Origin of the sequence: Roseovarius sp. E0-M6, from assembly GCF_037083845.1 — a bacterium.
Classification (GTDB): Bacteria; Pseudomonadota; Alphaproteobacteria; order Rhodobacterales; family Rhodobacteraceae; genus Roseovarius.
The window spans coordinates 53786-108990 of sequence record NZ_JBAPLA010000008.1; the positions used below are offsets into that span (position 1 = coordinate 53786).

Consider the following 55205-nt stretch of genomic DNA (forward strand, 5'->3'; position numbering starts at 1 on the left):
TGGCCTCCGAGGATGGCAAGCTGTTCCATGGCCGCGGGGCGGTTCACGTCGAGCGAGGCCATGAGGACGCGCTTGCCCTCGCGCTCCTTGAGGCGTTTGGCAAGCTTGGCCGTGGTTGTCGTCTTGCCCGAGCCCTGAAGGCCGACCATCAGGATCGGCGCGGGCGGGTTGTCGATCTTGAGTGCGCCGGGGTCTTCGTCACCAGTCAGCGTGTCGACCAGAGCATCATGCACGATCTTGACGACCTGTTGGCCCGGTGTGACGGATTTCGTCACCGCCTGCCCGGTCGCCTGTTCCTGCACCTTGTTGACGAATTCGCGCGCCACGGGAAGCGAGACGTCGGCCTCGAGCAGGGCGACGCGCACTTCGCGCAGCGCGGTTTTGACGTCGTCGTCGGACAGCGAGCCCTGTTTCGTCAGCCGGTCAAGGACGCCGGAGAGGCGTTCGGACAGATTTTCAAACATACCTCGGCCTCCTGTGCCGGTTGCGGTTTGTCCCCCCGACATAGGAGGGACGGTTCAAATCACAAATGCCCCCACGGGCGAAACTCGCTGGTGGGGTGCGATCCCGGCATGCGCCAAGGGACCGGAAGCGTCAGAGACTTCCGGATGTTGGCTGGCGTTTAGAGCGGGCGGGGGGATGAGTCAACCCGGTTGCGCGTCGCGCCACTCTTGCACGTAAGGGTTCAGGCGGCGCGAGGCGGCATAGGCGGAGGGTTCGATCGTGGCGGTGATCAGCGCCTCGCCGGTTTCGGGCGCGGAGGCGAGAACCGCGCCGTCCGGGGCCACGATGGACGAAAGGCCCTGATAGGTGAACCGGTCGTCGAAATCGGCGTGATCGCAATAGGCCACGAAGATTTGGTTTTCATAGGCGCGCACGGGGATCACGTTTTGCGCGACGAAGGGGCTGCCGGGCTGGGCGGGCAGGGCGGTGGGCACGACGACGAGGTCGGCACCTTCGAGCGCGAGCGCGCGGACGCATTCGGGAAACTCGACATCAAAGCAGATCAGCATGCCGATGCGCACCCCCTCGAAATCAAAGGTGACGGTGTTCGGGCCGACCGCGGTGAAGATATCCTTTTCGTAGGTTTCATAGAGAAACCCCTTGCGATAGACGACAGGGTCGCGCCCGTCGGCAAAGATGGCGATGGCCGAGATGTGATAGGCGTCGCGGGTGCGTTCGGGAAAGCCGGCGACCAGGCTGATGCCGATCCCTTCGGCGGCCTCCTGCAATTCCTGAACCCACGGGCCATTCGCGGATTGGGCCATGCTGCGCAGGGCGTCGCCCATACCATAGCCCGAGAGGGCGAGTTCGGGAGCGATCATCAGGTCGGCCCCGACCGAGCGGGCGCGGGCCATGGCGTCGATGATGCGTTGCGGGCGCGACCGCGGATCGGTGTCGGCGGACATTTGGTAGACGGCAAGTTCCATGGCCGCGATCATGCCGCATAGCGCGCGCGGTTGTCCATTGCCCAAACGGCCAGATGCGGCGATATGACTGGAAGAGCGAATGAAAGGAGCCGCAGACCATGAGCCAGGACCACGAGCCCGACGCATCCTCAGCACATCAGGGCAGCCTGCCCGTGACATCCGACGCGCTGCTGGAGCAGATGCGCGACGCGGGCATCGCATTTGCCTATTACGAGCATATTCCGCTGCGCACGGTAGAGGACGCCAAGACAGTGCAGGGCGCGGTGGTGCCCGATGGGCCGGGCGCGCTCAACATCAAGAATTTCTACCTGCGCGATCGCAAGAAGCGAAACTATCTTGTCGTTCTGGAACAGGATCGGGCGGTGGACCTCAAGGCGCTTGGTCAGGCGATGGATGCGCCCGGTGTCTCGTTCGGATCGGCCGGGCGGCTGATGGAGTTTCTGGGCGTCCGGCCCGGTGCCGTCAGTCCCTTGGCGATGATCAACGGCGCGCGGAATGGCGTGCGCCTGATCATGGACACCGCCCTGCGTGACGCCGAAACAGTCCATGTGCATCCGCTGGTGAATGATCGGACCGTCGGCCTTGCGCCGGAGGCGTTGTGTCAGCTTGTGGAGGGATGGGGGGCCGAGGTTGGCTGGCTCGATCCCTGATCGCCAGACCGATGCGCATCAAGCCAGTGGTTGAGAGCGGTGACGAGGGTTTCCGGGCCCCGACAGTTTGAGTATATTTCGGTGATCGGATGGGCGTAAGGGGTGAGGTCCGTGCCGTGGGCGACCTTGAATGCCGGGCGGCTGAGGGTCCGGCGCCGGCCATCGCGGTTGGAGGTCGCGTTTTGAATCTCGGCCCCCAGAACCCGAGATAGATCGAAGCCTGTCTCGCGCTGGTGGAACATGGTGCGGCGGCTGATACGTGCAACGCCGGCGCGCGCATCTAATACCACTTGCAGGCGTTCAACGAAGACCGCCATCGCGGCGATGCCGAGTCCGCCGCCGAGCCCGCCGAAAACAAGCCCGAGCCATTCGCCGGACGCGACCACGACAAGACCGGCGGCGACGAAAATCATCGTGAAACAAAAAAGCATGATCGCGATGAGCCAAGGCACCTCGCGCGCTACGAAAAGATCGGGTGTGTTGATCTGAACATTCAGTTTCCCAGCCTCCGATTGTTGGCAAGAGCAAAGCCCGGTGTTGTGCCTATGTCAACTCTTGGTTAAGTTTCGGGTGGTTTCGTTCGCCAGTGCACAAGGATCGCGGAATGGAGAATTGGGACGAGGTGCGCACCGCCTATCATGTGGCGCGGGTCGGCACGGTGAGCGGTGCGGCCGAGCATCTGGGCGTGCATCATGCCACGGTGATCCGACACATAGATGCGCTTGAGGCGCGGCTTGGTGTGAAGCTTTTTCAGCGCCATGCCCGTGGCTATACCCCGACCGAAGCGGGCGATGATCTATTGCGTGTCGCGCAGGCGACCGACGATCAGTTCGGTCAGTTGGCCGGGCGTATCCGGGGGCAGGGCGATGGTGTCTCGGGCGAACTTGTGGTGACGTCACTGGGCGGCTTGGGCTATCTTCTGGTGCCGGTTCTCACGGCATTCCGCGAAGCCTATCCTCAGGTGGTCGTGCGGTTTCTGACGGGGGACCGGCTTTTCCGTCTGGAATACGGCGAGGCGCATGTCGCCATTCGCGCCGGATCGGTTCCCGACCAGCCGGACAATGTCGTGCAGCCGTTCGTGCGGCTGTCGACCACGCTATATGCCAGCGAAAGTTATATCGCGCGGCGCGGTGACCCACGTGACGGCGGTGATCTGACCCAGCACTTCTTTGTCGGGGCAGACGATCCGAAATCGCGGGCGCCGTTCATGCGCTGGATGCGCGAGCACGTGACGGCAGAAAACATCGTTTTCCGCAGCGGCGATGTGCATGCCCAGCGACGGGCCATTCAGGAGGGCGTCGGCATCGGGTTCATGACACAGTTGCAGGCCCGCGAGGTGGGTGGCCTGATCGAGGTGCATCCGCCGCTTGACGACTGGTCCACGCCGCTGTGGCTGGTGACCCATATGGACCTGCATCGCACCGCCAAGGTTCAGACATTTCTCGATTACCTCAAGACCGCCGCGAAGGCGTGGGACGCGACATGAGCGATGCGATGCGCGGGCATCTTGCGATGCTTGTGTTCTCGGGTTTGATCGCGGGGTCGTTCGCACTGGGGTCGATGGCCGCGCCGCATATCGCGCCGACCGCGCTAAATTCCGTGCGCTTCATCCTGGCGTCATGTCTTGTTGCGGCGGTTGCAGTTGGGACCGTGGGTATCCGCCGCGAGGCCTTGCGCGCGCCTTGGCGGTATCTCGTGCTCGGGGCGTCGATGGGGCTCTATTTCGTGCTGATGTTCGAGGGGCTCAAGACCGCGCCGCCGGTGTCGGCGGCGGCGGTGTTCACGCTTACCCCGATCCTGTCGGGGGTGTTCGGATTTCTTCTTTTGCGGCAGATCATGACGCCGCGCATGTCGGTGGCGCTAAGTATAGGTGCGGTGGGCGCGCTCTGGGTGATCTTCCGGGCCGACTGGCGCGCGGTGGGTGCCTTTGAGGTGGGCCGCGGCGAGATCGTCTATTTCTGGGGGTGCGTGGCGCATGCCGCCTATATACCTCTCGTGCGCAAGCTTAACCGGGGTGAACCGGCGGTGGTGTTTTCGCTGGGCGCGATGGCGGCGGCGGCGCTCCTGATCACCTTGGCAGGGTGGCGTGACATCGTGGCGACGCACTGGGCCGCGCTTCCCGTGATTGTCTGGGTGACGATCGGCTATACGACTATTTTCGCCACTGCGCTAAGCTTCATACTGGTTCAATATGCCTCGCTGCGCCTGCCCAGTGCCAAGGTCATGGCCTATACCTATCTCACGCCAAGCTGGGTCATCCTGTGGCAGGCCGCGCTGGGCCAAGGTGTGCCACGCGTGCTTGTCATGGCGGGTGTCGCGCTGACGGCGGTGGCCCTGTTCCTGCTGCTGCGCGACGATGAGGTTCCCTCGGTGCGGGCCTGACCTATTGGGCGGCGTTTCTCGGACCCTTTTATATGAACCCGGCGGATTTCAGGTCTTGCAAGAGGCCCCTGAAGCGGATTGCATCGGGCTCACCACGCGGGGTCGGATGCGTTTCCCGCGGGCGCAAGGCGTTGAAGGTGACAAGATCGACATCGACGAAGGCCCGTATCTGCGCCACAAGCGCGTCGAACGGGGCCTGCCGGTGCCTGCGCTGGATCAGGCCAAGCCGCGTTCCGGACCGCATGGCGAAGGGCGCGAGGTGAAAGGCCGACCCGTCCGCCCCGAGGATCCTGTCGGCGGACATGTAGACCTGAAGCTGTTCCTCGATCGTGTATTGCTCGGGGTGGAACACGACATAGCCTTTTTCCACCAGAGTGCGTTCGAGCGCGTCTTCGCGATCCATCCGGTGATCCGGGGATTTGAGTTGCGTGCGCGAGACATAGACCCAACGCGGCCCGTCAGGCGTGATGCGGGCGGCGACCCGGCTGCGCACGAAATCGCGAAACTCGGGCGTGCCCACACTCCAGTGCCTGTGACCGAACCCCTGACTTGGCAGCAACAGATCATCAACCTGCACGGGCCGGTCTATGAGCCAGATCGGCCGCGCGTCGCAGAGCCACGAATAGAACGGAAGGAAGCGGCGGCGCAGGACGGTTTCGATGTCCTTGTCGTGCATCGGCACCACAAGGATGCCATCCACCTGTGTCTCCACATGGTCCAGCGCCCAGAGCCGCCCGAGCCCTTCCATTAGGAAGTGACCGAAATGATGCCGCCCGACCCCGGCATAAAGATACCGCCCCTCAAGGCGTTGCGTTTCGCCCGGTGCGGGATGGTTTGGCACGCCCGAAAACCGCCCGGCCGAAATCAGGGTGCGAGACGCCGCGCAGAACGTGCCGTCGCGCCGAAACACGCCGTGCGGCATGTCGCGGCCCGGCTCCATGGGGGGGACGACCGCATTCGCCACACGCTCGACGGTGGCGGGCGGCAGGTGTTCGGGGCTGGGCATGGCATCACCGCCGGCGCTGCCTTCGGCGCTATGTTTCATTGCCGAACTCCGCCCTGAGGAACCGTTCGAACGCATCGAGGTTGATCGCTTCGAACTGACCGAAGCCTTGCATCCAGATGGACGCATCGCGCAGCGCGTCGGGATCGAGCTTGCACCATTTGACGCGGCCGCGCCGTTCTTGGGTGATCAGGCCCGCGCGAGAAAGGATCGCCAGATGCTTCGAAATGGCGGTGAGGCTCATGTCGAACGGCTCGGCCACGTCGGTGACGGCCATGTCGTCCTCGAGCAGCATCGACAGGATCTGTCGGCGCGTGGGATCGGCTAGGGCCGCGAAAACCGTGTCGAGCGTGTTTGACATGGGTCTTGTTAAGCCCCGAGCGCGAGATGACGTCAACTGCTCAAGGGCCTCGAATGCGCCGGAATTTGATGCTAGACCAAGAAGAGCAGCACTTCGTGACGGGACAGACCATGGCCGCAGCCCCTTCGGACGACGAAACACAACTTGATCCCGATCAGTCCATCGGTGCCACGGCACGCGTTGTGATCGACACGCTGTTCGCGCGGATCAAGTCAGAGGAATACCCGGTGGACACCCGGCTTCCGTCCGAGCGCACGCTTGCCTCGGAACTGGGGGTGGCGCGCAACACGGTGCGCGAGGCGCTTGATGTTCTGGAGGCGCGCAAGGTGATCCGCCGTCGCGCCGGATCGGGCAGTTTCGTCACCTACAGGTCTGAGGCGCCGCAGAACCCCACCGTGGGGTCGATCGCGTCCGAGACGAGCCCGCTTGATCATCTTGTGGTGCGGGGCATCCTTGAGCCCGAGATCGTGCGGCTTGCGGTGATCAACATGCCGCCACGCGCGATCGAGGATCTGGACAAGACGCTCAGCCGGCTTGAGGCGGTGCGCACGGATGTGGCCGAATTCGTCCGCTATGAGGAAGAGATGCTTCTCAAGATCGCACGCGGGACCGAGAATCCGCTTCTGGCTTCGTGCTATGAGCTGGCGACCGAAGCCAGCCACCAGAGGTTTCGCAGCGCGCTTTTGCGCAGGCATCTTACGCCGAACCGCATCCAGGAGGCGCAGCGGCGTTACAACACGCTCTTCAATGCGATCGCGTCGCGTGATGTGGAGGCGGCGGTCGAGTTCGTGAAGCTGAATCTCATCGAGGAAAACAAGATCCTGTTGCAGGACGACTGAGGCCGGTCAGGCCGCAGGGGATGCGTCTTTTGTTCCCTGCTGTTTTTGCACGCGCTGTTCCCAAAGCTGGCCAAGCTCGGACATTTCTTCGCGCAGAAGCACGCCGTTCTTTTCAAGCCAGCCACGGATCGAGCCGAATTCCGTGATGCGGGCCTTGCCGTCGCGGATGGTGACGACGGGCCAGTCGCCCACAAGCGCATTGTCGATGCCGAACATCTCGGTCCCCCACCAATCTGCGGGGCCAAAGGCATGGGTGACCTGTCCAAGCTGTTTCATCGCCGCCAGAACCGCGGCGGGGCGGGTGCTTCCGACCTTTTCGACAGCGGCCTGCCAGATTTCGAGGATGGCGACATATTCCCAACTCACCGCGCTCCAGGTGTCGGGAAAACGGCGGTTGTATTCTTCGAAGAACACATGGGGCCGATTGAAGAAAAATGCCTTTTCGCGCAGCAGCGGATCGTCGAAATCGGGGAATTGAAAAACCGCCCCTTCCATGAACTCGGGTGAGGTTTGTTCAATCAGGCGCGGATAGTTGTCGAAGGTGCAGGAGATGATCTGACCATTGTAACCCTGCGCATGGGCGAATTCGGTCATCGCGTCGACCATCGGCGCATAGCTGGTACACCAGCACAGGATATCAGGGTTTCGGGCCAGTATCGGCGCGAGAAAACCGCGCGGATCGGTTTCGGAGGGGTCATAGCGCACTTCGTCCACGATCTCGATACCGGCGGCGCGGAAGGCCGCGCGGTAGGTGCCGAGCGAGGGCAGACCGAGGGCGTCGGTCTGGCTACAGACCGCCACGGTCTTGAGGTCGGGCCTAGTCCGGGCGAGCCAGTCCACACCTGTCACGTTGTAGATCGGATGCAGTTCGCTCGGGGCGATGAGATAGGGCATGTCCGGCGAAAGATCACTGGGCAGGAGGGTCGAGGTCAGAACCTTGTGGCGGGTCAGGAAATCGCGCACCGGGGTCAGCGTGTCGCCGCCCAGCATCATGAGAAGCTGAACCTTTTCTTTCTGAACAAGTCGGCGGGCGCCTTCCATGGCCCGGTCGGGATCATAGCCGCAATCATGGGCGTGGATGCGAATCGGAAACCGCTTGCCCTCGATCAGGAGGCCGCCGGCCTTGTTGAGCCAGTCCTCCCAGATGTGGCAACCATTCAGACCGGGCAGGCCCCAACTTTCGACCGGGCCGCTAAGCGGACCCAGAAAACCGATATCAACGGTGTCCTGCATCCCGACCGAAAGTCGGGGCAGTGCGCTTCTGACGGCGAGGCGGTGAGCGAAACTTGATCCTGTCATTTCAGACATAGCAGCCGTTCGGCGCGCGAAAAGCAAGGCTTGACATAAAACAAGGCAGGCCCTCGCATGACATGTGACAGTAGCGTCAGACAATGGAGGAAAAATGTATACTCATATTCTCGTACCAATCGACCTTTCGATGAAGGATAGTTTGCAGCATGCGATCCATGTGGCCGCCGATCTGGCGCGGCATTACGGCGCGCGCCTGACGCTGGTCAGTGTGACAGGGGGTATTCAGCCCAAAGTCACCCATTCCACCGAACACTATGAGGAATTGCTCGCCGAGTTCGCGCGCGAGATCGAAGCGGCGGAGAAGGGTGTCAAGATCGGAACGCGTGTCTATGACGTGCCAGACCCCAGCGTGCAGGTGGACAGTGTGCTTGTCCGGGCCGTTGACGAGATCGAGGCGGATCTCGTGGTGATCGGGTCGCACCGGCCCGGTTGGGTCGAGTATCTGATCGATTCCCATGGTGGGCGCATCGCATCACACGCACCTGTTTCGGTGTTCGTGGTGCGCGAGGCGGACTGACGACAGCGGCGCTTCGGAGTAAAGGTCAACCATATGGTTGAACATCGCGTTTGCGCGTCGCGGCAGGTCAGATGGGGTGTGGTCGCAGTTTCGCCGTTTGATTGCAAAACGAAAAACTATATTAAAACAATGGATTAAGACAAGTGTCGCAGGCCGCGAGGCGCGCTTGACTCAGGCCCCGCCCGCGCATAGCAATAGCGCCAACCTGATGTGGGGGCTTTTGGTGTGTCGCAGGGTGATGAGAAGGAGCGTCTGGCTGCGCTGGAGGCCCGGATCGCCGCCCTGAGAAAGCCGAAAGACGAAAAGCCCCACACCGAGGAGCATTATTCGCAGGCGCATCTGGCGTGGCGCATGGTGCTGGAGCTTGTCGTCGGTCTTCTGATCGGCTTTGGCATCGGATACGGGCTTGATCGCCTGTTGGGCACGCTGCCCTTGTTTCTGGTGCTCTTTACATTGCTGGGCCTTGCGGCGGGCATCAAGACGATGATCCGAAGCGCGGCGGAAATCCAGCGCAAGCAACTGGCCGAAGAGGCCGAGAGAATGGCGCCCGGACCGGGCAACGAGAAGACTGCGACGCAAGACGGCGCAAACGGGGGGACAAAGCATGGCGACTGAAGCGCAAGGTGCCGAGAAAAGCGAAGGTCTGGTGTTTCACCCGATGGATCAGTTCATCGTGAAACCGTTCTTCGGAGACGGGCCGGTCGGCACGTTCACCTTCACCAATGTAAGCTTCTGGATGGTCCTGACGGTCCTCGCGGCCGCCGCGCTTCTGGTTCTGGGCACGTCGGGGCGCTCGGTCATTCCGTCGCGGGTGCAGTCGATCGCGGAACTTTGCTATGGGTTCATCCGCAAGATGGTCGAGGACGTGGCCAGCAAAGAGGCGCTTCCTTATTTCCCTTACATCATGACGCTGTTCGTGTTCGTGCTTTTCTCGAACTTCCTCGGGCTGCTGCCCGGCGCGTTCACAACCACGTCGCATATCGCGGTGACGGCGGTTCTGGCGATGATGGTCTTTGTGACGGTGACCGTGCTGGGCTTTGTCAAGAACGGCGCCGGGTTCCTCGGCCTTTTCTGGATCAGTTCCGCGCCGCTTGCCCTGCGCCCCATTCTCGCGCTGATCGAGGTGATTTCCTACTTCGTGCGGCCGGTCAGCCATTCGATCCGTCTTGCCGGCAACATGATGGCCGGTCACGCCGTTCTCAAGGTTTTTGCCGCGTTCGCGCCGATGATCACCATCTCGGTCGGGATCGGTATCCTTGTGACGCCGCTGTCGATCCTCGCCATCGCGGCCATCTATGCGCTCGAGGTGCTGGTGGCCTTCATTCAGGCTTATGTCTTTACCATCCTGACCTGTGTCTACCTCAAGGATGCTCTGCACCCGGCACACTAAGGCACGACCGGGTCGCGGCCCGAACAACAGTCAACCGGCGGTCATGGCCGCCACCCGAACAAACGAAACGACGCAATTCCAACGTAAGGAGAATCGAAATGGAAGGCGATATCGCACAAATGGGCCAATTCATCGGCGCAGGTCTGGCTTCCGTCGGCATGGGCGGCGCAGCCGTCGGTGTGGGCAACGTGGTCGGCAATTACCTCGCTGGCGCCCTGCGCAACCCGTCGGCCGCTGCCGGTCAGACCGCGACCATGTTCATTGGTATCGCATTCGCAGAAGCACTGGGGATCTTCTCGTTCCTCGTCGCTCTGCTTCTGATGTTCGCCGTCTGAACCTGCGGAACCCGATCCTTACGACGGGGTGAGGGGCGGCAGACCGCCCTTCACCTCATGTAAACGGAACGTTCCCCGAGGAGGACGACGACATGGCAACCGAAGCCACAACAAGCGGCGATGCAGTCGGCAAATGTGTCGATAGCTTCGGCAGTGCCATCGGCCTGCCCCAATTGTGCGGCGAGTGGATGGGCAACCAGATTTTCTGGCTGCTGCTTACTCTGGTCGTGCTTTTTTTCGTCCTGTCGCGCGTGGCCTTGCCACGTATCGCGTCGATCCTGGCCGAACGGCAGGGGGCGATCACCAATGATCTCGCGGCTGCCGAGGATCTCAAGGCCAAGGCCGTCGAGGCCGAAGAGGCGTATAACAAGGCACTGAGCGACGCGCGGGCGGAGGCCCAGTCGATCATTGCCGAAGCCAAGGCGGAAATTCAGGCTGATCTGGACGATGCCACGGCGAAAGCCGATGCCGAGATTGCGGCCAAAACCGCGGAAGGCGAGAAGAAGATCGCCGAAATCCGTGAAAGCGCGCAGGACAGCATCAAGGACGTCGCCAAGGATACCGCTAAGGAAATCCTGACGATGATGGGCGGCAAGGCCGATGCCCGCACCGTAACGGCGGCCGTCAACGCGCGGATGAAAGGGTAATGACCATGCGGATCACAGCGACCCTTATCGCCCTTTTCGCCGCCAGCCCGGCGCTGGCGGCTTCGGGCCCGTTCTTTTCGCTTGGCAACACGAATTTCGTGGTGCTTCTGGCGTTCCTGCTTTTCCTTGCGGTGCTGCTTTATCTCAAGGTGCCGACGCAATTGGCCGGCATGTTGGACAAGCGTGCGGATGGCATCAAGTCCGAGCTCGATGAGGCGCGAGCCTTGCGTGAAGAGGCGCAATCGCTGCTTGCGGGATATGAACGCAAGCAGAAAGAAGTTCAGGAGCAGGCCAACCGGATCGTCGAACATGCCAAGACCGAGGCCGCCGCCGCGGCCGACAAGGCCAAGGCCGATCTCAAGACCAGCATCGCACGCCGCCTTCAGGCTGCAGAAGAGCAAATCAGTTCGGCCGAGGCCGCTGCCGTCAAGGAGGTCCGTGACCGGGCCGCCGAGGTGGCGGTGGGTGCCGCCAAGGATGTTATCGCCAAGCAGATGACCGCCCAGCAGGGCAACAAGCTCATCGACGAGTCGATCAACACGGTGGACCAGAAACTGCACTGACAGGTCGGAGCGCCGATACCCGACCGAGACAAGATCCCCCGGAGGCACCCGCCTTCGGGGGTTTTTCGTTTGGGACGTGTGCCCTGTGCTTGTGTCGCGCGCGCCAACCGCCTATTCCTTCGGCAACACGATTTCGGGAGGCCAGCCATGAGCAAGTTCGACAAAAAGCATCTGCCCAGCCGTCATGTAACCGAAGGTCCGGCGCGCGCGCCGCACCGGTCCTACATGTATGCGATGGGCCTGAGCGAGGAGGAAATCCATCAACCCCTTGTTGGTGTGGCGACCTGCTGGAACGAAGCCGCGCCATGCAACATCGCGCTCAGCCGTCAAGCCCAATCGGTCAAGATGGGGGTCAAGGAAGCGGGCGGCACACCGCGTGAGTTCACCACCATTACCGTGACCGACGGGATTGCCATGGGCCATGAGGGCATGCGCTCAAGCTTGGCGAGCCGCGAGGCGATTGCCGATACTGTCGAGCTGACCATGCGGGGGCATTGCTATGATGCGCTTGTGGGGCTGGCGGGCTGTGACAAGTCGCTTCCGGGGATGATGATGGCGATGGTGCGGCTCAACACACCGTCTGTCTTTATCTATGGCGGGTCGATCATGCCGGGCCGGTATCAAGGCAAGGACGTGACCGTTCAGGACGTCTTCGAAGCAGTGGGCCGACATCAGGCCGGCGCCAATTCCGACGAGGAACTGCGGGCGCTCGAAAAGGTGGCCTGCCCGAGTGCCGGAGCGTGTGGTGGCCAGTTTACCGCCAACACCATGGCCTGCGTGAGCGAGGCGATCGGCCTTGCGCTTCTCAACAGCGCGGGCGCGCCCGCACCCTATGAAAGCCGCGATCAATTCGGAACGGCGTCGGGCGATGCCGTGATGAATCTGCTGGAAAAGAATATCCGCGCCCGTGACGTGGTGACACTCAAAAGCCTTGAGAATGCCGCCCGCGTGGTGGCCTGCACAGGTGGCAGCACGAATGCCGGTCTGCATTTGCCGGCGATCGCGCATGAGGCCGGGCTGGAATTCTACCTTGATGACGTGTGCGAGATATTCAAGGACACGCCCTATTTCGTGGACCTGAAGCCCGGCGGACAATACGTGGCCAAAGACCTTTACGAGGTCGGCGGCGTGCCCGTCGTGATGAAGGAACTGCGCCGCGCGGGCCTTTTCCACGAGGATTGCATCACCGCATCGGGCCGCAGCATGGGCGAAGAGCTTGACCTCATCGAGCGCGAGGCAGATGGGCGTGTGATATATCCGGTGGACAAGCCGATCACCAAGACAGGCGGCGTCGTGGGTCTCAAAGGCAATCTCGCGCCGCAGGGGGCCATCGTGAAGGTCGCCGGTATGAGCGCGGAAGAACAGGTCTTTACCGGGCCTGCACGGGTCTTTGAATGCGAAGAAGAGGCGTTCGAGGCGGTCAAGGCGCGATCCTATAACGAAGGTGAAGTCCTTGTCATCCGCAACGAAGGTCCTGCCGGTGGCCCCGGCATGCGCGAGATGCTGGCAACCACGGCCGCACTGAGCGGACAGGGCATGGGCAAGAAGGTGGCGCTTATCACCGATGGGCGGTTCTCGGGTGCGACACGCGGGTTCTGTGTGGGGCATGTGGGGCCAGAGGCCGCGCATGGCGGGCCTATCGCGCTGGTCGCGACCGGCGATGTGATCACCATCGACGCGGTCAACGGAGAACTGAGCGTTGCCCTCACGGATGATGAGCTGGCCGCCCGCAAAGACGCATGGGCGGGCCCGCGCGAAACGATCTATTCGAGTGGGGCACTCTGGAAATATGCGCAACTCGTGGGCGAGACCTATAAGGGCGCTGTCACGCATCCGGGGGCCGAGGCCGAACGGCATGTCTTCATGGATCTTTGAGGGGGGCATGCGCCTTTCGCGGGCGTTCCTTCTGATCGCGATTCTGCCGCTTGCCGCGTGCGATGCCATCGGGGCGGGCACGTTCGGAGCCTCTGACACGTCCGAGCCGGTGCGCAAGGTGCCGCTTTTTGGGGGTGAAGTGGTGGTGTCGGGGCCGGTGGGATATTGCATCGATCCGACCAGCCTCAGGCGACGGGGCGGCGGACATGTGATCCTGCTGGCAAGTTGTGCGGGGCTGACCGGACAGCCCGCCATGACGGTCGATCCGGCGGTGATGACGGTGTCTGTCTTGCCCGCTGACCGCGACGCGCGCCAGCCCACCGCCGACGAGTTGGCCGCATCCATGCGGCCCGCGCGCGTGCTTGAGCGGATCGACGGAGACGGTGTGTCATTCGTGCATCTCGCCTCGGGCGGAGAAGTGGGCGTTCCCGGGGGCGATCCCGCGCATTGGCGCGGTGCGATGCTTATCAACGGGCACCTGACCGGCCTCGCGCTCTATGCGCCCGAGGGCAGCCGCGTGGCCCGTGGCCAAGCGGGGCAGGGTTTGATGATCGCGCTGGCCGAACGGCTTCGTTCGGGAAGCCCCGAGCGCCGCGCCGCGACGCCGCCCGAAGCCCCGGAAGAGGGAATCAATACACCTGCCGCCAAGGGCGAGGGCGGTTTCAATATTTTGGACATATTCCGCAAGAAATCCTGAACCCGGATAGGGGCCGTGCAGGGCCCGACGCGCATAAATCCCGGATTGTTTCCATAAGGTGGTTAATCCTCTGGAAGGAACGGGTCTGGCAAGTTAGAAAAGACCAAAGACAAGAGGCTCGACCAGATGCCATTTCGGAGTGCGCTCGGCAATAGACTTTTCCATCTGCGTGGTATCCGCCGCTGGGCCAAGGCCGCGCGGCGTGCGCCGGAAATGGAGCTCGACGAGCTGCGGACTATACGGTCTCTTGCGCGTAAGTATCTATATTCCATGAACGAAGTATTGGCGGTGGCCGATAGCCGCCTTGCCCTTCCCACGATCGGGTCCAACGCATTTCCCAAGCCGCATGGCACGGATTGGGCGTGGCGCCCGTCGCTGTGGCGCCGGCCGCTTCCGGTGCCCGGCATGTCCTCGGTCGAGAGCAAGTCAAAGCTGGGCTCGGAACTGACATTGTTTCATGATTGTGCACATACGGAATTGACGCTTCGACAATTGCGCAACCATCGCGAGGCCGATCTGGCGTCTTACGGTCTCAGGATGGACGTTTTCGCCTTTGACGGATCGTTCCTGTCGCTCGTGCTTGATCTGCCGCACGAGGCGGTGGATGGGCTGACCAAGAACCATCTTCTGCGGATGGGGACCATCGTCGAGATGGAGAAGCCGCTGGAAATCTTTGCGCGACTGAACATCAAGCATGGTCCGAACACCGAACAGATCGTGCGCGAACTGCCGCTTCATGAAGACGAGATCATGGTCGAATTCGACCTTGCCTATTCGAACCTGAATGAAAAACGGATCGAGCGGGCATGGGTCGATATCATTTTTGAAAACCCGCAGATGAGCCAAGTGATCCTGCGGGACCTGACATTCAGCCGCCGACCGCGCGCCGAGTTCTGAGGGAGACCGAGATGAGCGATCTGACACTCACGAAAACCCGTCTGTTCGAAGGTGTTTGGGAAGGTATCCTGACCTCGGATGCCGAGGGCAACATGCAGCCCGAGATCGAGGTCACGCATCTTCAACAGCCGGTGCCGGATGTGCAGGTGATCGAAAACCGCGAAGCCCGGCACTGGGTCGTGCGGGTGCCAATCCCCGCTGCGCTGATCTCGGACGGGGTGCAGACCTTTCTGATCAATGATGCGCGGGCGGGTGAAACCCTGGGCAGTTTCGCACTGCTTTCGGGGGATGCGTTAAGCTATGATATCCGGGCCGAAGTGACGCTTTTGCGCGACGAACTGGACATGCTCAAACGCGCATTTCGGCGCCACTGCCTTGAGACGACCTGAACACGCCGGGTCCGCCTAACCTTTGTCGGTCGGCAGTCCGACGATGGTCGGTTCAGTTTCGGGGGCCAGTTCCTCAAAGTCAAAATTGTCGAGCCTACGGGCGCGGCGGCCTGCCTTGTCGGCGGAAATCTTGATCTCGGAAATATCCTTGGACGCCTGATTGAAATGACGGTCGAGGTTCTCGACCCGGGATCCGAGCCTTTCGACATCGGAAAACAGCAGGCCGAGTTCGCGCCGGATGGCGCCGGCCTGTTCGCGCATGCGTGCGTCCTTGAGAATGGCGCGCATGGTGTTGAGGGTGGCCATGCAGGTGGTGGGCGACACGATCCAGACCCGCGCGGCAAAGCCTTCGCGCACCAATTCAGGGAAGTTGGCGTGCAGTTCGGCATAGACCGCTTCGGAAGGCAGGAACATCAACGCGCCATCGGCGGTCTCACCATCGAGAACGTATTTGTCGGAGATATCCTTGATGTGCTTTTTGACGGATTGGCGCAGGAATTTTGCCGCTTCGTTCAACTCCCAATCGGTTGCGGCATTGCGCAGCGCCTCGTAGGCCTCGAGCGGGAATTTGCTGTCGATGCAGATCGGGCCGGGGGGATTAGGCAGGTGGATAAGGCAATCCGCGCGCTTTCCATTCGATAGCGTATGTTGTAGCGTGAAGCTGTCTGACGGCAACGCCTTGGTCACGATATCGTTGAGCTGAATCTCACCGAAGGCGCCACGGGTCTGTTTGTTCGAAAGGATGTCCTGCAAGGTCAGAACATCGCCCGAAAGCTTGGTGATGTTGTCTTGTGCCTTGTCGATTGCCTGAAGCCGCTGTTGCAGGTCGCCAAGGGATTGCGCGGTGCGGCGGGCCGAACCGTGCAGATTCTCGTTCATCCTTTCGGAGACCTCCGCCAGCCGTTTTTCCATCAGTTGCAGCATATTGGATTGCGCGGCGGCTTGTGCTTCGGAGACGTGGTTGAGCCCACCGGCAAGCTGATGTTGACCGTCGCTAAGCCCTTGAACGCGCTGAGACAATGTTCCGATTTGGTGTGACAAAGGTTCGGTTATGCGTGCCGAGCGTCCGGCGGCCCGAATCACCATGATCAACAGCAAAATGATCAACGCCAGAAGTGCGCCACCGACAAGCAGCCCGAGAACGAGCGGATCACCGGTGTCGAGAGTGGTATCGCCAATTTGGATCATGTGCGCCCGAAGAGCCGTTCTATATCGGCAAGCTTGAGTTTGACATATGTTGGCCGGCCATGGTTGCATTGGCCGGAATGCGGTGTCGCTTCCATCTCGCGGAGGAGGGCGTTCATTTCCGGTGCGCTCATGCGGCGGCCCGACCGGACCGAGCCATGACAGGCGATCCGCGACAGGATCGCGTCGATACGGCCACGTATGGTTTCGGCGCTTCCCTGATCGCTGAGTTCATCCAGAACATCGAGCACGAGAGCGCGCGCATCGACCGCGCCAAGAATGGCGGGCGTTTCGCGCACCGCGACAGATGAGCCGCCAAACGCCTCGATCACGAGGCCGAGGGTTTCAAGCTCGGACGCGGCGGCAAGCAGGCGGGCACGATCGGTTTCGGACAGATCGACAATCTCGGGGATGAGAAGCGCCTGTGCGGGCACCCCCCGTTCTGACATCTGGGTCTTTAACTTCTCGTAAACGAGCCGCTCATGCGCCGCGTGCTGATCAACGATGACCATGCCGTCGGTCGTTTGGGCGATGATGTAGGTCTCATGGACCTGCGCGCGGGCCGCCCCAAGCGGGGTCTCTTGGCTCTCGTCCGTCTCGGCAATGTCTTCGGGGGAGTCGTGGCGTGCGGAAAACGTTTCCTGCATGTCGGCAAAGCCCGGCGCCTGAGCCTGATAGGCGGCACCCCGCGCCGCCGGGCCGGGGCGGTCCATCTGATAGATGCGGGCGCTGTCCTGTGGCTCAGGACGGAAGGCGCCGAGCGTGGCCTCCGCCACGGTCGAGGATGCGCGATGCCCGTGTTCTGCGAGCGCGTGACGCAGGCCCGACACGATGAGGCCGCGCGCAAGGCCGGGATCGCGGAAGCGCACCTCGGATTTCGCGGGATGCACGTTGACATCCACCAGCGTCGGATCACAGGTCACGAAGAGCACGGCGGCGGGGTGCCTGTCGCGGCTAAGCAGGTCGTGATAGGCGGCGCGCAGCGCACCCGAGAGCATCTTGTCCCGCACCGGGCGGCCATTCACGAAGAGGTATTGCGCCACCGCCGCGCCCCGAGAATACGTGGGCAGCGCGGCATAGCCCGTCATCCGAAGCGCCTCGCGTGTGGCATCAATTTTCACAGTGTTTTCAGCGAACTCCGCGCCAAGAACCCGGCCAAGCCGGTGATGCAGCGCATCGAAGAGATCACCCGTTTCGGGATCGGCGCGGAAGGTGACACGCCCCTCGCCGCCGCCCGATACGTCGCGCAGGGTGAAGCCCACCGAGGGTTCGGCCATGGCGAGGCGCTTGACCACGTCGGTGATGGCCTGCGTTTCCGCCCGGTCCGAGCGCATGAACTTGAGCCGGGCGGGGGTCGCGTAGAACAGGTCGCGCAGGGTGACGATGGTGCCGGAGGTCAGCGCGGTGGGCTTTACCGCCCCCATGTCGCCGCCCGCAATGGAGATTTCGGCGGCATCGTGCCCCTTGGCGCGCGATTGGATGCGCAGCCGCCCGACCGCGCCCAGTGATGGCAGCGCCTCGCCCCGGAAGCCGAAGCTGAGGATGTTGAGCAGGTCGCTCCCATCGATCTTGGAGGTGGCGTGACGGGACAGGGCGAGCGGCAGGTCGGCGGGGGACATGCCGCACCCGTCATCGGCCACGCGGATCATCGTCTTGCCGCCATCGGCATAGGCGACCTCGATCCGGGAGGCGCCCGCGTCGAGCGCGTTTTCCAGCAGTTCCTTGACCGCCGAGGCGGGCCGTTCGACCACTTCGCCCGCCGCGATACGGTTGATCGCGCTGTCGTCAAGCTGTCTTATGACGGGGTGCGTTTCGCTGATATGGTGGATCGGATCTGCCATACCACAAGACCTAGCACGGAGCGGCGCGATTCGGCCACTGGAATAGCGGGGTGGAACGGGTGGTTTCATACCGCGTTCAATCAGGGAGACACAAGCAAACGAGGTGCAAAATGCAGACCGAAGACGTAGGCGGAAAAACCCTTGAAACATGGACCGTAGAGGAGGCTTTCAAGGCGTGGCAGGACGGCTCGATCGTTCTGATCGACGTGCGGTCGCCGCAGGAATACATGTTCGAGCATATCCACGGGTCGCTCCTTATGCCGATGGCGAGTTTCTCGGCAAAAGGTCTTCCGAATCAGGGGGATAAACCGATGGTCATGATGTGCGGAAGCGGTGTCCGCTCCGAAAAGATGGCACGCGTGGCGCTTGATGCCGGTGAGACGAAGATCGCCCATATCAAGGGAGGGTTCGGCGCATGGAAGGAGGCCAAGAAACCCTATATCGGCATCGAACTTGCCAGTGGGGCTCCCAAATGTGTCAACGGGTGAGTCGGCTCAAAGGTTAACGGGGCGCCCCCCACGTCGGTATCATGTCGGTATTCACGTCGGTATTGCGTCGGTACGACACCCGCAGCGCAGATGTTAAAGCCCCGAACGCAAAACCCCGGCCGCAAGGCGCGGCCGGGGTCGTTTGCGCGGTATTCGAACCGGTCAGGAGCGGACGAATTCGGGATAGGCCTCCATCCCAAGCTCGTGCATGTCGAGCCCGTTGATCTCGGCCTCGGCATCGACGCGCAGCCCGACCACGGCGCGGAGGATCAGCCAGACGACCGCCGATGCGGCACAGACGAACACCCCGACCACGACGATGGCGTAAAGCTGAGTCAGGATGTTGGCGTCGCTATTGGTGAGCGCGACGGCCAGAGTGCCCCAGATGCCAGCGAAGAGGTGAACCGGGATCGCCCCCACCACATCGTCGATGCGCAGCTTGTCGAGAAGCGGCACGGTGAAGACCACGATGACCCCGCCAACGGCCCCGATCAGCGTCGCCTCGGTGATCGAAGGCGTGAGCGGCTCGGCGGTGATCGAGACGAGACCTGCAAGCGCGCCATTGAGGATCATGGTGAGGTCGGGCTTGCGATAGAGCGCCTGAGTTAGCAGGAGCGCCGCGACCGCGCCGGCAGATGCGGCGGCATTGGTATTGACGAAGATGCGGCTGATGTCGGCCACGTTGCCGGCGGTGTCCATATAAAGCTGTGAGCCGCCGTTGAAGCCGAACCAGCCGAGCCACAGGATGAACGTGCCAAGCGTGGCGAGCGCGAGGTTCGAGCCGGGGATCGGGTTGACGCGGCCGTTCTTGTATTTGCCAAGACGCGGCCCGAGGATGATCGCCCCGGTCAGCGCGGCCCAGCCCCCGACGGAGTGCACAACGGTCGAGCCGGCGAAATCCTGAAAGCCCGCGGCGTCGAGGAAGCCGCCGCCCCATTTCCAGCTTGCCTGAACCGGGTAGATGACTGCGGTGAGCAAGATGACGAAGATGAGAAACGGCCAGAGCTTGATCCGTTCGGCAAGCGCACCCGAAACGATCGAGGCGGTGGCGGCGCAGAACATCAATTGAAAGAAGAAATCCGAGCCGACGGAGGCATAGGTCAGATCCGGATCGGCCCCTTCAAGGCCCACCGGTTCAAGCGAGGTGAGCGAGAACGCCCCGAGAACACTCTCGATGCTCCATCCGTCGCCGGGATACATGAGATTATAGCCAAGCAGGTAATAGAACACCGCAGCCAGCGAGAAGAGCGCCATGTTCTTGGTCAGCTGCATGGTCACGTTCTTGCCGCGCACGAGCCCCGCCTCGAGCATGGCGAATCCTGCGGCCATGAAGAACACGAGAAATCCCGAGACGAGGAACATGAAGGTGGTGAAGATAAAGCCGATATCGGCATTGAGCGGCGTCACATCGGCGTCCTGCGCCGAGGCCAGTGTGGGCAAGGCGGTGGCAAGCGCCAGCGCCGAGAGTGTCGGAATAAGTGTGGGACGGAGGCGGATCACGATTTTTCCCCTGTTTTTCGGGCCCGCATCACGCGGGCGTTTGCAGGTGCAGCAAAAAGGGCAGCGCCCTTGACGTGAAGCGGAAAGCCGCAGATTTGTGACGCGCGCCTTTCGCTTCGCCAAAAATTTGTGCAAATCACGCCGAATGTTCATAAAAGAGGCGCGGAAAAAACGGTGCGCCAGACCACACAGGGCGCGACTTCACGGGTGGATACAGGTATGGTTCGCCAAAACCGAAAGCTCGGGGCAGGGCTGATATGAGTAATACAGGCGGCAGAAAGCCAAGGTTGGTAGCCGACAAGCGCACCCGACCGACCAAGAAGAAACCCGCAGCCAAGCGGCGCAAGACACCTGCGCGCAAGTCGCGGAAACCGGCACGGTCACGCGGCGGAGTCTCAGGTGCGATCATCGGCTTTTTCAGCGGGGTCATCCGGTGGGTTCTGCGGCTTCTTTGGGGGATCGGCTGGAGGCTGACGGCCATTTTCGCGCTGATCGTCGCGATTGCGACCGCCTATATTTATACGACGCTGCCCGATGTTTCAGCGTTTCTTGACGGGCGCGCGCGGGGCTCGGTCACGCTTCTGGACCGGGAGGGCGATGTCTTTGCGTGGCGTGGCGACCAATTTGGCGGCGTGGTGACGACCGAGACCGTGTCGCGGCATGTGCGCAATGCCGTGGTGGCGACCGAGGACAAAAGGTTCTATTGGCATTTTGGTATCAGCCCGCGTGGTGTTGCCGGCGCAGTCCGCATCAACCTTCAGGAGGGGCGCGGCCCCCTGAGCGGTCACGGCGGCTCGACCATCACCCAGCAGACTGCCAAGCTTTTGTGTCTGGGTGTCGAGTTCGACAAGGATAAGTGGAAGAACGAACGGGACTATGTGCGCGATTGTCGCCGCACGACCGTTTGGCGCAAGGTCAAAGAGGCGATCTTTGCGCTTGCGATGGAGGTCAAGTATTCCAAAGACGAAATCCTGTCGATCTATATGAACCGCGCCTATTTCGGTGGCGGGGCCTATGGTGTGGAGGCGGCGGCGCAGCGGTATTTCGGCAAATCGGCGAACGCGGTCAACGCCGCCGAAGGGGCAATGCTGGCGGGACTTCTGACCGCGCCGACGCGGCTTGCTCCGACGTCGAACCTCAAGCGGTCTCAGGATCGGGCGGCGACGGTTCTTAAGCTGATGAACGAACAGGGGTATCTGACGCCCAAGGAGGTGGCCATCGCCCGCGCCGCGCCTGCGACGCTTTCGGATGCGGCCGAGGCGCAAGCGGGGGGCTATTTCGCGGACTGGATCATGGATTCGGGGCCTGAATTCTTTACCCGCGACACGACCGAGGATGTGATCATCAAGACGACGCTGGATCAGCGCATCCAGCGCGCGGCCGAAGAGGCGATGGATTACATCTTTGAAAACAAGGTGCGTGACGGATCAGAGGCGCAGGCCGCCATCGTGGTCATGAGCGCCGATGGCGCGGTGCGCGCCATGGTGGGTGGGCGCGAAACCAAGGTCACCGGCGCCTTCAACCGCGCCACGCAGGCCAATCGGCAGACCGGGTCAAGCTTTAAGCCGTTCGTTTATGCCACCGCGCTTGAGCTTGGATATGGGCCGTTCGATACGGTGATGGACGAGGCCTATTGTCAGAATATTCCCGGTTCGGGGCAGTGGTGCCCGTCGAATTACGACCGCAAGTTCCATGGCCGCGTGACCCTGACCGAGGCGCTGGCGCGGTCCTATAACATTCCCGCGGTGAAGATTTCCGAAAGCGTGGGCCGGGACCTTGTGCGAAAGGTGGCGAGCGATTTCGGTATCGAAAGCGATCTGGCCGATGGTCCGGCGCTTGCGCTGGGCGCGTCGGAAAGCACGCTTCTTGAGATGTCGGGCGCGTTCGCGGGTATCCTGAACGGGGGCTCGTCGGTCGAGCCTTACGGCCTTGTCGAACTTCGCCTGCTGGGGCAGGACGAGCCGCTTATGGGGGCGGGCGGTGGCATCGGTGAGCGGGTGATCAACGAGGAGGCCGCGCGCGAGCTGATGTTCATGATGAACAAGGTGGTCACGTCGGGCACCGGACGCCGCGCGAAGCTTGATGATCGCGAGGCGGCGGGCAAGACCGGCACCACACAGGCGGCCCGCGATGCATGGTTCCTTGGATTTACCGCGGATTACGTGGCGGGCGTTTGGATGGGTTATGACGACAACACGCCGCTCAAGGGGGTTACCGGCGGTGGCCTGCCCGCCGATATCTGGCGCGAGACGATGGTGCGGGTTCATGAAGGCCTGCCCGTGACGCCCTTGCCGATGGCGCGTGATGTCACGCAGCCCCGTCCTGAATCGCAGCCGCAGGTGCAACAGCGCCCGCGCCCGGAGCAAAACCGCGACGGACCGATCGAGAACATCCTGAAACAACTGCTGGGCGTGGAGCGGTAAGACCCGCGGGGATCAGGGACGATGTGGATTTTCCTTCTTGTTTTGGCGGCTGCGATGGGAGCGTGGGGCCTGTGGCGCCATAGCAAGCAGCGAAGGCGCGCGGCGCTTCTAGAGCAAGGGCTGAGCGACACGGAACGCGCGATTGTCGTCGATGAGGTGCCTCTGGTTCGGCGGTTGCCCACCGATCTGCGCGCAGGTTTCGAGGGGCGTATCGCCTTGTTCCGGCATCAGGTCGATTTCGTCGGCTGCAACGGGCTTGAGGTGACGCGCGAGATGGAGCTTTCTATTGCCGCGCAAGCCTGTCTCATCGTTGCGAACAGCGATATCTGGTATGATCACCTGAGCACGATCCTGATTTATCCCGGCGCGTTCAAGTCGCGGCAGGCCGAGCAGAATGGCTATATCGTCACCGAGCGCGAGACGGTGCGCGTCGGCGAAAGCTGGGAGCGGGGGCCGGTGGTGCTGTCTTGGCCGCATGTGGAACAGGGCGCCGAGGACGACACAGATGGTCAGAATGTCGTGCTGCATGAATTCGCCCATCAGCTTGACGCCTTGTCGGGTGACACCGATGGCATCCCGATACTGAGCCGGGATCAGAGCCCCGAGGACTGGATTCGAATCTTTGGTGACGCGCATGATGCGCATACGCGCTCTGTTGAGCGGGGGCACAAGGGCGTCATAGACCCCTATGGCGCGCTGAGCCCGGAAGAATTCTTTGCGGTGGCGGTCGAGGCGTTCTTTGAGCGACCCAAGCAGTTGCACCACGAGGCCGCAGATGTCTATGCGCAGCTTTCGGCCCTCTTGCGGGTCGATCCGGCGCGCTGGACCTCTTGAGCCTGATGGGCGTTGGCAGGGGGCGGTTTCGCCCCCCTTCCGCGTGTCTGCGGATCAGCCGGCGCGCTTGATATCCGAAATCAGCGCGTTGATATCGCCGCCGCGCTGATCGAGCATCGCTCCGATCTCGTCACGTTCGGTCAAGCGCAGGCTGATGCCTTCGATGATCATGTCGAAAAACTTGTCGCTTCCCGATTTGTCGGACACCAGGAACTTGACCTCGAAGGGCTGCTTGCCCGGAAGTTTGACGGTCGAGATGACCTCTTGCCACGATCTTGCGCGGCGCACCGAGCGAACAGTGATCTCACCGCCCTGAAACTCGCGAAACCGCTTGCCGTATTTCCGGGCGATGTAGCCGCGGAAGGCGTCGGTATAAGCGCGAAGCTGAGCCGGGCTGGCACGGCGGGAATCGGCACCCAACGTGGACCGGGCGATGATGTTCACATCCGCGTAGCTGCGGAAGATACGTTCGAAATCCGAGATCATCCCACCGAGGCTTTTGCCCGAGCTGATGACACGATTGATGTCTGCGACGACCTGATCCACAAGGCGGCGTGCCGCGGCCTCGGTCAGGGCCATTGCAGGTGTCGTCACCGTGGCGGCGGCAAGAGCCGCGCCACCGGTTCCGAGAAACTTGCGACGGGAAAATTCATTCATCATACGGGTCCTCATATACTGATCCGGCGCCTTCGTAGGGATCGCCAGCCACACTCTCATACGGGTCCAGATAGGTCTCGTCGCGGCCTTTGCCCAGCTTGAAGCGGCGATTTTGGAGGTAAATTGAGCGTGAAGCCGCGTAACTGTCGGCGCTTTCGTAAAGTATTGAATCGATTGTATCGGAATATTGTCCACGCGCACTCAGGCCCGAGGAAACCGAGGCCGCGGTCCCGTAATAGCTTTCGGGAGAGGGCAGCGCGTAGGTGAGCGGGTTGGTGAACAGATCGACAGTCTTGCCCACCGCGTCACGCGTGGTCGAGGGGCCCAGCAGCGGAAGCTCCATGTAGGGGCCTTCGTTGATACCCCACGTATAGAGGGTTTGACCGAAATCGGCGTCGGTCTTGGCCGGCATGTTGAGTTCGGTCGCGGGATCGAAGAACCCGCCAAGGCCCAGCGTCGTGTTGACGAGGAACCGATAGGTGTCGGTCGTGGCCCCCAAGCCGTTGCCCTGAAGTATGTTGTTCACGATCGCGCCGGGCAGCGACAGGTTTTCAGAGAAACGGGTGACCACGAGTTCGATGTCGTCGGGCACCGCCTTGGTATACCCTTTGCCAGCAGGGCGCACCAAGGCGCGATCAAGCGAGCGGTTGAAGGCGTGGACCTCGCGGTTTTCCTCTTCCCACGGGTCATAATGCGTTTGGCGCATGACCGCCGGATCCGGCTTGGCACAGGCCGTGAGCAGAACAAGCAAGGCCATCAAGACAAGCTGTCCGAAATGGCGTGCGGTGATGGAAATGTTTTTAAGCTTCACCAGTCCGAAACCCGAATCGCGCTACTGAAACGACTATCTAACCCAATCCCGCCCGAGGTGACAGAGTTGGCGACGGTTGCAAGTGACACGTGGCAGATCGGTAACGCCGGAGCGCAGGGCGCGACAGCGATGGCGGAACCGCGATGAGGCGATCGCGCCCCGGCACGCCGCATGACGGCGGCAAGGAACTGCGCGATCTGCGGGCCCGAAGCCTGCCGCTCCTGTGGTTTGTCGGGCTTCTGAGCCTTTTCTCCAACCTTCTGATGCTGACCGGGCCGCTTTACATGCTTCAGGTCTATGACCGGGTGCTGAACAGCGGGTCGGAGGCGACGCTGGTGTCGCTCACGCTTCTTGCGGCATTCCTCTTTGCGATGATGGGCGTGCTTGACTGGGCACGGGGCCGCATCATGGCCCGGATCGGCGTGCGGTTTCAACTTGGGCTGGGGCGGCGAATCTACGACCTTTTGCTGGGGGATCAGGCGCAGCAGGGGGCCGGTGCTACCGTGCTACGGGATATGGATGCGGTGCAGCGGATCATGGTCTCACCGGTGATGCTTGCCCTGTTCGACCTGCCTTGGGTGCCGATATTCTTGTTTGGAATCTGGATGTTCCATCCTTCTTTGGGGCTTCTTGCCGTGGCGGGGGGACTGAGCCTCGTGATGATTTCCATACTGCATCAGCGGCTCTCGCGGGGCCCGGGTGTGCAGGCGATGACCTCTCAGCGGCGCGCGGATGCCAGCGCCGCAGAGATCGCGGGTGCCGCCGATACGGTGCGGAGCCTCGGGATGCGCGATGCGGCGTTCCGGCGCTGGCGCGAGTCGGCGGATCTGGCGCTTTCGGATCAACAGCGGCTGGCTGATCAGGGGGGCGGGTTCGCGGCGCTCACGCGGACTCTCAGGCTTTTCCTGCAATCCGCGATGCTGGGCATGGGGGCGTGGCTCGTTCTGGGCGGAGAACTTGGCCCCGGCGCGATGATTGCGGGCTCGATCCTGCTTGGCCGCGCTCTGATGCCGGTGGAGCAGGTGATCGGCCAGTGGTCCGCGCTTGATCAGGCGCGGCGCGGCAGGCAGGCGCTGGCCCGCGCGCTGAGCGAGGTGCCGCCGACTGTGCCGCGCACCGGGCTGCCGCATCCCGTCGCGCGGGTGCAGGTGCAACAGGCGACGGTCGTGCCCCCCGGCGCTTCGGGCGCGGTGTTGCGTGGCGTGTCCATGACGATCGAGCCGGGTGAAGCGGTGGGCGTGATCGGGCCTTCGGGGTCCGGCAAATCCACGTTGGCCCATGCACTGACCGGTGGTTGGCCCCCTGTATGGGGCAAGGTCAGGTTGGGCGGTGCGGCGCTCGATCATTATGCGCCGGATACGCTTGGCCGGCTCATTGGCTATTTGCCGCAGCAGGTGCGATTTATCGAGGGGACCATCGCCGAGAATATTGGCCGGCTTGACCGACCGGTGAGGGATGACGCGGTCATCGCGGCTGCGCGCAGGGCGGGGGTGCATGACATGATCCTCGATCTACCCGAGGGGTATGATACCTGGCTCGACACGGACGGCGCCCCGCTTTCGGGTGGGCAGGCGCGCCGTATCGGGCTGGCCCGTGCGCTCTACGGTGATCCTGTGCTTCTGGTCCTTGATGAGCCTCATGCCGGACTCGACCATCGGGGCCGCGCCACGGTGAGGGACGTCATCGCGAAGGTGAAAGCGGCGGGCGGCGCGGTGATCGTGATGGCGCATCACGCGGTCAGCGTCGAAGACTGCGATCTTCTCCTCCTGCTTGACGGTGGGCTCGCACGGTCGTTTGGACCGCGTGAGCAGGTGTTGGAGCGGGCCGCTGATCTGTGCATGGGCGAAAGCGCGGAGAGGGGGCTTGCCTCATGACGGATGCGACGGCGCCCTTGGGATCGGTGCGGCGGCCCGTGATCGTCGGATGCCTCGGACTTGTCCTGTTGCTTGGCGGGTTCGGAGGCTGGGCGGTGGCCGCGCGCCTTGCCGGGGCGATCATTGCGCAGGGTGTCGTCGACGCAGGGCTGAGCCGACAGGTGATCCAGCATCCGGAGGGGGGCGTCGTGACGTCCCTTGAGGTGCGCGAGGGCGATGAGGTGAGTCCGGGTGACCTTCTGATGCGGTTGGAGCCGGGCGCGCTTGGCACGGACCTGAGCATTACGGAAACCCGCCTTTTCGAGGTGATCGCACGGCGAGCACGGCTCGAGGCGGAGCGCGACGGGCTTTCGGAGCCGGTGTTTGCGCCCGAATTGAACCGGATGGCGGCAGGGAGCGCCGAGGTGCGCGACCTGATGGCAGGACAGGAGCGGCTGCACGCGGCGCGCGCGCAATCGCACGCGGCCGAGGTGGCGCAACTCACGCAGCGCGCGGCGCATCTGGGCGAGGCGGTGGCCGGGCTCAAGGCGCAACGCAATGCGCTTGAGCGGCAGCGACAACTGATCCTCGAGGAACTGACGGGGCAGGAGACGCTGCGCGCGCGCGGGTTGGTGCCTGCGGCGCGCGTGCTTGTGCTGCGCCGTGAGGCCGCGCGGTTGGAGGGTGCCATCGCCGAGGCGGGCGCGCAGTGGGCAGAGGCCGAAGGCCGCATCGCGGCGATCGCGGTGGACCGGTTGCGCCTGACGCGCACGCGGCGCGAAGAGGCGATCACGCGGCTGCGCGACCTGCGGCACCGGGAACTTGAGCTTAGGGAGACACGACGCGCGTTGAGCGCGCGGCAGGCACGGCTGGAGATACGGGCGCCAATCGCGGGCACGGTTCACGGGTTGCGTATCCAGAGGCCGGCCGCGGTGCTGCGCGCGGGGGACACGGCGATGTGGATCGTGCCGCACGCGGAGGCCCCGATCATCGTCGCACAAGTGCCGCCTCTCGATGTCGACGCGGTCTTTGTCGGGCAACGGGCCACGCTCAGATTTCCGGCCCTTGCCGGGCCGGACGCGCCGGAATTGGAGGGGCGGGTTCGCGTGATTTCAGCGGATGTGTTCGAGGCCGAGGGCCCCGGCGCGCGCTTCTACCGGGCCGAGATCGTGCTGAACCGGGGCGAGCTGGGGCGCCTGCCCGCGCAAGTTGCGCTGACCCCGGGAATGCCGGTGGCGGTGTTCATCCGCACCGGAGATCAGACGCCTTTGCACTATCTCACCCAGCCGCTGATCCGGTATTTCACCAAGGCGTTCCGGGCCTGATCGGGCGGGCCCCCGACGGAAGCGGAGTGCGGGGCGGAATTTGACATTCCCTTTCGCGCCGCGCCCCGTTAGCGTCGCGCATAACGGATCAGCCCAAGAGGTGGAACAATGGGAAATTTCGAAAGCAAACTTGCCGAAATGGGCGTGACGCTCCCTGAGGCACCGGCGCCGGCGGCCAATTACGTGCCCTATGTGCAGACCGGCAATCTTTTGCATGTGTCAGGCCAGATTTCCAAGGATGACACCGGGCTTATCACCGGCAAGCTGGGTGATGACATGGATGTCGCCGAGGGGGCCAAGGCCGCGAAAGTCTGTGCCATCGCGCTTCTGGCGCAGGTGAAGGCGGCCTGTGGGGGTGATCTTGATCGTCTCGTGCGGGTGGTGAAGCTCGGTGGGTTTGTCAACTCGACCCCGGATTTCACCGAACAGCCGCTGGTGATCAATGGCGCGTCGGACTTCCTCGGAGAGGCGCTGGGAGAGACGGGCAAGCACGCGCGCGCCGCGGTTTCGGCGCCGTCGCTTCCCTTTGGTGTCGCGGTCGAGATCGACGGGGTTTTCGAGATCAGATGAGCGATCTGCCCGAAGTGTTCCTGCGCGTGCCCGTGGCGCACCGGGCCCTGCATGATGTCGGTGACGGGCGCCCGGAAAATTCGCGCGCGGCGATGCGCGCGGCGATTGCGCACGGCTATGGCATCGAATTGGACCTGCAATTGTCGCGTGACGGGCGGGCCATGGTTTTTCATGATTACGACCTTGGCCGATTGACTGGTCAGCGCGGTGCGATCCGGCAACGCAGCGCAGAGGAGCTGGCGGCGCTTCGCCTCAAGGGGGGAGATGAGGGCATTGCGACCCTGCGTGAAATTCTCGGGCTGATCGACGGGCGCGCGCCGCTCCTCATCGAGCTTAAGGATCAGCATGGCCAGATGGGCGAGACCGATGGACGCCTTGAGGCGGCGGTGGCGGCCGACCTTGCGGGGTATGGGGGGGATGTCGCGCTTATGTCGTTCAATCCGCATTCGGTGATCGCTCTGCGTGGGCTTTGCCCGGATATCCCCCGCGGCCTTGTCACCTGTGCTTTCGGGATGAAGGACTGGCCGCTTTTGCGCCGGGAAACGCGCAGGCGCCTGCGTGAGATACCTGATTTCGTCGCGGCGGGGGCCAGTTTCATCAGCCATCAGGCCAGCGATCTCGGCCGGGGGCGGGTGGCAGAACTCAAGGCCGGAGGCGCGCCTGTGCTGTGCTGGACTGTGCGATCCCGCGAACAGGAACGGGAGGCCCGTGAAGTTGCGGATAACATCACGTTCGAGCGTTATCTTGCTGCCCATCCCGCTTGAACCTCGGGACTCAGGCCCCAGTTGCATATGGCGATGACCGAAACCGAAATCACCCTGACCCTGCATGAGCGCCTCTCGGATATCGGGGAGGCCGCTTGGGATGCCTGCGCCTGCCCGGAGGCGGCGGATGGCGGACGCCCGGACGACCCGTTCACCACCTACAGGTTCCTCAATGCGTTGGAACAAAGTGGATCGGTGGGCCCCGGCACCGGATGGGAAGGGCATTACATGAGCGCCCGCGCGGGCGACGAGGTGATCGCCGTCGCGCCGCTTTATGCCAAGGGACACAGTCAAGGCGAATACATTTTCGATCACAACTGGGCCCACGCATATGAGCGCGCGGGCGGGCGGTATTACCCCAAGCTTCAGATCGCCGTTCCGTTCACCCCGGTGACGGGCCGCCGTTTTCTGACGAAACCGGGGCATGAGGCCATGGGCCGGGCGGCGCTGACACAAGGTGCGGTCGAAATGGCCGAGCGGCACGGCATCAGCTCTCTGCATGTCACCTTTTGCACGGCCGACGAATGTGCGGCGGGCGAAACCCTTGGCCTGATGGCGCGACGGACTCAGCAATATCACTGGGAAAACCGTGGCTATGCCGATTTCAGTGCATTTCTGGCCGATCTGAGTTCGCGCAAGCGCAAGAATATCCGCAAAGAGCGCGCGGCGGCGCAAGGATTTGGCGGAGAGATCGTGCATCTTACCGGCGATGCGATTCAGCCCGAACACTGGGATGCCATGTGGCATTTCTATCAGGATACGGGCGCGCGGAAATGGGGCACACCCTATCTTGCGCGGGCCTTTTTCGATCTGGCGCATGATGTCCTGCGGGACGATATTTTGCTGATCTTCGCGCTACGTGACGGGTGGCCTGTTGCGGGGGCGATGAACCTGATCGGGCGGAATGCGCTTTTTGGCCGGTATTGGGGATGTGCCGAGGCGCATGCGAACCTGCATTTCGAACTGTGCTATTATCAGGCCATGGATTACGCCATCGCTCACAAGCTCGGGCGGGTGGAGGCCGGCGCGCAGGGAGAGCACAAGCTGGCGCGGGGATACCTACCCAAACCTGTCCATTCGCTGCATTGGATGAGCGACCCGGGTTTCGCGCGCGCTGTTGCGCACTATCTTGAGGCAGAGGGCGCGGCAGTGGATGACGAGATTGAAATTCTCACGAGTTATGGCCCGTTCCGAAACACAGAGGAGGAAGAGCACCAATGACCGAGAAACTGAGCGACACGGCGCGCGAGACGATGCTGGGCCCGTTGACCGACAATGGCTGGGAGATGGTGGAGGGTCGCGACGCGATCACCAAGTCCTTCAAGTTCGACGACTTCACCGAAGCGTTCGGGTTCATGACCCGCGCGGCGATCTGGGCCGAGAAATGGAACCACCATCCCGAATGGTTCAATGTCTACAATTCGGTCGAGGTCACGCTGACCACGCATGACGTGGATGGGCTGAGTTCGCTTGACGTGAAGCTGGCGCGGAAGATGGATAATCTGGCGCAGTAAGGCGGGCGCAGTAAGGCGGGCAGGGATCGCGGCGCATCACCCCATCGCCGGGGGTTTCGGTCCGCCGGTGGCCCAGTCGAGCAATTCGACCGTATGCACCATGGGGATATCGGTGGCGCGCCCGATCTGCATCATGCAGCCTATGTTCCCGGCGGCAATAATGTCTGGCTCCTTGGCTTCGAGTGTGCGCAGTTTGCGATCCCTCAATTGGGCGGAAATCTCGGGCTGCATGAGATTATAGGTGCCCGCCGAGCCGCAGCAGAGATGCGCATCGGCGGGTTCGACCACGCGGAACCCGGCGCGCTTTAGCAGGTCTTTGGGAAAGGTCTTGATCTGTTGCCCGTGCTGGAGTGAGCAGGCCGCGTGGTAGGCGACGGTGGTTCCCTTGTCCGGCCCCTGCGGCAGATCGAGCGTCATCAAAAGCTCGCTCACATCCATCGCGAGATCGGAGACGCGCGCGGCCTCGGTGGCGAGCGGATCATTGCGGAACATATGGCCGTAATCCTTGACCGTGGTGCCACAGCCGCTGGTGTTGATCGCGATGGCATCAAGGCCATCGCCGTCCATCTCGTGTGCCCATGCGCGGACATTCCTGGCCGCTGTGGCGTGGCTTTCGCCGGTCTTGCCCATATGGTGGGTGAGCGCGCCGCAGCAGCCCGCGCCCTCGGCCACCACGACCTCACAGCCCAGCCTTGTGAGCAGGCGAATGGTGGCGTCATTAATATCGGTGTTCAGCGCCTTTTGCGCACAGCCGGTCATCAGCGCCACGCGTTTCTTGCGCGCGCCTTGCGCCTGAAAGCTTTGCGGATCGTCATTTCGGCTCACAGGTGGCACCTGTTTCGGAGCCATTTCAAGCATGGCGCGCAGGCGTGCATCAGGCATCAGCCGGGCGAAAGGACGGCCTATCTTGGCGCCCAGAAGTGCGATTCGAAAGCGCATCGGATAGGGCAGGATTCGCGCCAGAACCCAGCGCAGGGCGCGGTCGGACAACGGTCTTTTGTAATTGTTTTCAATGTATTCGCGCGCGTGATCGACAAGGTGCATATAATGCACGCCCGACGGGCAGGTTGTCATGCAGGCAAGGCAGGACAGGCAGCGGTCGATATGTGTGACGGTCTTTTCGTCCGGCACACGTTCGTTTTCCAACATGTCCTTGATCAGGTAGATGCGGCCCCGCGGGCTATCGAGTTCGTCGCCAAGCACCTGATAGGTCGGGCAGGTCGCAGTGCAGAAGCCGCAATGCACGCAACTTCGCAGGATATCATTGGCGCGTTTCGTGCCGGGATCGCGAAGCTGGTCGGGGGTGAAATGCGTCTGCATGATCTATCCCATCAGGCCGGGGTTGAGGATGCCGCGGGGGTCGAAACGGTGCCGCAACCCCGCCTGAAGCGCCGCAACAGCCGGGGCGGCGGGGTGGAACCTGTTACCGGTAGCAGTGCGCCGGACAAAGGTGACGTGCCCGTTCGCTCCGGCAAGGGCGCGGCGGACCCTGTCGGCATCGGTGCCTTCGGGCACGCAGAGCCAGATCAGGCCGCCGCCCCAGTCATAGACCGCCTCGGCCCCCTCAAAGGCGGCCACGATGGCGGGGGCATCGGTGGGCTTGACCGACAGGCGCCAAATATCGCCCGCGCGGTCATGGAACGGGGCCACATCGCGAACATCGCGCCAGCAGTCCCGTGTGCGCCCGGGATCGCGTTCGATGGTGAAGGGGCCGAATTCGGCAAGGTTGCGGCACAGGGCGTCGCTTCGGTAGGCTGTTGACGCCTCACTGCCCTCAAGCCGGATCATCGTGACCGGCGCGCCGTCAAGGCCGCGTTGCAGATGTGCGGCGCCCGTCACCTCGTAGGGGGAGCCGAGCGCGCGGCAGAGCGCGGTGATCGCGGTCTCGTCATCCAGACCCTCGCGCAGGAGGACGGCTGTGGCGGGTTTGCGCGGCAAGACCTTGAGCGCGACTTCGGTCAGAACGCCAAGGGTGCCAAAGCTGCCCGCCATGAGCTTGGTCAGGTCATAACCGGTGACGTTTTTCATGACACGCCCGCCGTTCTTGACGAGGGTGCCGGACCCGTCGACAAAGCGCACACCCAGAAGGCTGTCGCGGCAAGCGCCGACCGAGGACACGCGGCGCGGCCCCGAGACATTCGCGGCCACGACGCCGCCGATCGTGGGTGTGCCGGAGGTGCCCAAGAGGCCGCGGTGGTCCATCGGCTCGAAGGCGAGCATCTGGCCCTCGGCGTCGAGAGCCGCCTCGATTTCGGCCACGGGCGTGCCCGCCTGCGCCACGAGCGTGAGCGCGCCGGGTTCATACAAAGTGACGCCCGACAGCGCGGAGGTTGACAGGGTTTCGCCGTCACTCGCCCGGGTCATTCGCGTGCCGCCCCCCGTGATGCGGAGCGGCCCGTCAGCTTCGCGGATGAGGCGGGCCAGTTCGTCTTCGCTCTTGGGGGTCATGGCGTTCAACGTTCCAAAACTACTCAAAATCCAACGGCGCTGCCGTCACTCGGCGGCGATACGGCGTGCTGCGCTGTCGCCCAGAGGAAAGACCTTGGCCGGATTCAAGAGCCATCCGGGATCGAACACGTCTTTCACCGCCATCTGTGCCTCAAGGTCGGCGGGATCATATTGGTGGCGCATGAGGTCGCGTTTTTCGATGCCGACGCCGTGTTCGCCGGTGAGGCAGCCGCCGACCTCGACGCAGAGCTTCAGGATTTCGGCGCCCATGGCCTCGCATTTCTCAAGGTCGCCGGGTTCGTTGGCGTCAAAGAGGATGAGGGGGTGCATGTTGCCGTCGCCTGCGTGAAAGACATTGGCGACGCCGAGGCCGAACTCGGTGCTCATCTCTCCGATACGTTTGAGAACATGGGGAAGCTGGCTCACCGGGATGGTGCCATCGAGGCACATGTAGTCGTTGATCTGACCCATCGCGCCGAAGGCCGATTTGCGCCCGAGCCAGATGCGCGCGCTTTCTTCGGCTGAACGGCTTTCGCGCAACTCGACGGGGTTGTGACGACGGGCGATCTCGATGATCGTGGCAAGCTGCTCGTCGATTTCGGCCTCGCTGCCTTCGACTTCGACGATGAGCAGCGCCTCGCAATCAGGGTAGCCTGCCTTGGCGAACGCTTCGCAGGCGCGGATGCAGGGGCGGTCCATGAATTCGATCGCGACGGGGAGAACGCCCGCGCGAATGATGTCACTGACACAGGCGCCCGCAACCTCGTTGCTGTCGAACGCCATGAGCACGGGGCGTGCGCCCTCGGGCTTGGGAAGGATGCGGAGCGTTGCTTCGGTGACGATGCCGAGCTGACCTTCGGAGCCGCAGATCAGCCCGAGCAGGTCGAGCCCGCCGGCATCCATATGTGCGCCGCCGAGATGGGTGATGGTGCCATCCATCAAGACCATGGTGACGCCCAGAAGATTGTTGGTGGTCACGCCGTATTTGAGGCAGTGCGCCCCGCCCGAATTCATCGCGATGTTGCCAGCGATGGCGCAGGCCAGTTGCGAGCTTGGATCGGGGGCATAGAAAAAGCCGTCCTCTTCGACCGCGCCGGTAACGGAAAGGTTGGTGCGCCCCGCCTGCACGCGGATGAAGCGGTTCGGATAATCGGTTTCCAGAACCTCGTTCATCCGGGCGATGCCGAGTATCACGCAATCGGCGGTGGGCAGCGCGCCCCCGGCCAGCGACGTGCCCGCGCCGCGCGGCACCACGGGCACACCGAGATCGTGACAGATGGTCAGGATCTTTGAGACCTCATGTGTGGTGGCGGGCAGGACAACGGCCATCGGCGGACAGGCATAGGCGGTCAGCGCGTCGCATTCATAGGCGCGTGTCTCGACCTCGTCGGAAATGACCGCCGCGTCGGGCAGCGCCGCGTGCAGCCGCTCAAGCAGTTCGGGCTTGCGTGCGAGGATGGTGGCGTCGGGGGGTGGCATATCCATGGCGGCGCTCCTATTGGTAAGAAACTATAACCAATTCGACTGTCTGGCAAGTGATCGTCCGGCAGGATAGGATCACAGGATGGATTTTCTTGACCGTATGAGCCTCTTTTCGAGTTGGGACTATGCTGCCGTCGCGCTTTTGTTGTTGGGCTGGCAGATCACCGGTTTCATGGTCGAGAGACCGCCTGCGCGCCGGCCATCGGTGTCGATCCTGATGGCGAATTATCGCCGACGATGGATGGAGCAAATGGTGGCGCGCGATCCGCGTATTTTCGATGCTCAGACGCTTGCCATGCTGAGGCAGGGCACGGCGTTCTTCGCCTCGGCGACGATGATCGCGCTGGGCGGCGGATTGGCCCTTCTGGGGAACACCGAAACCCTGATCGGGTTGGCCAGCGATCTGACAATCGAGCGTGATCCGGCCATCGTGTGGGAGATCAAAATCCTGTTGCTGCTGGCGTTTCTTGCCAACGCATTTTTCAAATTTGTCTGGTCGAACCGGCTTTTCGGGTATTGCGCCGTGGTGGTCGCGGCGGTGCCGAACGACCCGTCCGACCCCGAGGCACTGCCACGGGCGCGGCAGGCGGCGGAGATCAACATCACCGCCGCGCGCAGCTTTAACCGCGGCTTGCGGGCGATCTATTTCGCGATGGCGGCCGGGGCATGGCTTCTTGGGTCCTGGGCGCTGATCATCGGGGTGTGCATCACCTGCTTCATCGTGGTGCGGCGAGAGTTCGCCTCCCAGTCGCGGCGCATCCTGCTTGAGGGGGTCGTGTGACGCGGCCGGTTGTGACAGGGGGCCGCAATCCCGGTATGCTTGGCGGCATGAGACGAATCGCACCATGTATGATCGCGATGATCTGGGCCTCCGCGGCGCTGGCCGAGGGGCCGGTGGTCGAGGCTGTGGAGACCGAACGGCTTGGCATGACGTGGCGGTTTCACGTCACGCTGAGCCACCCCGATAGCGGCTGGGATCATTATGCCGACGGTTGGGAGATTGTGGATGCCGAGGGCAACCGCCTCGGGCACCGCGAATTGCTGCATCCGCATGAGCAGGAACAGCCATTTACCCGGTCGTTGAGCAATGTGATGCTGCCTGACGGGGCGCGTGTTGTCTTCGTGCGCGCGCGATGTTCGCGCGACGGCTGGAGCGACCGGTTGGTGCCGGCCGAGATGCCGCTCTGATGCCATCACGCTTGGGACGCCTCCGGCGGGGATATTTTTCGCAAGAAGAAAAGCGGGTCTGCGTTACCTGCGGCCTTCGCGCAGCCAGCCGAGCAGGGTGAAGGCGGCAAAGAGCGCGAGCACAAGCCATGGCGGCAAAAGCGCGGTCTGTGTCACGGAAAGTGTTTCATAGGCGTCGCGCGGGGTGATCCCGAGCCAGCCACGCCCGGCGGCGGGCCGATCGGCGCGCACGTCGCGCAAGCGTGGGAGCCCGTCCGAGAGCCTTTTGATCCCGCCGTTGGTGTCCGCGATCACCGGCGCGAGCGCCTCGCCCGAGGCGATGGTCTTTTCGAATTCGACGGGTGCTGCCGGGCCGAGCCCGATCACGGCCGTCTGATCGCCATTGGCCAGCCGGTAGAGGCCCAGCTCGGGGCCCTCATAGGTGGTCTCAAAGCGGCCCGGCGAGGTTTCAGTCAGCGATAGCTCGACGGTCTCGCCGCTGGGAGTGGTGATGGTCACGGGGGGCACGGTTTCATCGAGCGAGCGGCGGATGATGCGCATGGTCTGGCCCGTGGCGGTGGCCCAGAGCGCCTCTTCCTCAAGCTCGGGTTCCTTCATCATCCAATGGGCAAGGCGGCGCAACAGTTCAAGCTGTGGGCCGCCTCCTTCATAGCCGCGGTTCCAAAGCCAGGCGTGATCGGAGGCCATGAGCGCGATCCGCCCTTGCTCGACGCGGTCAAGCACGAGAAGCGGGCGATCTTGCGCGCCGGACATGACCACGTCGCCGGTGGCGTCCGTGATCTCGATCTGGCGCAGCCATTGGCCCCAGGCCCCGTCATGTTCATCTTCAAGGCCCGCCGTAACGGGGTGACGTTCGCCAAGGTCGGTAACGGTCGGGCGGTAGCCCTGACTGACGACGCGCGCGGTGGGCCGTGCCGGCACAATGGCATCGAGAGGCGAGCGGTAAAGACTGTCGGCCGAGGCGAAATCGGGGCCTGCGGCAATCAGCACCGCGCCGCCCTGTTCGACATAGTTGCGCACGTTTTCGAGGTAGATCGCGGGCAGGATGCCGCGCCGCTTGTAACGGTCGAAGATGATCAGGTCGAAATCCTCGATCTTTTCGAGGAAAAGCTCGCGGGTGGGGAAGGCGATGAGGGAGAGTTCGCGCACCGGCACGCCGTCCTGTTTTTCGGGTGGGCGCAGGATCGTGAAGTGAACAAGGTCCACGGAACTGTCGGATTTCAGAAGGTTGCGCCATGTGCGGCCACCCGGATGTGGCGCCCCCGAAACGAGAAGCACCGAAAGCCGGTCGCGCACACCGTTGATCTGAACCAGCGCGCTGTTGTTGCGGTCGGTCAGTTCGCCCGGCACCTCGGGAGTGGAGAATTGCAGCACGTTGCGCCCGCCATGCGGAAGCCGCAGGGGCAGGTCGATGTCACGGCCCATCTCGATCATGAACCGCTGTGGCTCTTCTCCGTCGATGGCGATGTCGATGGGCACCGAGCCCGTGGGTGTGGGCGCCGCGCCAACATCCTCGATACGCAACGTCAACGTGACCTCTTCGCCAAGGATGGCAAAGGCGGGCGCGTTGCGCACGATCAGGCGGCGATCCCAGTCGTCTTCCTCACCGGTGAGAAGCAGGTGCGTGGGCGCGGGCAGCTTGGGCGCGCGATCAAGGTCGTGCAGCCGCCCGTCCGACAGCATGAAGATACCCGCGACGCGGCCTTGCGGTTCACGCGCCAGCGCCTCGGCAAGGGCTGTCATCGCTTGGGTGCCGGTGTTGTCGGCGCCATCGGGGACGGTTATGCGCCGCACTTCGGTTCCATCACGGGCCGAGAGCCGGGCGGCCAGCGCATCGGCCGCGGTCGCGGTCTGTCCGGCGCGCTGTCCGAGCGATTGGCTCGCGCTTTGGTCCTCGACGACGAGGACGATATCGGAGAGCGGCGCGCGCTCTTCCTGTTGGAACACCGGACCGGCCAGCGCCGCGATCACGATAAGCGCCGCGAGACCGCGCCACGCCCAGCCCGAAAGCCCGCGCCAAAGCCCCAGTGCGACCCCCGCAAGGGCCATGCCCGCCAGCGCGGCGACAAGCCAGAGTGGCAGGAGCGGATCGAAGACGAGTGTGCCGGTCATTGGCCCAACCTATCGAGAAGGGCAGGCACATGCACCTGATCGGATTTGTAGTTGCCGGTCAGGACATGCATCACGAGATTGACGCCGAAGCGGTAGGCGAGTTCGCGCTGCCGTTCACCGGCAAAGCCGCGCCCGACGGGCAGCATCGGGTTGCCCACGCCATTCACCGCCCAAGCCGCCGCCCAGTCATTGCCGCCGATCACCACCGGGGTGACGCCGTCATTGAGGTTGCGGAAGGGCATCCCCTCGATCCGTTCGGCATCGGGGGGTGCGGCCTCGACCCAGACGGGGCGGCCCATGTGACGCCCCGGAAAATCCTGAAGCAGGTAGAAAGTGCGGGTGAGCACATGATCATCCGGCACCGGCTCCAGCGGCGGAATATCAAGCGGTGCAGCCAGCCGTTGCAGCCATGCGCCATTGCGGGAGGACGCGCCGAAACCCGCGATATCCGCATCGCGCGTGTCAAAAAGGATCATGCCACCGGTGCGCAAGTAGGTGTTGAGCCGGGCATAGGCCTCGTCGGAGGGGATGGGCTGTTCCGGGGTCACGGGCCAATAGAGCAGCGGGTAGAAAGCCAACTCGTCGGTTTCCAAATTCACGCCGACGGGATCGTCCGGTTCGACCGAGGTGCGGAAGAAAAGCGTTTGGCTCAGACCCTGAAGTCCGGCTTGGGCGATCTCGTCAAGCTGTGCGTTGCCGGTCAGGACATGGGCAAGGGCAAGCTCTTCGGGGATCGGCTGATCCTGCGCGGCGGCGGGGGCCGGAGCCATGAGCGGAAGAGTGAGGGCCAGCAAGGCGAACGCGGCCCCGGTGCGTGTGGCGCGGGCGGGCGCAAGGCGGCCCGACAACGCGAGCGACGCGATGATATCGGCCATCAATAGCCCGAGTGCCGCCGCGAGCAGCCAGCCGCCCAGCGGCGCTTCGGCACCGCGCGACAATCCTTCGACTGACGTGCCTTGGGGCCAGCGCACAGGCGCCAGCGCATGGTCGGGATCGTGGATGTTGCGCGCAACACGGCGGTCGGGGCCTTCGTAGAGGCCGGGCCGCAGATCAGGGCCAAGCGGCGCGGTCAGAAGCCGCGCGCCAGTGACACCCGGAAGCGTGTCGCCGGATTCGGGCCGGCCCGTTGCCGTGAGCACCGTGATCGGCTGCCAGGACGCGTCAGCGAGGTCGGGGGGGAGCGCGTCGCCTGTGCCGGAGGTGATCGAGAGCCGTTCGAGCATCTGCACGAACAGGCCTGAAAGCGGCAGTGTTGACCATTCGGCGTTGGCGGTGACGTGAAACAGAACGACCTGACCCGCGCCGACCCGCTTGCGGGTGACAAGGGGCGTTCCGTCGGTCAGCCCGGCGATGACGCGCTCGGCAAGGATCGGATCGGGCTGGGCCATAACCTGAGAGCTGACCCTGACATCATCCGGTATATCGAGGCCCTGAAATGGGCTGTTTTCGGGGAACGGGGCCAGTTTTTTGGGTTCGCCCCAACTCATGGCGCCGCCGACGGTGCGGCCGCCGGAGCGCAGGCGCACGGGCATCAGAGGTGCCTCGGCATCGCGCGACACGTCCGATGCGGCAAGGCGCGGCCCGGCAAAGCGAAGGAGCGTTCCGCCCGCTTCGGTCCATGCCAGAAGATCGGCGTTTTCCTGTGCCGAAAGCGTGCCTACATCGGCCAGCACGATCACGCCGGGATTGGCCGGAAGGATTTCCAACAGCGTGCCGGACAGCAGGTCCGAGGTAGGCTCAAGCGCGCGTTCGAGGTAGTGCAACGGTGACAACAGCTCGAGCCCTTCGCGGTCGGCGCGTCCGGCAATGAGCGCGACCTCGCGGCGCGACAGCCTGTCATCGGTGAGGGCGACGGCGCCGGCGTGGCCCTGACCCGCAATCTCGAACCGGGTGAGGCGCGCGCGCATTTCGGACGGCAAGGACAGGGCGCCGGTGGCCTCGGTCTCGCCTTGGGCGAAGGTCAGAGGCAAGGTGGCCAAGGCGCGGGGCGAGCCGGAGGGATCGGTGCCGTGGGTCGTGACCGTAACGGTCTGCTCGGCCCCTGCGGCAAGGCGCGTGGCGGTCAGGGAAAGGGCGGCGTTCTCGATCACCGGCGGCGCGAGAGTGATGAGCGGCCGCGCACCTTCGTGGATGGTGACCGGCCCGCGTTCGGCGAGCGCGGTGAGAAGCGTCTGGCGCCCCGCACGCCCAAGCCCATCAGAGAACCAGCGGGTTTCGAAGTTTGTGTCGGGCAGCGCGGCGATGAGCTGGTCGGTCATTTCGGGTGTCGGTGTCCACGGATGAGGAGAAAGCCCCGAGAGCCGACTGCGCCATGTCTCGGCGGCCTGAAAGACCACGTCGTCGGGGGCGGTCAGGCGCAGGAGGGCGGTCGGGCGCCCGTTGCGCCCGGCCTCGGCCAGCATCGTGTCAAGCAGCGCGCGGGTCGCGGGCCAGTCGCGGGCGCTGGCCCAGCTGGCATCGGTGATAATGAGCAGCGGGCCGGTGCGTGTCGCCTCGGCCTCGGCGCGGGGATTGAGCACCGGACCGGCCAGACCGACGATCACCCCCGCCACCGCGAGCATCCGAAGAAGCAGGAGCCACCATGGCGTGCGGTCTGTGACGCTATCGTCATCGCGCAGCCCAAGGAGCAGGGCCACACCGGGGAACCGGCGCCGGATGGGCGCGGGCGGCACGGCGCGCAACAGAATCCACAGGATCGGCAGAGCCGCGAGCGCCAGCAGAAGCCATGGCGCGGTGAAGGCGATGGGGCCCAGCGTCATCGGCCCGTTTCCCGCCCCGTCGCGCCACCCATTGCACCATGCACCCAAAGCAGCGCGGATTGCGCCGAGCTATCGGTGTGGTGGCAATGAAAGCGCCAGCCGGTCGTCGCGCAGAGCGCCGCAAGCTCGGTCTTGCGGGTGGCCAGCCGATCGAGATAGCGATCACGCAGTTCGTTCGCCTTGAGCGTTTCATGGGCCATCGTGCCGCCGATGCTTTCAAAGATGGTGCGGCCACGGTAGGGGAAACTTTCTTCGGCGGGATCGAGCACTTGCAGGAGGCATCCGCGCACGCCCCGGTCGGCTGCGGATGTGAGTGCCGAGCTTATGCCGCCGATCTCTCCAAGGAAATCCGACACAAAGAGCGCGTGGCCCTGCGCCTTGAGGCCCGAGAGGTCAGGTGTGCCATATTCGGCCGCGTCCTCGGTCATGAGGGCGCTGGCAAGACGGGCGATCTGTGCTGCGCCGCGCCGGGGCGGCAGGCCGTGCCCGGTAAGACCCACACGTTCGCCGCCGCGATTGAGCAAGATTGCCGCGGCCAGCGCCAGAAGCCGGGCACGATCCGCCTTTTGTGGCTGTGAATCCGAGGAGCTAAAGCGCATCGACGCCGCCTGATCGACCCAGATCATCACGCTTTGGGCGATTTGCCATTCATGCTGTCGCACGAATTCGGCGTCTGACCGGGCCGAGCGCCGCCAGTCGATGTGCCGCCGCGAATCGCCGGGCTGTACCGGGCGGTATTGCCAGAAATCATCGCCCTGCCCCGCGCGCCGCCGACCATGCTCGCCCATAAGCACCGTGCCCGCCAGATGATCCGCCCGCGCAAGCAGGGCGGGCAGGCGGGCGGCCTCGGTTTCGGACCGGGTTCGGAGGGTGGCGGCGTGGGTCACGCTGCGGCCTCGGACCGGGTGATCGCCTCGGTTTTGTCGGTGATGAGCTGTGCAAGACTGTCACCTTGCGCGCGCGCGGCAAAAGTCAGCGCCATGCGATGCGTCAGAACCGGGTGCGCCATGGCCGCGACATCCGTCACGTCAGGCGCGAACCGCCCTTGAATGAGCGCGCGCGCCCGCACCGTGAGCATGAGCGCTTGTGCCGCACGCGGCCCCGGCCCCCAAGCCACGGTCGCGCGCACCGCGTCCGAGGCGCTGGGATCCTCGGGGCGGAAGGCGCGCACGAGATCGAGAATGGCCTCCATGACCGCTTCGCCGACCGGCATGCGCCGGAGAAGCGCCTGGGCGGCAATGAGGTCGTCGGGCGAGAAGACCTGATGCGCGGCCTCTTCGCTGGCGCCGGTGGTGGCGAGGAGAATCGCGCGCTCGGTCTCGCGGTCGGGGTGTGGCACGTCGATCTGCACGAGAAACCGGTCGAGCTGTGCCTCGGGCAGGGGATAGGTGCCCTCCTGCTCGATCGGGTTTTGCGTGGCAAGCACATGGAAGGGCGGCGAAAGCGTGCGGTCCTGACCCGCGACCGTCACCTGCCGTTCTTGCATCGCCTGAAGCAGCGCGGACTGGGTGCGCGGGCTGGCGCGGTTGATTTCGTCGGCCATGAGGAGCTGACAGAAGATCGGCCCTTCGATGAATTTGAAGGCTCGCGATCCGTCCACCCCGGTCTCGAGCACTTCGGAGCCGAGGATGTCGGCGGGCATCAGGTCGGGCGTGAACTGCACGCGATTGGTGTTGAGGCCCATCACGGTTCCGAGCGTGTCCACAAGCCGGGTCTTGCCCAGCCCCGGAAGCCCAATCAGCAGCCCGTGACCGCCCCCAAGAAGCGCCGAAAGCGCAAGGTCCACCACGCGGTCCTGCCCGATGAAACGGCGGGTGATGGAGGCGCGCGCATTGGCGAGCCTGGCCTCGAGTTTTTCGATCCCGGCTACCAGTTCGGTGTCGTCGCTCATGGCAAATCCCCTGTCTGCACTATATCCTCGGATGTAACAGTAAAGCCTGACACGGAAATGGCAAAAGCAATGAGCAAAGAACCGATCACGACGCCGTCAACCGAAGGTCTGGCCGAAGCCGCGCGCGCAGCACGGGGCAAGGGTATTCCGCCCGTGGAGGATTGGAATCCGGACCTGAGCGGTGACATGGATATGCGGATCGCGCGGGACGGCACATGGTATCACGAGGGCACCGTTATCGAGCGTGCGGGTCTGATCAAGGTGTTTTCGAGCATCCTCAAGCGGGAAGGCGACGAATTCTTCCTTGTCACACCGGTTGAGAAATGGCGCATCACCGTGGATGACGCGCCCTTTGTGGCGGTGGATGTGGATGCCGAGGGCGAAGGGCAGGCGCAGGCGCTTATTTTTGAGACGAATGTAGGTGACAGTGTGGTTGCCGGGCCCGATCATCCGATTCGCGTGACGCGCGACAGCGAGACCGGAGAGCCGTCGCCCTATGTTCTGGTTCGGCGCAATCTCGAAGCGTTGATCGACCGCAAGAGCTTCTATCGCCTTGTCGAGATGGGAGTGCATCACGAAGGCTGGTTCGGCGTTTGGTCGCAGTCGCGTTTCTTTGGTATGATCCCGTCCGAGGATTTGCCGGGATGAGCGCCCCGCGCTTGCGCTTCGGGGCCAATATCTCGCTCCTGTTTCAGGACTATGAGAGCATTGACCGGATCGCGGCGGCGCGCGCGGCCGGGTTCGACGCGGTAGAGATGCTGTTCCCTTATGAGCTGAATGTGCAAGAACTGTGCGATGCGATGCGCGCCGCCGCGATGCCGATGGTCCTGATCAATACGCCTGCGGGTGATTGGGAGGCGGGCGAGCGCGGATTTGCTGCCGTTCCGGGCGCGCAAGACCGGTTTCGCGAGGGGTTTCGCGAGGCCCTGACCTGGGCCCGCGCACTGGAGGTTGAATTCGTGCATGTGATGGCCGGTCTGGCCGAGGGGCCGGTGGCGCGGGAGACGTTCGTGGAAAACCTGCGCTGGGCGGTGAGTGTTGCCGGGGCGCAGCGACTGACCATTGAGCCGATCAATCCATGGGATATGCCGGGCTACTTCCTGAGTGATTTCGACATGGCGCGCCGCGTTCTGGACGAGGTCGGGGCGTTGACCCTTGGGCTTCAGTTCGACGCCTAAAGCGTTTCGCCTTTAACCTGAGACATCAGCAAAAGGCAAAACGCGTGCGACGTATGGATGTTGCGCTGCGTTTCGCGAAAATCTGTGATTCAGGTTTTTCGCGAAACGCTTTATCACGCGCATCGAATGACCGCTGATGTCATCGGCACGTGGAAGAAGGTTTGCGACCGGGTGGTGCATGTGCAGGTCGCAGGCGCGGAGGGCCGGCACGAACCCCAAGGCGGGGCCATTGATTACCCTGCCTTCTTCGCCCGTCTCGCGCGGGACCGGTATCCCGGCATCGTGAGCGGAGAATATCACCCGCGCGCCCGCACCGAAGACGGGCTTGGCTGGCGGGCGCGATAGCATCCGTGCCCGTTGAGGGACATGGCTGGCGGGTGGTGCCGTGCGATCAGTGCGCTTCGGCCCAATTGGCCCCTTGCCCGGCGTCGACGGTGAGCGGCACGTCAAGCTTGACCAAAGGCTGTGCCGCGCCTTCCATCACGTCGCGCGCGGCGGTGATCACATCGTCGACAGCGCTCTCTTCGACCTCGAACAGAAGTTCGTCATGCACCTGCAACAGCATTTTGCAGGGCAAGTCGTGAATGGCATCGGGGATGCGGATCATGGCGCGGCGAATAATGTCGGCGGCGCTTCCCTGAATCGGTGCGTTGATCGCGGCGCGGCGGGCAAAGCCGGCGCGCGGTCCCTTGGCCGATATTTCGGGGGTATGGATCTTGCGGCCGAACAGGGTCTGGACAAAGCCGTGCTCCTTGGCGAAGGCGACGGTTTCGTCCATGTAGCCCTTGATGCCGGGAAAACGCTCGAAATAGCGGTCGATGAACGCCTGAGCGTCTGAGCGGGGTATGCGCAGGTTCCGCGCAAGGCCAAAGCCCGAGATGCCATAGATCACCCCGAAGTTGATCGCCTTGGCCCGGCGGCGGATTTCGGGGGTCATGTCGTCCATCTCGACGTCGAACATCTCGCTTGCTGTCATGGCGTGAATGTCCTGACCGTCGCGGAACGCCTGTTTGAGCGCGTCGATCCCGGCCACATGCGCAAGGATGCGCAGCTCGATCTGGGAGTAGTCGAGCGAGACAAGCTTGTGGCCCTCCGGCGCGACGAAAGCCTCGCGGATGCGGCGGCCTTCCTCGGTGCGCACGGGGATATTTTGCAGGTTGGGATCGGTCGAGGCCAGCCGCCCGGTTGAGGCCCCGGTTTGAAGATAAGAGGTGTGCACCCGGCCCGTGTCAGGGTCGATGTGATCCTGAAGCGCGTCGGTATAGGTCGATTTCAACTTGCTCAGTTGACGCCAGTCGAGCACCCGCGCGGGCAGCTCATGCAGTGTCGCAAGATCCTCGAGCACGTCGGCGCCGGTGGCATAGGCGCCTGTCTTGCCGCGCTTACCCCCCTCGAGTGCCATTTCGTCAAAGAGGATCTCGCCCAGTTGCTTGGGGCTGCCTACGTTGAAGCTCCGGCCCGCCAATTCGTGGATTTCCGCCTCGAGTGCGGCCATCTTCTGAGCGAATTTGGCGGACATGCGGCTTAGCGTGTTGCGATCCACCATGATCCCGTGCCGTTCCATCCGCGCCAGCACCGGCACCAGCGGCCGCTCGAGCGTTTCATAAACGGCGGTGACATGTTCCACATGCAGGCGCGGCTTGAAAAGATGCCACAGGCGCAGAGTGATATCGGCGTCTTCGGCGGCATATTTTACCGCTTCGTCGACCTTGACCTTGTCGAACGTGATCGCTGATTTTCCCGATCCCAGCAACGTCTTGATCGGGATGGGCGTATTCGCGAGATAGCGTTCCGACAGGGTGTCCATCCCGTGGTTATGCACCCCGGAATTGAGCGCGTAGGACATCAGCATCGTATCATCGATCGGCGCAACGGTGATATCGTGGGCTGCAAAAATCTTGGCGTCGTATTTCATGTTCTGCCCGATCTTGAGGATGCTGGCATCTTCAAGAAGGGGTTTGAGCGCGGTCAGCACCTCGTCGCGCAAAAGCTGTCCTTCGGCCAGCGCGTCCGAGCCGAAAAGATCGTCCGACGCCCCGTCGCGGTGAGTCAGCGGGATGTAGCAGGCGGTTCCGGGCACAGTGGCAAGCGAGATACCGACAAGCTCGGCCTGCATTTCATTGAGCGAGGTGGTTTCGGTGTCGATGGCGACATGGCCTTGAGCATTGATCTGATCGATCCACGCCCGAAGCGCGTCCATGTCCGAAATCCGTTCATAGGCGTCCGGATCCATCGCGGGCCAGTCCGGCGCGGCCTCTTCGTTGGGCTCGACCGATGGTTCGGGAATGACGGGCGCCTCGGTGCCGAGTGCCTCCGCGATCCGTTTCGAGAGCGTGCGAAACTCCATCTCGGCCAGAAACCCGAGGAGTGTCTCGGGATCAGGGTCGCGCACCTCGAGATCATCGAGGCTGAAGTCGAGGGGGGTGTTGCAATCAAGCTGAACAAGCCGTTTCGACAATTCGATCTGTTCGCGCTTTTCGATGAGCGTTTCGCGGCGTTTGGGCTGCTTGATCTCTTCGGCGCGGTTCAGAAGCTCTTCGAGCGAGCCGAACTCATTGATCAAAAGCGCCGCCGTCTTGATCCCGATGCCGGGCGCGCCGGGCACGTTATCCACACTGTCGCCAGCCAGCGCCTGCACGTCGACCACGCGGTCCGGGCCGACACCGAATTTCTCTTCGACGCCTTCGGCATCGATGCGGCGGTTTTTCATCGCATCCAGCATTTCGACACCGCCGCCGACAAGCTGCATCAAATCCTTGTCGGAGCTGATGATCGTCACCCGACCACCCAAATCGCGCGCCTTGCACGAGAGCGTCGCGATGATGTCATCGGCCTCATAGCCCTCGATCTCCTCGCAGGCGATGTTGAAGGCGCGGGTGGCGTCGCGGGTGAGTGGAATCTGCGGGCGCAGATCCTCTGGCATCGCCTCGCGATTGGCCTTGTAGGCGTCATAGAGATCATTGCGAAACGTATGGCTGCCCTTGTCAAAGATCACCGCCACATGGGTTGGCGCGTCATGGCCGTTGTTTCCCTCGACATAGCGTTGCAGCATGTTGCAAAAGCCCGCGACCGCCCCGATCGGGAGACCGTCGGATTTCCGCGAGAGCGGCGGCAGCGCGTGATAGGCGCGGAAGATGAAGGCCGAGCCGTCAATGAGATGCAGGTGATGACCCTTGCCGAATTGCGTGCTCATGGCGGGGATTCTCCTTCAGGCGGTCAACTGCCGCGCAGGTATCTCACGCCGCTGGCCGGGCTTCCAGTGTTTCTTCTTGCGAAAAATATCCCGGGGGTCCGGGGGCTGGCCCCCGGCAGTGCGGGGTCGTGCGCTCCGACGGCCGGGGCCGCAATCACACTTTGCCTTCGAAATCCCGGTGTATCAGCTTGGCATCGCAATAAGGGCATTCGACCCAGCCTTGCTCGCGCGGGATTTGCAGCCACACGCGCGGGTGGCCCAAGGCCCCCTCACCGCCGTCGCAGGCGACGCGATAGCTGTCTACGACTTTTGTTTCCGGCGCGGCTGTGACCATCGGGCATTTCCTTTTGGCAGTGTATCACGTATCCGCGAATATGGGCGATCGGGCAGACAGGAGCAAGAGGGCTATGACAGGCAACGCCATAGAAATCCGCAACTTGCGCAAGATCTATGGGCGCGAGGGCAAGTCGCCGGTGACCGAGGCGCTCAAGGGCATTGACCTTGATATCCCACAAGGGTCGGTCTTTGGTCTTCTGGGGCCCAACGGGGCGGGCAAGTCGACGCTGATCAACATTCTGGCCGGGCTCGTGGTCAAGACCGCCGGGCAGGTCAATATCTGGGGCTTCGATCAGGACGCGAACCCACGTCAGAGCCGGGCGGCGATCGGGGTCATGCCGCAGGAATTGAACCTTGATCCGTTCTTTGCGCCGCGTGCCGCGCTGGAGGTTCAGGCGGGTCTTTACGGCGTGCCGCGCCGGGAGCGGCGCAGCGACGAAATTCTGGCGCTTGTGGGGCTTGAGGACAAGGCGAATGCCTATGCACGGACGCTGTCGGGCGGGATGCGGCGCAGGTTGCTGCTGGCCAAGGCGCTGGTGCATCATCCGCATATTCTTGTCCTTGATGAGCCGACCGCGGGTGTGGATATCGAACTTCGGCAGATGTTGTGGCAGAATGTGCGCAGGCTCAACCGTGAGGGGATGACGATCATCCTGACCACACATTACCTCGAAGAGGCCGAGGAGATGTGCGACGAGATCGCGATCATCAACCATGGCGCGCTCGTGGCGCGGGACAGCACGGCGAACCTGCTGGGCCGGCTCGACAGCAAGACGATGATCGTGACGCCCGACACCCCGCCAGAGCGCCTGCCGGAGGCCCCGGGCCTTGCCGTCGAGATGCGCGCGGACGGGACATTGATGATCAATTACAACCTGACGCAGACGCCGGCTGGAGCCGTGCTTGATGCGGTGCGGAATGCGGGCATCACGATCCGTGACGTGCGCACCCGCGAGGCCGATCTCGAGGAGGTGTTCCTGTCGCTGACGCGGGCGAGGACCGACCCGGTGGAGGGGGCCGGGTGAGCCATACACCTGCCGCCCCGTGAAATTGCAGAGCGGTTTCGACAGAAAGAAAAATTCGGGTGAATTTTTCTGGCCTTCGGCGAGAGTATTTGAAGAAAGATGAATGTTGTGGCGCCCGCCGGGGTCGGCGTGGGCGCCGCCGTTTCAGCCCTGCCGCGAGATCATCGGGCCCATGCCACGCCCGCCCATGATGTGCAGGTGATAGTGTGGCACTTCCTGCACGCCGTGATCACCGGCATTGGCGATGGCGCGATATCCTTCGCCGCCAGAGCCGGGGGCGACGCCCGTCATGCGGCAGACATCCGCCACGGAGCGGGTGAAATCCACGATCTCGGCCTCGGTCGCGAGCGAGGCGAAGTGATCGTAGCAGACATAAGGCCCCTTGGGGATGATCAGCACGTGAACGGGCGCCTTGGGGTCGATATCGTTGAAGGCCAGCGTATGCTCGGTCTCGAGTCGGGTTTCATTTGGAATTTCGCCGCGCAGTATCTTGGCGAAAATGTTCTGGTCGTCATACTCATAGCCCATGGCAGCCCTCAATCGGCAAAAAGATAATCGGTGCGCGCTATTTCAATGGCCTTGTCGGAGGGAATGTCAAGGAAGCGGCCGATCTTGGCGGCGTTCTCCTCGGGGGTGTCGGATTCGCGCATGGTGAAATGGTTCTCGAACCCCGCGTCCCTGATCCGGTCGCTTTCAAAGGTCATGTCCGAGCGGATCGTCGGCAAGAGCCGCTCCAGCGTTTCGGGTGGAGTTTGCTCCCCGGCAAGGCCCACGCGCATGGCGTGGCCGATCAGGTATTCATCGGTGAAAACGCACTGAACCTCGAGCAGGCGCGTGACCGAGCGGTCGCCGCTGAAGTCCTGGATCAGATCAAGGCTCGACGGGTCCATGCAGACGATCAACTGATCGGTTTCATAATAGTCGAAAAGCATCCGCATCAGGGCGCGGCGATGGCGGTGCCGTTTTTCCATGGTGGATTGAATGCCGCCGAGATCGGGCAGGGGGGTGCCCTCTTCGTTGAAGAGATATTCGATGGCGGGCATGTTGGTGACTTGCCTGATCCGGTCAAGAAGCCGTTTGGCCACGTGCCATTTCTTGCAGATCACGATCATCAGTTCGCGTTCGCGGCCGAGTGTGCTTTCGGTTTCCCAGAAGCGCATGGCAAAGCGGCGTCCGATGCGGCCGCGCCCGGTGAGAAACTTGAAAAGCGACCGGCCTTCGTTGGATATCTGAAAGGTGGCGGTGTCGTCGGAGTAAAGCGCGCCGAGCCGTTGCTTGAGGGTCACGGCCTCGGGGCTGATCTTGCGCGCAAAAAGAAAATCCTGACTGAGCAGAAGGTCGTACTGGTCGTTGTAGAAGGTTTGCGGCATCCCGTAATCGGTGAACATCAGAAAGGTGAGTGTCCGTGCCCTGATTTCGCTGTTGGGCACGAGATGGCGCACGAGGGTCTGAAAAAAGGTTTCGTCGGGAATCCACGTGGTGCGGAAAAACCGCATGACATCCCGGCGTTGGCGGGTGAGGTCGAGGATCCATTCGATCGTGCGGCGGCGCAGGCACCACCACTGGCTCCCGATCTGGACCTGTATGTCCTTGGGGATGGGCCGGGAGAGGCGCAGGCGGCGTTGCAGGTTCATCGAGGCATAAAAGAGCCATTTGCGATTACGTTCGTTGAACCAATGGCGATAGATCAGCCGCTCTTCCTTGATGCCGGTCTTGATCCAGTCGCTGTCGAAGAAATCGAAGCTTTCGATATAGTCCACATCTTCGGCGTCGAGAAATTCATGGGCATAGCGCGCCGATTTGATCGCGGCGCAATCGCCGGAAAGCATGTAGAAATGCGTGGCCCGTGGAAACGCCTCGACCGCGGCCTCGATCGCATAAAGCGTGGCCTGCACGAGCGACCATTCCCCCCAGCCGCACTTGACCCGTTTGCGCGCGAAGGTCACGTTGGGATTGTCGGCCAGCGCCTTGCGGATTTGCGCGAACGCCTCGGGTTTGGCCCGGGCATCGAAATGAATCGCGATGCAATCGCCCGCAGCGGTCAGCATCTCGGCCTGTCCGATAATGGCCTCGGGGTCCTTGTGACACAAAAGGATATAAGCGATTTTTGCCATTCAGGAAACAGACTAGCCCTTGTTTGTGGGATTGTTTACATTGATAGTGCTGAATAAGCGTTGAATAAACAGGCTTTATTAGGTTTTTTTGGTTCAGAACAGCGCGGCAAGCCCGAATGGGCCACGCATGAGGTTGGAGACAGTGGCATGGGGTTTCCCGGAACATGGATGACGGAAAGCGAAAGCCTGGTGTATCGGGTGGTCCCGAAATGCGCATGCTCGACCATTGGTCAGATCATGTATTATTCGGATCATGGTGAGTTTTTCGACGGTGATATTCATGATGCCAAGGGTGGTTTGCACAAATGGGCGCTTGATGAAAGTCAGCCCCTGATCACGCAGAACGTGACCTCGCATGCCTCGTATGCCTTTACCTGTGTGCGCAATCCCTACACCCGCATCCTGAGCTCGTTTTTTGACAAGATTTGCGGCATTCAGCGCAACGGGAAACGCTATCGCGGCAAGCTGGTGCCGCTTCTGACCCAGAAATATGGCATCGAAGTGGGGGGCGAGGACGGTAAACAGGAGTTCGATCAGGTCAAGAGCTTTCGCCGTTTCCTGCTGTTCGCCCGCGACACGATTCGCTGGCGCCGCCCGATGGAGCCCGACATCCACTGGTCCGCGCAGGCGGGCCATGTCTCGACCTTCATCGTGAACGGCGGAACCTACGACAAGATTTTCTGGACCGAGCAGTTCAATGACGGGATGGCCGATGTGCTCAAGACGGTCAAGACGCCCGAGACGGTGGACCTCAAGGCGATTCCGCGTTTCAACGAGAGCGAAGGGCACGGCCCCAAGCGCGCGCATCCGGTCGAAGATTATTTCGACGACCTGTCGATGCATCTTGTCTATGAGATATACAAGCGCGATTTCGAGCTTTTCAAATACGATGTCGCGGACCCGTCGAACAAGATGCCGATCAGTGAGATCGACCTTGACGAGGTGCATGCCAAGCTGGGCGAATGAGGCCCGTCAGGCGTCTTTCGGGCGCATCACCAGCCAGATAAGCGCGCCGCCAGCGAGGGCGAGGAACGGCGCCATGGCAAGGTTCACCGACGCCCAGCCTGCCTGAGCGGTGCCGCCGGAGCAGTTCATCAGCCCGCCCGAGGCGAGCGAGGCCACGGTCACGCCGCCAAAAACCAGTAGATCGTTGAGGCCCTGCATGCGTCCGCGCTCATGCGGTTCGTGCGCCCCGGCGAGCATGGTCGTCGCACCGATGAAGCCGAAGTTCCAGCCGATGCCCAGAAGCACGAGCGCGATGAAGAAATTCGAGATATCCACGCCCTGAAGCGCCACGGCGCCGGCAGCGGCAAGGATCACGAGGCCGGTGCCGACGATCTTTTCGACCCCGAAACGCGCGATCAGGTGGCCGGTAAAGAACGACGGTGCGAACATCGCGAGCACATGGCCTGTGACGATGTCGGCGGCGTCGCCCTCGGTAAACCCGCAGCCGACGACGGCAAGGGGTGTCGAGGTCATCACAAGGTTCATCAGCGCGTAGGAGACCATGGCGCAGATCACCGCCACGGCGATGCGCGGTGTCGTGATCAACTCCCAGCGGGAGCGCCCGCGAGGTGCGTCTTCGGACGGGATCGGGGGTTTGGGAATGTCGAGAAAGAGAAACAGGAACGAGCCCAGAATATTGATCGCGATCACCGCGAAATAGGTACCGAGAAAGGGGATCACCATTGCCTGACTGGTGACCTTGACAAGCTGTGGGCCGATGATCGCGCTCGCCAAGCCGCCGGCGAGAACGTAGGAAATTGCCTTGGGGCGGAAATCATCGCTGGCGGTATCGGTGGCGGCGAAGCGGTAAAACCCCTGTGTGGACATGTAGATACCGGTGATCAGGCTCCCCAGTAGAAAGAGCGGGAAGGACGCCAGATACAGCCCGTAGGCCGACACGCCAGCGCCCATGGCCCCCGCCATCGCCCCAAGGACAAAGCCCGCGCGTCGCCCGAACCGTTGCATGAACCACGCCAGCGGGCTTGCCGTGAGCATCGAGCCCAGAACGATGAGCGAGATCGGGAGCGTGGCAAAACAGACGTTGCTGGCCAGCGATTGACCGGCCAGACCGCCGACGACGAACACCATCGCCATCTGCGCCCCCAGAATGGCCTGTGCCAACACCAGAATCGTCACGTTTCGGCGCGTGCGGGTGTCGACTGGGAGGAGGGCGGTGTCGGTCATGTGCGCACTGCTACGCCCGTTTCGGGAGGCCCGCAAGAGTGTCCGGGGAAAACGGCGTTGGCGGTCCGCGACGGCCGCCCTATAGTCCGGTCCGAGATGACTGGACACATCATGACATACCAGCGCGGAGAGGGTGCTTGCCCCCGGCATCGGAGCGGGTCATGACCCTGCTTTTGCTTGGTGGTGCGGGCGAGACGTGGCCTCTGGCCCGTGCCTTGGCGGCGCAAGGACGGGACTGTATTCTGTCGTTGGCGCGCGACGATGCGCGGGCGTCTGATGCGGGCCTGCCTGTCAGGGTCGGCGGGTTCGGTGGCGCAGCGGGGTTTCGTGATTTCGTGGCGGCCCGGGGGATTACCGGGGTGTTGGATGTGACGCATCCGTTCGCGGCACGGATCACCGGGCGCACCGTGCGGCTTTGTCATGAGTTGGGGGTGCCCTATTGCCGGGTTGAGCGGCCACCTTGGACCGCCGAACCGGGCGATCTTTGGACCTTGCTTGACCGTGAAGAGGACGCCGCGGACCATATCACGCCCGGCGCGACGGTGTTTCTTGCCACCGGGCGGGACGCGCTCGCGCGGTTCGAAGGGCTTCGGTCCTGCCGGGTGATCTGTCGTGTGCTGGCGCCGACGGATGAGACATTTCCCTTTGCGAACGGAGAGTTCCTTCCCGGCAGAGCGCCCTTTACCGTGGCGCAGGAGCGGGCGCTTTTCCGCAGGCTTGGCGTGGATTGGCTCATCGTGCGGAATGCGGGGGGCGAGGGGCCGCGCGCGAAGCTGATTGCGGCGCGTGAGGAAGGCATACGGGTGGCGATGCTATCGCGGCCAGAACGGCCCGGCGGATATTATGTGCAGAACATCGAGGCGGCGCTGGATTGGGTGGCGAGCCTATGAGCGAGGCGATCATCGTGACGCCCGCCGATGTCGAGAAGGGGGCTGAGGCCTTGGCCGGCATCTGCCCGCGCATGGCCGAGGCGCGCGCCTTGGTGGGACCCTTGCCGCTCAGACGCAAGCCCGAGGGGTTTTCCCAACTGCTGAGCGCGATTGTGAGTCAACAGGTCTCGGTCGCGTCGGCGTCGGCGATCTGGGCGCGGATGGAGGCCGCCAGTCTGACCACGCCCGATGCGGTCATGCAGGCCGATGACGAGACGCTTCGTGCGATTGGGCTAAGCCGGCAGAAGATGACTTATTCCAAGGCATTGGCCGCCGCCGAGATCGACTTTGACAGCCTGGGCGAGATGCCGTCGGAGACGGTGATCGCGCGCCTCGTCGAGGTGCCCGGGGTCGGGCCGTGGACCGCCGAAATCTATGCGATGTTCAGCCTTGGTCGGGCCGATGTGTTCGCCCATGGTGACCTTGCGTTGCAGGAAGCGGCGCGGATGCTTTATGACCTGCCCGAGCGGCCAAAGGAACGGCAGATGCGCGACATGGCACAGGCGTGGCGACCGTGGAGATCGGTTGCGGCGCGCATCCTGTGGGCCTACTACAGGCTTGAAAAACAAAGGGAAGGGATCAGATGACGCGGGTATTGGAAGCGGGGCGCAGAGAGCCTCAGTCGGGGACCACGCGCTCGGTCGTTGTGTTTCTGCATGGCTATGGCGCGAATGGCGCGGACCTTTTGGGGCTGGCCGATGTGTTGGGCGAGCATATGCCGGATACGCTTTTCGTGGCGCCGGATGCGCCCGAGACGATCCCGATGATGCCCACCGGCTATCAATGGTTTCCGATCCCGTGGATCGACGGCTCGAGCGAGGAGGAGGCCGAACGCGGGCTGATGGCCGCGTCGGATGACCTGAACGCTTTTCTTGACGCGCTGATGGTCGACGAGGATGTGCTACCCGAGCAGGTGCTTTTGTTCGGGTTCAGTCAAGGCACCATGATGGCGTTGCAGGTGGCGCCGCGTCGTGAGGATGATGTCGCTGGAATCGTTGCATTTTCCGGGCGCTTGTTGCGGCCTGACCTGCTGAAGGACGAGGTGGTCGTGCGACCGCCGATCCTTTTGGTGCATGGCGATCAGGACGACGTGGTGCCGCCGCAATCCCTGCCCGAGGCGGCGGAGACGTTGCAAGGGGCCGGATGGAAGGATGTCTATGCGCATGTCATGAAAGGCACCGCGCACGGGATCGCGCCGGATGGTCTTCAGGTTGCGCTGGCGTTCATGCGAACGCGGCTTGGCTACGACTGATCGGTGTCGAGCCAGATCGTGACCGGACCGTCATTGGTGAGCGTGACGGCCATGTCG

The 55205-nt window shown here is 63.1% G+C and carries 55 protein-coding genes and 1 pseudogene (2 of these 56 running past the window's edge); 32 read left to right on the forward strand and 24 right to left on the reverse strand.

All coding sequences use genetic code 11. The annotated features are described in order from the left end of the window. Positions 1-464: the start of a signal recognition particle protein gene (gene ffh / locus V8359_RS16750; RefSeq protein WP_336430235.1), read on the reverse strand. 1042 nt of this gene lie to the left of the window's left edge; only the first 464 of its 1506 coding nucleotides appear in the window; it begins with the start codon at positions 462-464; its stop codon lies off the left edge, out of view. Positions 465-644: 180 nt separating this feature from the next. Further along, entirely contained in the window at positions 645-1430 is a 786-nt protein-coding gene (locus V8359_RS16755) for a carbon-nitrogen hydrolase family protein (RefSeq protein ID WP_336430236.1), read from the reverse strand. Positions 1431-1528: 98 nt separating this feature from the next. Between V8359_RS16755 and V8359_RS16760 the strand changes: the two genes are divergently transcribed. After that, the gene (locus V8359_RS16760; protein WP_336430237.1) at positions 1529-2080 is read left to right on the forward strand and encodes a prolyl-tRNA synthetase associated domain-containing protein; all 552 of its coding nucleotides are present in this window, start codon (positions 1529-1531) and stop codon (positions 2078-2080) included. On the opposite strand, the gene V8359_RS16765 is transcribed toward V8359_RS16760, so the two are convergent. Next, a complete protein-coding gene (locus tag V8359_RS16765; protein ID WP_336430238.1) occupies positions 2032-2511 on the reverse strand; it encodes a hypothetical protein in 480 nt (159 codons plus the stop codon). The genes V8359_RS16760 and V8359_RS16765 overlap by 49 nt on opposite strands. Positions 2512-2684: 173 nt before the next feature. Between V8359_RS16765 and V8359_RS16770 the strand changes: the two genes are divergently transcribed. Together V8359_RS16770 and V8359_RS16775 are read left to right on the forward strand one after the other, a co-directional pair. Continuing rightward, the gene (locus V8359_RS16770; protein ID WP_336430239.1) at positions 2685-3566 is read left to right on the forward strand and encodes a LysR family transcriptional regulator; all 882 of its coding nucleotides are present in this window, start codon (positions 2685-2687) and stop codon (positions 3564-3566) included. Then, the gene (locus V8359_RS16775; RefSeq protein WP_336430240.1) at positions 3563-4462 is read left to right on the forward strand and encodes a DMT family transporter; all 900 of its coding nucleotides are present in this window, start codon (positions 3563-3565) and stop codon (positions 4460-4462) included. The genes V8359_RS16770 and V8359_RS16775 overlap by 4 nt, the downstream gene beginning before the upstream one ends. A gap of 28 nt (positions 4463-4490) precedes the next feature. Here V8359_RS16775 and V8359_RS16780 read toward each other — a convergent pair whose 3' ends face one another. Both V8359_RS16780 and V8359_RS16785 read right to left on the reverse strand, forming a co-directional pair. Beyond that, positions 4491-5507 carry a glycosyltransferase family 61 protein gene (locus tag V8359_RS16780; RefSeq protein WP_336430242.1) on the reverse strand — a complete coding sequence of 339 codons (1017 nt, stop codon included), beginning with the start codon at positions 5505-5507 and terminating at the stop codon, positions 4491-4493. Further along, positions 5497-5826 (reverse strand): ArsR/SmtB family transcription factor, encoded by a 330-nt coding sequence (locus V8359_RS16785; RefSeq protein WP_336430243.1) that lies wholly within the window; start codon positions 5824-5826, stop codon positions 5497-5499. Before V8359_RS16785 ends, V8359_RS16780 begins: the two co-directional genes overlap by 11 nt. A gap of 110 nt (positions 5827-5936) precedes the next feature. On the opposite strand from V8359_RS16785, the gene V8359_RS16790 reads away from it, so the two are divergent. Then, a complete protein-coding gene (locus tag V8359_RS16790) occupies positions 5937-6665 on the forward strand; it encodes a FadR/GntR family transcriptional regulator (protein WP_336430368.1) in 729 nt (242 codons plus the stop codon). Between the two features lie 6 nt (positions 6666-6671). Here the strand turns inward: V8359_RS16790 and V8359_RS16795 are convergent, their stop codons facing one another. Next, positions 6672-7964, reverse strand: coding sequence for an ABC transporter substrate-binding protein (locus V8359_RS16795; RefSeq protein WP_336430370.1), 1293 nt, complete (start codon positions 7962-7964; stop codon positions 6672-6674). A 103-nt stretch (positions 7965-8067) separates the two neighbouring features. Between V8359_RS16795 and V8359_RS16800 the strand changes: the two genes are divergently transcribed. From V8359_RS16800 to V8359_RS16845, 10 genes are all read left to right on the forward strand, one after another. Beyond that, on the forward strand, positions 8068-8493 hold the full coding sequence (locus V8359_RS16800) for a universal stress protein (RefSeq protein ID WP_336430244.1): 426 nt from the start codon (positions 8068-8070) through the stop codon (positions 8491-8493). A 225-nt stretch (positions 8494-8718) separates the two neighbouring features. After that, positions 8719-9108, forward strand: coding sequence for an AtpZ/AtpI family protein (locus tag V8359_RS16805; protein ID WP_336430245.1), 390 nt, complete (start codon positions 8719-8721; stop codon positions 9106-9108). Next, a complete protein-coding gene (locus V8359_RS16810) occupies positions 9098-9883 on the forward strand; it encodes a F0F1 ATP synthase subunit A (RefSeq protein WP_336430246.1) in 786 nt (261 codons plus the stop codon). Before V8359_RS16805 ends, V8359_RS16810 begins: the two co-directional genes overlap by 11 nt. Before the next feature lie 98 nt (positions 9884-9981). Further along, positions 9982-10218 (forward strand): F0F1 ATP synthase subunit C, encoded by a 237-nt coding sequence (locus V8359_RS16815; RefSeq protein ID WP_336430247.1) that lies wholly within the window; start codon positions 9982-9984, stop codon positions 10216-10218. Between the two features lie 92 nt (positions 10219-10310). Then, positions 10311-10865 carry a F0F1 ATP synthase subunit B' gene (locus V8359_RS16820; RefSeq protein WP_336430248.1) on the forward strand — a complete coding sequence of 185 codons (555 nt, stop codon included), beginning with the start codon at positions 10311-10313 and terminating at the stop codon, positions 10863-10865. A gap of 5 nt (positions 10866-10870) precedes the next feature. Further along, positions 10871-11428, forward strand: a complete 558-nt coding sequence (locus V8359_RS16825; RefSeq protein ID WP_336430371.1) for a F0F1 ATP synthase subunit B — start codon at positions 10871-10873, stop codon at positions 11426-11428. Between the two features lie 147 nt (positions 11429-11575). Beyond that, on the forward strand, positions 11576-13303 hold the full coding sequence (gene ilvD / locus V8359_RS16830; protein ID WP_336430249.1) for a dihydroxy-acid dehydratase: 1728 nt from the start codon (positions 11576-11578) through the stop codon (positions 13301-13303). Further along, the gene (locus tag V8359_RS16835; RefSeq protein ID WP_336430250.1) at positions 13284-14000 is read left to right on the forward strand and encodes a hypothetical protein; all 717 of its coding nucleotides are present in this window, start codon (positions 13284-13286) and stop codon (positions 13998-14000) included. Before ilvD ends, V8359_RS16835 begins: the two co-directional genes overlap by 20 nt. Before the next feature lie 126 nt (positions 14001-14126). Further along, positions 14127-14897 (forward strand): DUF6478 family protein, encoded by a 771-nt coding sequence (locus tag V8359_RS16840; protein WP_336430251.1) that lies wholly within the window; start codon positions 14127-14129, stop codon positions 14895-14897. Positions 14898-14908: 11 nt separating this feature from the next. Next, positions 14909-15286 carry a hypothetical protein gene (locus V8359_RS16845; RefSeq protein WP_336430252.1) on the forward strand — a complete coding sequence of 126 codons (378 nt, stop codon included), beginning with the start codon at positions 14909-14911 and terminating at the stop codon, positions 15284-15286. Positions 15287-15301: 15 nt separating this feature from the next. On the opposite strand, the gene V8359_RS16850 is transcribed toward V8359_RS16845, so the two are convergent. Both V8359_RS16850 and mutL read right to left on the reverse strand, forming a co-directional pair. Continuing rightward, on the reverse strand, positions 15302-16474 hold the full coding sequence (locus V8359_RS16850; RefSeq protein WP_336430253.1) for a DNA recombination protein RmuC: 1173 nt from the start codon (positions 16472-16474) through the stop codon (positions 15302-15304). Continuing rightward, positions 16471-18312, reverse strand: coding sequence for a DNA mismatch repair endonuclease MutL (gene mutL, locus V8359_RS16855; protein WP_336430254.1), 1842 nt, complete (start codon positions 18310-18312; stop codon positions 16471-16473). The genes V8359_RS16850 and mutL overlap by 4 nt, the downstream gene beginning before the upstream one ends. A 110-nt stretch (positions 18313-18422) precedes the next feature. Between mutL and V8359_RS16860 the strand changes: the two genes are divergently transcribed. Further along, on the forward strand, positions 18423-18800 hold the full coding sequence (locus V8359_RS16860; RefSeq protein WP_336430255.1) for a rhodanese-like domain-containing protein: 378 nt from the start codon (positions 18423-18425) through the stop codon (positions 18798-18800). A gap of 162 nt (positions 18801-18962) precedes the next feature. On the opposite strand, the gene V8359_RS16865 is transcribed toward V8359_RS16860, so the two are convergent. Beyond that, positions 18963-20300, reverse strand: coding sequence for an ammonium transporter (locus tag V8359_RS16865; protein ID WP_336430256.1), 1338 nt, complete (start codon positions 20298-20300; stop codon positions 18963-18965). A gap of 257 nt (positions 20301-20557) precedes the next feature. On the opposite strand from V8359_RS16865, the gene V8359_RS16870 reads away from it, so the two are divergent. Together V8359_RS16870 and V8359_RS16875 are read left to right on the forward strand one after the other, a co-directional pair. Continuing rightward, complete coding sequence (locus V8359_RS16870) at positions 20558-22723, forward strand: transglycosylase domain-containing protein (RefSeq protein ID WP_336430257.1); 2166 nt, start codon at positions 20558-20560, stop codon at positions 22721-22723. 21 nt (positions 22724-22744) lie between these two features. Next, positions 22745-23557: a zinc-dependent peptidase gene (locus V8359_RS16875; RefSeq protein ID WP_336430259.1), complete on the forward strand. Its 813-nt coding sequence runs from the start codon at positions 22745-22747 to the stop codon at positions 23555-23557. Positions 23558-23611: 54 nt separating this feature from the next. On the opposite strand, the gene V8359_RS16880 is transcribed toward V8359_RS16875, so the two are convergent. After that, positions 23612-24217, reverse strand: a complete 606-nt coding sequence (locus V8359_RS16880) for an MlaC/ttg2D family ABC transporter substrate-binding protein (protein WP_336430261.1) — start codon at positions 24215-24217, stop codon at positions 23612-23614. Beyond that, positions 24207-24971 carry an MlaA family lipoprotein gene (locus tag V8359_RS16885; RefSeq protein WP_442970398.1) on the reverse strand — a complete coding sequence of 255 codons (765 nt, stop codon included), beginning with the start codon at positions 24969-24971 and terminating at the stop codon, positions 24207-24209. Before V8359_RS16885 ends, V8359_RS16880 begins: the two co-directional genes overlap by 11 nt. Before the next feature lie 197 nt (positions 24972-25168). On the opposite strand from V8359_RS16885, the gene V8359_RS16890 reads away from it, so the two are divergent. The 6 genes from V8359_RS16890 (at position 25169) to V8359_RS16915 (ending at position 31051) form a co-directional block, all read left to right on the forward strand. Next, on the forward strand, positions 25169-26899 hold the full coding sequence (locus V8359_RS16890) for a type I secretion system permease/ATPase (RefSeq protein ID WP_336430263.1): 1731 nt from the start codon (positions 25169-25171) through the stop codon (positions 26897-26899). After that, complete coding sequence (locus tag V8359_RS16895) at positions 26896-28203, forward strand: HlyD family type I secretion periplasmic adaptor subunit (protein ID WP_336430264.1); 1308 nt, start codon at positions 26896-26898, stop codon at positions 28201-28203. Before V8359_RS16890 ends, V8359_RS16895 begins: the two co-directional genes overlap by 4 nt. Positions 28204-28311: 108 nt before the next feature. Continuing rightward, a complete protein-coding gene (locus tag V8359_RS16900; RefSeq protein ID WP_336430265.1) occupies positions 28312-28773 on the forward strand; it encodes a RidA family protein in 462 nt (153 codons plus the stop codon). Beyond that, positions 28770-29537, forward strand: a complete 768-nt coding sequence (locus V8359_RS16905) for a glycerophosphodiester phosphodiesterase family protein (RefSeq protein ID WP_336430266.1) — start codon at positions 28770-28772, stop codon at positions 29535-29537. Before V8359_RS16900 ends, V8359_RS16905 begins: the two co-directional genes overlap by 4 nt. A gap of 33 nt (positions 29538-29570) precedes the next feature. After that, positions 29571-30758 (forward strand): GNAT family N-acetyltransferase, encoded by a 1188-nt coding sequence (locus V8359_RS16910; protein WP_336430267.1) that lies wholly within the window; start codon positions 29571-29573, stop codon positions 30756-30758. Continuing rightward, positions 30755-31051 carry a 4a-hydroxytetrahydrobiopterin dehydratase gene (locus V8359_RS16915; protein WP_336430268.1) on the forward strand — a complete coding sequence of 99 codons (297 nt, stop codon included), beginning with the start codon at positions 30755-30757 and terminating at the stop codon, positions 31049-31051. Before V8359_RS16910 ends, V8359_RS16915 begins: the two co-directional genes overlap by 4 nt. Before the next feature lie 36 nt (positions 31052-31087). Here the strand turns inward: V8359_RS16915 and glcF are convergent, their stop codons facing one another. Genes glcF through V8359_RS16930 form a run of 3 tightly spaced genes read right to left on the reverse strand, consistent with a single transcriptional unit; the run spans position 31088 to position 34984 of the window. Further along, positions 31088-32371, reverse strand: a complete 1284-nt coding sequence (glcF, locus tag V8359_RS16920) for a glycolate oxidase subunit GlcF (protein WP_336430269.1) — start codon at positions 32369-32371, stop codon at positions 31088-31090. 3 nt (positions 32372-32374) lie between these two features. Next, the gene (locus tag V8359_RS16925) at positions 32375-33499 is read right to left on the reverse strand and encodes an FAD-binding protein (RefSeq protein WP_336430270.1); all 1125 of its coding nucleotides are present in this window, start codon (positions 33497-33499) and stop codon (positions 32375-32377) included. A 45-nt stretch (positions 33500-33544) separates the two neighbouring features. Next, complete coding sequence (locus V8359_RS16930) at positions 33545-34984, reverse strand: FAD-linked oxidase C-terminal domain-containing protein (protein ID WP_336430271.1); 1440 nt, start codon at positions 34982-34984, stop codon at positions 33545-33547. 79 nt (positions 34985-35063) lie between these two features. Between V8359_RS16930 and V8359_RS16935 the strand changes: the two genes are divergently transcribed. Together V8359_RS16935 and V8359_RS16940 are read left to right on the forward strand one after the other, a co-directional pair. Then, positions 35064-35762 (forward strand): DUF599 domain-containing protein, encoded by a 699-nt coding sequence (locus V8359_RS16935; RefSeq protein ID WP_336430272.1) that lies wholly within the window; start codon positions 35064-35066, stop codon positions 35760-35762. Next, positions 35759-36169 (forward strand): hypothetical protein, encoded by a 411-nt coding sequence (locus V8359_RS16940; protein WP_336430273.1) that lies wholly within the window; start codon positions 35759-35761, stop codon positions 36167-36169. The genes V8359_RS16935 and V8359_RS16940 overlap by 4 nt, the downstream gene beginning before the upstream one ends. 63 nt (positions 36170-36232) lie before the next feature. Here the strand turns inward: V8359_RS16940 and V8359_RS16945 are convergent, their stop codons facing one another. From V8359_RS16945 to V8359_RS16960, 4 genes are read right to left on the reverse strand one after another with little or no spacing between them, the layout of a single operon-like run. Further along, complete coding sequence (locus tag V8359_RS16945) at positions 36233-38281, reverse strand: hypothetical protein (protein ID WP_336430275.1); 2049 nt, start codon at positions 38279-38281, stop codon at positions 36233-36235. After that, a complete protein-coding gene (locus V8359_RS16950; protein ID WP_336430276.1) occupies positions 38278-41040 on the reverse strand; it encodes a DUF4159 domain-containing protein in 2763 nt (920 codons plus the stop codon). Before V8359_RS16950 ends, V8359_RS16945 begins: the two co-directional genes overlap by 4 nt. Then, the gene (locus V8359_RS16955; RefSeq protein ID WP_336430277.1) at positions 41037-41927 is read right to left on the reverse strand and encodes a DUF58 domain-containing protein; all 891 of its coding nucleotides are present in this window, start codon (positions 41925-41927) and stop codon (positions 41037-41039) included. The genes V8359_RS16950 and V8359_RS16955 overlap by 4 nt, the downstream gene beginning before the upstream one ends. Then, complete coding sequence (locus V8359_RS16960) at positions 41924-42931, reverse strand: AAA family ATPase (RefSeq protein WP_336430278.1); 1008 nt, start codon at positions 42929-42931, stop codon at positions 41924-41926. Before V8359_RS16960 ends, V8359_RS16955 begins: the two co-directional genes overlap by 4 nt. A gap of 69 nt (positions 42932-43000) precedes the next feature. Between V8359_RS16960 and V8359_RS16965 the strand changes: the two genes are divergently transcribed. Both V8359_RS16965 and V8359_RS16970 read left to right on the forward strand, forming a co-directional pair. Further along, complete coding sequence (locus V8359_RS16965; RefSeq protein WP_336430279.1) at positions 43001-43579, forward strand: DUF1285 domain-containing protein; 579 nt, start codon at positions 43001-43003, stop codon at positions 43577-43579. After that, positions 43576-44454 (forward strand): annotated as a pseudogene (locus V8359_RS16970) (hydroxypyruvate isomerase family protein). The gene V8359_RS16965 and the pseudogene V8359_RS16970 overlap by 4 nt, the downstream one beginning before the upstream one ends. A 46-nt stretch (positions 44455-44500) precedes the next feature. Here the strand turns inward: V8359_RS16970 and polA are convergent. Continuing rightward, complete coding sequence (gene polA / locus V8359_RS16975; RefSeq protein WP_336430280.1) at positions 44501-47302, reverse strand: DNA polymerase I; 2802 nt, start codon at positions 47300-47302, stop codon at positions 44501-44503. A 154-nt stretch (positions 47303-47456) separates the two neighbouring features. After that, positions 47457-47636, reverse strand: coding sequence for a zinc-finger domain-containing protein (locus V8359_RS16980; protein ID WP_336430281.1), 180 nt, complete (start codon positions 47634-47636; stop codon positions 47457-47459). 73 nt (positions 47637-47709) lie between these two features. Between V8359_RS16980 and V8359_RS16985 the strand changes: the two genes are divergently transcribed. Continuing rightward, entirely contained in the window at positions 47710-48663 is a 954-nt protein-coding gene (locus tag V8359_RS16985) for an ABC transporter ATP-binding protein (RefSeq protein WP_336430282.1), read from the forward strand. Between the two features lie 144 nt (positions 48664-48807). Here the strand turns inward: V8359_RS16985 and V8359_RS16990 are convergent, their stop codons facing one another. Continuing rightward, positions 48808-49191, reverse strand: a complete 384-nt coding sequence (locus V8359_RS16990) for an HIT domain-containing protein (RefSeq protein WP_336430283.1) — start codon at positions 49189-49191, stop codon at positions 48808-48810. A gap of 8 nt (positions 49192-49199) precedes the next feature. After that, positions 49200-50777 (reverse strand): DUF5928 domain-containing protein, encoded by a 1578-nt coding sequence (locus V8359_RS16995; protein WP_336430284.1) that lies wholly within the window; start codon positions 50775-50777, stop codon positions 49200-49202. A 147-nt stretch (positions 50778-50924) separates the two neighbouring features. Here V8359_RS16995 and V8359_RS17000 point away from each other — a divergent pair, with 147 nt between their 5' ends. After that, the gene (locus V8359_RS17000; protein WP_336430285.1) at positions 50925-51743 is read left to right on the forward strand and encodes a sulfotransferase family protein; all 819 of its coding nucleotides are present in this window, start codon (positions 50925-50927) and stop codon (positions 51741-51743) included. A gap of 6 nt (positions 51744-51749) precedes the next feature. On the opposite strand, the gene V8359_RS17005 is transcribed toward V8359_RS17000, so the two are convergent. Continuing rightward, complete coding sequence (locus tag V8359_RS17005) at positions 51750-52967, reverse strand: MFS transporter (protein WP_336430286.1); 1218 nt, start codon at positions 52965-52967, stop codon at positions 51750-51752. 161 nt (positions 52968-53128) lie between these two features. On the opposite strand from V8359_RS17005, the gene V8359_RS17010 reads away from it, so the two are divergent. Genes V8359_RS17010 through V8359_RS17020 form a run of 3 tightly spaced genes read left to right on the forward strand, consistent with a single transcriptional unit; the run spans position 53129 to position 55148 of the window. Continuing rightward, positions 53129-53857 (forward strand): precorrin-6A/cobalt-precorrin-6A reductase, encoded by a 729-nt coding sequence (locus V8359_RS17010; protein ID WP_336430287.1) that lies wholly within the window; start codon positions 53129-53131, stop codon positions 53855-53857. Then, positions 53854-54483 carry a DNA-3-methyladenine glycosylase family protein gene (locus V8359_RS17015; RefSeq protein ID WP_336430288.1) on the forward strand — a complete coding sequence of 210 codons (630 nt, stop codon included), beginning with the start codon at positions 53854-53856 and terminating at the stop codon, positions 54481-54483. Before V8359_RS17010 ends, V8359_RS17015 begins: the two co-directional genes overlap by 4 nt. Next, a complete protein-coding gene (locus V8359_RS17020; protein WP_336430289.1) occupies positions 54480-55148 on the forward strand; it encodes an alpha/beta hydrolase in 669 nt (222 codons plus the stop codon). The genes V8359_RS17015 and V8359_RS17020 overlap by 4 nt, the downstream gene beginning before the upstream one ends. Here V8359_RS17020 and dtd read toward each other — a convergent pair. Then, positions 55139-55205, reverse strand: partial view of a D-aminoacyl-tRNA deacylase gene (dtd, locus tag V8359_RS17025; protein ID WP_336430290.1) — the end only. Its footprint extends 383 nt past the window's final position; the window shows 67 of its 450 coding nt (coding positions 384-450); the start codon falls outside the window, past its right edge; it ends in the stop codon at positions 55139-55141. The genes V8359_RS17020 and dtd overlap by 10 nt on opposite strands.

Coding starts and splice junctions, on each gene's coding strand:
- V8359_RS16935 (WP_336430272.1), top strand. CDS start 35,064: ATGGATTTTCTTGACCGTATGAGCCTCTTTTCGAGTTGGGACTATGCT.
- V8359_RS16820 (WP_336430248.1), top strand. CDS start 10,311: ATGGCAACCGAAGCCACAACAAGCGGCGATGCAGTCGGCAAATGTGTC.
- V8359_RS16875 (WP_336430259.1), top strand. CDS start 22,745: ATGTGGATTTTCCTTCTTGTTTTGGCGGCTGCGATGGGAGCGTGGGGC.
- V8359_RS16845 (WP_336430252.1), top strand. CDS start 14,909: ATGAGCGATCTGACACTCACGAAAACCCGTCTGTTCGAAGGTGTTTGG.
- V8359_RS16835 (WP_336430250.1), top strand. CDS start 13,284: ATGTCTTCATGGATCTTTGAGGGGGGCATGCGCCTTTCGCGGGCGTTC.
- V8359_RS16870 (WP_336430257.1), top strand. CDS start 20,558: ATGAGTAATACAGGCGGCAGAAAGCCAAGGTTGGTAGCCGACAAGCGC.
- V8359_RS16765 (WP_336430238.1), bottom strand. CDS start 2,511: ATGCTTTTTTGTTTCACGATGATTTTCGTCGCCGCCGGTCTTGTCGTG.
- V8359_RS16990 (WP_336430283.1), bottom strand. CDS start 49,191: ATGGGCTATGAGTATGACGACCAGAACATTTTCGCCAAGATACTGCGC.
- V8359_RS17020 (WP_336430289.1), top strand. CDS start 54,480: ATGACGCGGGTATTGGAAGCGGGGCGCAGAGAGCCTCAGTCGGGGACC.
- V8359_RS16760 (WP_336430237.1), top strand. CDS start 1,529: ATGAGCCAGGACCACGAGCCCGACGCATCCTCAGCACATCAGGGCAGC.
- V8359_RS17000 (WP_336430285.1), top strand. CDS start 50,925: ATGGGGTTTCCCGGAACATGGATGACGGAAAGCGAAAGCCTGGTGTAT.
- V8359_RS16930 (WP_336430271.1), bottom strand. CDS start 34,984: ATGGATATGCCACCCCCCGACGCCACCATCCTCGCACGCAAGCCCGAA.
- V8359_RS16985 (WP_336430282.1), top strand. CDS start 47,710: ATGACAGGCAACGCCATAGAAATCCGCAACTTGCGCAAGATCTATGGG.
- V8359_RS16885 (WP_442970398.1), bottom strand. CDS start 24,971: ATGGCCTTGCTTGTTCTGCTCACGGCCTGTGCCAAGCCGGATCCGGCG.
- V8359_RS16880 (WP_336430261.1), bottom strand. CDS start 24,217: ATGATGAATGAATTTTCCCGTCGCAAGTTTCTCGGAACCGGTGGCGCG.
- V8359_RS16895 (WP_336430264.1), top strand. CDS start 26,896: ATGACGGATGCGACGGCGCCCTTGGGATCGGTGCGGCGGCCCGTGATC.
- V8359_RS17015 (WP_336430288.1), top strand. CDS start 53,854: ATGAGCGAGGCGATCATCGTGACGCCCGCCGATGTCGAGAAGGGGGCT.
- V8359_RS16840 (WP_336430251.1), top strand. CDS start 14,127: ATGCCATTTCGGAGTGCGCTCGGCAATAGACTTTTCCATCTGCGTGGT.
- V8359_RS16810 (WP_336430246.1), top strand. CDS start 9,098: ATGGCGACTGAAGCGCAAGGTGCCGAGAAAAGCGAAGGTCTGGTGTTT.
- V8359_RS16770 (WP_336430239.1), top strand. CDS start 2,685: ATGGAGAATTGGGACGAGGTGCGCACCGCCTATCATGTGGCGCGGGTC.
- V8359_RS16995 (WP_336430284.1), bottom strand. CDS start 50,777: ATGGCAAAAATCGCTTATATCCTTTTGTGTCACAAGGACCCCGAGGCC.
- V8359_RS16790 (WP_336430368.1), top strand. CDS start 5,937: ATGGCCGCAGCCCCTTCGGACGACGAAACACAACTTGATCCCGATCAG.
- V8359_RS16925 (WP_336430270.1), bottom strand. CDS start 33,499: ATGACCCCCAAGAGCGAAGACGAACTGGCCCGCCTCATCCGCGAAGCT.
- V8359_RS16785 (WP_336430243.1), bottom strand. CDS start 5,826: ATGTCAAACACGCTCGACACGGTTTTCGCGGCCCTAGCCGATCCCACG.
- V8359_RS16860 (WP_336430255.1), top strand. CDS start 18,423: ATGCAGACCGAAGACGTAGGCGGAAAAACCCTTGAAACATGGACCGTA.
- V8359_RS16945 (WP_336430275.1), bottom strand. CDS start 38,281: ATGACCGGCACACTCGTCTTCGATCCGCTCCTGCCACTCTGGCTTGTC.
- V8359_RS16850 (WP_336430253.1), bottom strand. CDS start 16,474: ATGATCCAAATTGGCGATACCACTCTCGACACCGGTGATCCGCTCGTT.
- V8359_RS16800 (WP_336430244.1), top strand. CDS start 8,068: ATGTATACTCATATTCTCGTACCAATCGACCTTTCGATGAAGGATAGT.
- V8359_RS16825 (WP_336430371.1), top strand. CDS start 10,871: ATGCGGATCACAGCGACCCTTATCGCCCTTTTCGCCGCCAGCCCGGCG.
- V8359_RS16915 (WP_336430268.1), top strand. CDS start 30,755: ATGACCGAGAAACTGAGCGACACGGCGCGCGAGACGATGCTGGGCCCG.
- V8359_RS16910 (WP_336430267.1), top strand. CDS start 29,571: ATGACCGAAACCGAAATCACCCTGACCCTGCATGAGCGCCTCTCGGAT.
- polA (WP_336430280.1), bottom strand. CDS start 47,302: ATGAGCACGCAATTCGGCAAGGGTCATCACCTGCATCTCATTGACGGC.
- V8359_RS17010 (WP_336430287.1), top strand. CDS start 53,129: ATGACCCTGCTTTTGCTTGGTGGTGCGGGCGAGACGTGGCCTCTGGCC.
- V8359_RS16775 (WP_336430240.1), top strand. CDS start 3,563: ATGAGCGATGCGATGCGCGGGCATCTTGCGATGCTTGTGTTCTCGGGT.
- V8359_RS16905 (WP_336430266.1), top strand. CDS start 28,770: ATGAGCGATCTGCCCGAAGTGTTCCTGCGCGTGCCCGTGGCGCACCGG.
- V8359_RS16780 (WP_336430242.1), bottom strand. CDS start 5,507: ATGAAACATAGCGCCGAAGGCAGCGCCGGCGGTGATGCCATGCCCAGC.
- V8359_RS16965 (WP_336430279.1), top strand. CDS start 43,001: ATGAGCAAAGAACCGATCACGACGCCGTCAACCGAAGGTCTGGCCGAA.
- mutL (WP_336430254.1), bottom strand. CDS start 18,312: ATGGCAGATCCGATCCACCATATCAGCGAAACGCACCCCGTCATAAGA.
- V8359_RS16960 (WP_336430278.1), bottom strand. CDS start 42,931: ATGAGCGACGACACCGAACTGGTAGCCGGGATCGAAAAACTCGAGGCC.
- ilvD (WP_336430249.1), top strand. CDS start 11,576: ATGAGCAAGTTCGACAAAAAGCATCTGCCCAGCCGTCATGTAACCGAA.
- V8359_RS16980 (WP_336430281.1), bottom strand. CDS start 47,636: ATGGTCACAGCCGCGCCGGAAACAAAAGTCGTAGACAGCTATCGCGTC.
- V8359_RS16900 (WP_336430265.1), top strand. CDS start 28,312: ATGGGAAATTTCGAAAGCAAACTTGCCGAAATGGGCGTGACGCTCCCT.
- V8359_RS17005 (WP_336430286.1), bottom strand. CDS start 52,967: ATGACCGACACCGCCCTCCTCCCAGTCGACACCCGCACGCGCCGAAAC.
- V8359_RS16795 (WP_336430370.1), bottom strand. CDS start 7,964: ATGACAGGATCAAGTTTCGCTCACCGCCTCGCCGTCAGAAGCGCACTG.
- V8359_RS16890 (WP_336430263.1), top strand. CDS start 25,169: ATGAGGCGATCGCGCCCCGGCACGCCGCATGACGGCGGCAAGGAACTG.
- V8359_RS16815 (WP_336430247.1), top strand. CDS start 9,982: ATGGAAGGCGATATCGCACAAATGGGCCAATTCATCGGCGCAGGTCTG.
- V8359_RS16755 (WP_336430236.1), bottom strand. CDS start 1,430: ATGGAACTTGCCGTCTACCAAATGTCCGCCGACACCGATCCGCGGTCG.
- glcF (WP_336430269.1), bottom strand. CDS start 32,371: ATGCAGACGCATTTCACCCCCGACCAGCTTCGCGATCCCGGCACGAAA.
- V8359_RS16950 (WP_336430276.1), bottom strand. CDS start 41,040: ATGACGCTGGGCCCCATCGCCTTCACCGCGCCATGGCTTCTGCTGGCG.